The organism is Acinetobacter sp. F-1, from assembly GCF_022869025.1.
Lineage (GTDB): Bacteria > Pseudomonadota > Gammaproteobacteria > Pseudomonadales > Moraxellaceae > Acinetobacter > Acinetobacter pseudolwoffii.
The window spans coordinates 173,015-230,685 of the sequence record NZ_JAJKFX010000001.1; the positions used below are offsets into that span (position 1 = coordinate 173,015).

The window sequence follows — 57,671 nt, forward strand, 5'->3', positions numbered from 1 at the left end:
CAAGTCACAACAACTGTAGGCTCGGCAAAGAACGGGTCGATGAAACCGGTTTCTGCATCTGGGCGTAAAATCATGTCAGATGCTTCGATGCCCTTCCAACCAGCAATTGAAGAACCGTCGAACATTTTACCGTCTTCAAAAGTATCTTCGTCGATTGTATCTGCGGGGTAAGTCACATGTTGTTCTTTACCTTTAGTATCCGTAAAACGGAAATCGACCCATTTCGCGCCACTTTCTTGGATGAGTTGAAGGACTTTGTTCGCCATGCTCATTTTGCTCCGATGAATTTTTGTTGCACTCGTTACGTGCGTGTTAGTAGTTGGTAGTCATTAAGCAATTACCGTACCAACTATTCAAAGTATAGATAAAATCTTGAAATCTATATAAGAAATCATGAAGTGACAAAAATACTTTGCGACTATTATACTAGTTGAGAAACTAAATGCACTATATTCAGGCATTCTTCATTTATTTTATTTCGGCTTTATTTTTTAGCGCACCTAAATAGTGCAATCACCTATAGAAGTGTATTAAAAACATAGTTTTTTATATAAAATTTGCTACTTTTTCGTGTATTTGTTTAAAAAACACCCATATGTTGCTAAAAATTGACTCTTTTCTCATGGTCTGAGGCAAACAGAAATCTGCAACATGCAGTTGCTCAGTGAATATTTTGATGCATTTTCTTTAAATATACTTTCTATACCATAGTCTATATAAATTTCTATTATTCAAGTGATGCTTTTTTCAACAGATTTTAGATCAATATTGCTGATTATTTTTAACTTATCAATTTTTCCCTAAAAAATACACAGCCTAAAGTTTCTTTAAGTAAGTCTATTACTTTAAATCATGATTAAAATTTTATTTCAGTTGATACAGATGCTTTTAAAGCAAATAAATTGAGCAAAATTGTTGCGCCGAATACGGCTATTTTTTGCTATGATGAATAGTGCTTTATTTTCACACAATGAAATCAATGATTTAGTCGTGTCACACCCGTGCTTGCAATAAGCGCAAATAAAGTACGATCTGGACAACTTTAGCACAGTTAAGTGCATTAATTTCAATAGGTTACTCATGCTTTTAATGGTCGACAACTATGACTCCTTTACTTACAACATCGTTCAATATTTTGGCGAACTGAATCAAGAAGTAAAAGTAGTCCGTAATGATGCCGTGACATTGGAAGATATAGAGCGATGGCAACCCAAGTATTTAGTGATTGGCCCCGGCCCATGCTCGCCGAGTGAAGCAGGCATTTCGATTCCTGCGATTCAGCATTTTGCTGGAAAAATTCCGTTATTGGGCGTTTGTCTCGGCCATCAGAGTATTGGTCAGGCATTTGGCGGTGACATCATACGTGCCAAACGTGTCATGCACGGCCGTCTGTCGGATATGTACCACAGCGATACCGGGATTTTCAGCAATCTTCCGTCGCCATTTCCTGCAACGCGCTATCATTCCCTGGTGATTGATCAAGCCACCTTGCCTGAATGTCTGGAAGTGACCTGCTGGACCAATGAAGCCGATGGCTCTATGGAAGAAATTATGGGGGTAAAACATAAGACATTGCCGGTCGAAGGCGTGCAGTTCCATCCTGAATCGATCCTGAGCCAGCATGGCCATCAAATCTTTAAAAACTTTCTCGAAATTTATGCCTAAGAACATCTTATGAATATTCAACAAGCTTTAAGCAATATTACCAAAAACATTCACCTGACTCAGGATCAAATGCAAGACGTGATGCGTGCCATCATGTCAGGTGAAACCACTGATGCCCAGATTGGTGCCCTGCTGATGGGTTTACGCCTTAAAGGCGAAAGCATTGATGAAATTACCGCAGCCGCACGGGTCATGCGTGAACTGGCTACCAAAATTGATGTCAGCGATATTCCTTATTTAGTCGATATTGTCGGTACAGGCGGTGATGGTCAAAACCTGTTTAACGTCTCTACCGCGTCTGCATTTGTGATTGCAGCAGCAGGCGCAACCATTGCTAAACATGGCAACCGTGGCGTTTCAACCAAATCAGGTTCGTCAGATTTACTGGAACAGGCTGGGATTAATCTTGACCTGAATATGCAGCAAACCGAGCGTTGTATCCGTGATGTGGGGGTCGGATTTCTGTTCGCACCGAATCATCATACAGCGATGAAATATGCAATCGGCCCACGCAAAGAATTAGGGATTCGCAGCATTTTCAACTTACTTGGCCCGCTTACGAATCCGGCCGGAGTAAATCGTTTAGTGATTGGTGTATTTTCCAATGAACTCTGCCGTCCAATTGCTGAAGTCATGAAACAGCTCGGTGCTGAACATGTGATGGTGGTACATTCACGTGATGGTCTGGATGAAATCAGTATTGCCTCTTCAACTCATGTCGCTGAACTGAAAAATGGCGAAGTCACGGAATGGGAAATTATTCCTGAATCGGTCGATATTGAATCGCAAACCCTGACCGGACTGATTGTGGAAGATTCTGCGCAAAGTCTGGCTTTAATCAAAGATGCACTGGGCAAGAAAAAATCAGACATCGGTGATAAAGCCGCCAATATGATCGCGCTGAATGCCGGCGCGGGTATTTATGTCTCCGGTTTAACCAGCAGCTATAAGCAAGGTGTTGCGCTGGCACATGACATTATTTACGGCGGTCAGGCACTTGAAAAAATGAGTGTGCTGTCTGAATTTACCAAAACCATTAAACAATACGAAGCTTAATTCGGTCAGGAATTTTGATCATGGTGGATATCGCAAATACAATTTTAGGCAAGATTGTTGACCGTAAAACGGAAGAATTTGCTCTACGTTTAAAGCAGAAAAGCTATAAAGATCTGGAAGAGCTGGCTCAAGGTGCATCAGCTGTGCGTGGTTTTGCCCAGTCTTTAATGTCAAAACGTCCGGGTGTAATTGCTGAAATCAAGAAAGCCTCACCATCTAAGGGGATTATTCGTGAGAATTTTAATCCTGCAGAAATTGCAGCACAGTATCAGGATGCAGGCGCAGCCTGTTTATCGGTGCTGACCGATGTAGACTTTTTTCAGGGTGCAGATGAAAATATTCAGATTGCCCGTTCGCATTGTGACCTGCCGGCGCTGCGTAAAGATTTCCTGATCGATCCTTATGGAGTCATTGAAGCACGTGCCTTAGATGCAGATTGTATTTTACTGATTGTGGCATGTCTGTCAGATCAGCAACTGGAAGAAATGTCGAAGACTGCTTTTGAGCATAATTTAGATGTTTTAGTTGAAGTACATGATGAAGCTGAACTGGAACGTGCGCTGAAACTTTCAGATCGCTGCTTGCTGGGTGTGAATAACCGTAATTTAAAAACCTTCGATGTCGATTTAGATACCTCGATTCGTTTAAAGAACTTACTCGATCCCTCTCGCCTGTTAGTCACTGAAAGTGGTATTGCTACTCCTGCCGATGTGGCGATGATGCAACAGCATGATATTCACGCTTTCTTGGTCGGTGAAAGCTTTATGAAACAGTCTCGTCCGGATCATGCTTTCCGTGATTTGTTTGGTGAGCCTGAAGCGGTTTAACTATTGACTAGTTTAATACTTAGACCAAGCCCAATCTCAGGATTGGGCTTTTTTATTTTCAGGATTGATAAGAAAAGAAATAGCATCATGTGAATTCATAAATACCGAGACATGCCATGCAAGCAATTCATTTCTCCTTTATCTATTTTCAGACTATAATTCTGTTAAATTCCGCATCTTCCTTGTTTTTACATTATGAGTAAACACGATTCTTCATTATCTAAAGATCAGTACAACCTGCTGAAATCTTTTAAGAAGCAAATTACACAGCCGCATAGCCCTGCGGTTGTTGCTGCACCCGTTGAAAAGACTGTCGAGCAAGAAGCTTTAGAAGAACTGGAATTATTCCGCAAACAAATGCAGGGCGTGCAAAAAATTGAATCGGGAAATACCGTTCAATTGGACAAACCGCGCAAGAAAAAACCGGATGCACAAGTCCTGGCAAAGCGTGCAGCGGCGACTGGCCCGATGGAAACAGATGCCATGGCATTATCGGACACGCAGGCCATGCTCAATCCTGTCGGGAGTCAGGCCAACTTGAGCTATCGCATTGCCACCTTGCAGCATAAAGTGTTTGAAGACTTAAAAGCCGGCAATTTACGCTGGTTTGAAGCTGTGGATCTGCATGGCTGTACCGTGGAAGAAGCGCGTCAGGCGGTGCTACAAATTATCCAGATCGCCAAAGATGAAAACCAGAACGTGATTAAGATCGTACACGGTAAAGGCCCGGAAGCGATTTTAAAAACCTATGTGAATGGTTGGCTGCGTCAGCATCGCGATGTTTTGGCTTTTGTCAGTGCCCCTGAAAAACAAGGCGGTACTGGTGCAGTTCTGGTTCTGCTAAAACGTGCAGAAAAGAATCCAAAGTTTAAACAGTAACCGGTTTTCGCCTCAAAACAAGGCATTGTAAAAGTTTTCTGCTACAATGCCGTCCTTGTTCATTCTCAGTTTAAGTGAATACGTCATATGACTATGCAGCAATCCTACGCAAACATTCTTACTGCCGTTGGCGAAGATCTCAATCGCCCTGGTCTCAAAGATACGCCTGTGCGTGCTGCCAAAGCATTTTCATATTTAACCTCGGGTTATAGTCAGACACTTGAAGAAGTCACCAACAAAGCGGTCTTTCCTTCCGACAACCGTGAAATGGTACTGGTCAAAAACATCGAATTCTATTCCTTATGTGAACATCATTTATTGCCATTTTATGGCCGTGTCCATATCGCCTATTTACCAGAAGGTCATGTCTTGGGCCTGTCCAAATTTGCCCGTATTACTGAAATGTTTGCGCGTCGTTTGCAAATCCAGGAAAACTTGACCCAGCAAATTGCAGAAGCAGTGGCGGAAATCACCAAAGCACGTGGTGTCGCCGTGATGATTGATTCTGCACATATGTGCATGATGATGCGTGGTGTGGGCAAACAGGAATCGACCACACGTACAGTCTCTTTTATTGGTGATTTTAAAACTGATAAAGAAACCCGCCGTGAGTTTTTAAGTGCAGTGCCAGAAAGCTACTAAGCCTTAAAAGCCAATTATTTAAAGCCTCGATCATTCGGGGTTTTTTTAATTTCTTATAAACTGCTCTGGTCAGAGAATATCGATATCACAGCTGCTGTTGACCAAATTTGCATTCGTTATACTTGCAGCTAAACAATTGCTGCTTATCTTTGCAACAAGCCTACATTTAGATACATGATAAAGTTTTAATCCAGTTAGTCCTCGCTTAAAGTAAATTGACGTTGATATACAGCAAACAGCTTTATATCTTTCTGCTTGATTTTTAATGACAAGGAAAATGACCATGGCGAATAGCAAAAACAATCAGGACAAAGACAGCAAGAAATCTGCAAAAACTGCTAAAAAGACGCAAGATGAAAAACTGAAGAAGTCGAACAAAAGCAGTGACAAGGACAGCGATCGCAAAGTCAGCAAAAAAGCTGAAAGTGCTAAATCTAAAGCAGCATCTTCTAAAAAAGAGAATGCCAGTAAAGATGAAAAAGTAAAGGCGAAGAAAAGTGCGAGTTCTAAAGGCAGCGATAAAGCCAAAGACCTGAAAACATCTTCAGCGAAAAAACCGGCTAAAGCGAAAAGCAGCAATAAGAGCAAAGATGAAGACAGCAAGACGAAAAAATCTTCTTCAAAAAAATCAGCACCGGCCAAAAAGCAGTCAAGCACTTCGTCCAAGAGCAAGTCTGATAAAGCCAAAACCTCGAAGACCAGTTCGAAAAAGTCAAAGTAAAATCCAAGCCCCATGACTGGGGCTTTTCTTGATCCTGATCTCGGGTGAGTAGATCAGTAGAATTATTTTATATTTTTTAGTGTGTTCTTTATTGAGTGATACCGACCCTTCTAAATATAAGGCAAAGATATGAGTCCAGCAGCCAAAAATCCGCCGCCAAAACGTCAGTCACGGGTGGTGTCGAATAGTTTTGATTATTCTCTGGACTTCGAAAAGATTAATTTTCGCAAACGGCCCGAGTTGTACCGAATTGGCCGGGGAGAACAAGGCGTATTACTGGTTGAGCCTTATAAGTCGGAAATTTTGCCTCACTGGCGCTTTGCAGATGCAGAAAAAGCCCAAGCCAGCAGTGACCAGATTTATCAACTTTTCTTAGATTATCTAGAACAAGAGGACTTTATCGGCGCGGACATGGCACGCAAGTTTTTACAGATGGGTTATACCCGTGCCCGCCGTTATGCCAATCATAAAGGCGGTAAAAAATATGACGGGCCGGTTCCTGCAGATAAAAAAGGCTTAAGCGGTGCACATGGTCGTTCAGAACTGCCACGCAGTCAGGAAGATCCGGTTAAAGCCGCGGCTGCCAAAATTTTCAAACAAAAATGGGATGATGCTAAAAATCATCCCGAATACATTCGGCAAAAGGAAAAATTTCAGACCTTTATCCAGCAACAGATCACCGGTTAATTTCTATTTTTGAGTAAGTGAATGTCCTGCCGGCGTCATAGGCTGCTGTGCCATGTAGACCCGGTTACGGCCGGTATTTTTTGCCATATATAATGCCGTATCTGCAGCATCCAAAAAGCGCTGATAATCCGGATGTCCATCATATAGAGCACAGCCGATACTGATGGTGATTGTAAACTGTTGTCCTTGCGTCGTGTTAATCATGCCATTTTCAACATATTTGCGAATACTTTCGGCAATATTCAAGGCACGTTGCTGATCCGTATCAACTAACAACAATAAGAACTCTTCACCGCCAATCCGGAATGCATAATCACTGCCCTGACTGTATTTTTGCAATGCCTCGGCAATAAATTTAAGCGCCAAATCCCCTGCGGTATGGCCAAATTTATCGTTGATGCTTTTAAAGAAATCGGCATCTATGGCCAGTAAAGACAAAGGCGTATGATTTTTACGGGAAAAAGTGATTTCACGGGAAATCACCGTATTTAAATAACGGCGATTTAAGAGCTGGGTCAATGAATCATTGCCTGATTCAATATATTCTGCAACCTGAAATAACTGATCGACCAGCAGTTGAATCTCACGATTGAAGTCACGAATTTGCTGAATTAAGCCCAGCGCATTATTTTTATCCGTACAGTTCAGCATGGCCTGATTAAGTGCATCGACCTGATAAATCCGCTCAATAATCAGGTCGACCTGATCGGAACCGGTAAAGGCATAGGAGGCTTTGTGTATGAACCATAAACCAAATTCAGACTTGGACAGCATCGGATGCTTCAAGCCGATATGACCAGAAAAGACCTTGAACATCAGTTCATTTTCCCAGTCCAGCAGTGAGCTGCGCTGTTTATCTTTTTGTACCGCCACATCCTGCATTGCAGAAAAAACCCGGTAACTGTGTTTGATTTCCTGATTCATGGCAGTTTTGGCTTCATAAGAACGGCACATGATTTCAGTGGCAAAGCCCATGATTTGTATAATATAGCTACAGGTTGTCAGCATGTTTGGCTGGGGGTTCAGGCTCAGCAATTCAAACATTTTACGTTCAATTTCACGGATGCCGCGCATGATCAGCCAGGATGGAATGCCCACGCGCGCATGTACATGTCCCACGATATTCTGTTTTTGCACTGCTTCGACATAGCGCTTATTGATTGGCACACTAAAACTTTCTGATAACCATTGAATCAGGGTGTTGCGTAAACGTTTTTGCACCAGTTCATCGGTTAAAAAATGTGCCGACTCTTGTTCGAGCAGCATATTTTTATAGAATTCTTCAACCAGTACCTGAGAATGATCTTGAATGAACTGGAAGGCATGCAATAGATCATCTGCTGAATAATTCTGACAAATCTGCTTCCATTGTTCGGCCAGCATTGCCATGCATTCATTATTCATACAGCCTATTCCCCAAATATTGCAATTTGTATTAACATTATGTGACAAATATAACAAAATTAAAAAAATTTAACTGATATATCGCTAAGATTATTTTGATCAGGCTGATCGATTTTTCACACAAAAAGCGGGATGAGCAAATCATTAAAGTACTGATATGGAGCGCATCTTTAGTCTGAATGACATTAAAAATAACGGATCAGGCCCAGACTCCATTGGTCCCAGTCTTGATCCTGTTGCTGCTGATATTCCCATGACAGGCGAATTGCATTTTGTGCCGTAAATGCATACTGCAATTGGGTATTCAGCTTTAAATGCCAGCGGTGTGAATCTTCCCAGTAAGGCAGTTCTACTTGTACCATACTATTGATCTGATCATTCCAGATATTTTGACAACCCAAGGTCGGCCCTGCTCCCACGCGCCAGCCCTGATCAAGTGCCTTACCCGCCTGCACCTGACTTTGCATTTGTGCATAACATAAATGTTCGCGGCTCGTATTTGCCCAGCTATAGCCCACTTGGGTTTTTAAACTGGCGACGCCATGCTGCTGCTCTTCACTAAACTGACCATGGCTATCTAATGCTTCCTGTTTCCAGCCCAGATTAAAACCCCAGGATAAGGGCGTATTAAATGGATTAATCGGATTATAAGAATTGACTGCCAGCAGCTCCAGATGTTCCAGTTTGAGTTCACTATCACGATATTGTAATGCCCCATCCAGAAACAGCAGTTGTGTCCCCGTACGCAAACCACCCTGTGGATCGATCAAATCATGATAGGCTTGCCGCTGTCCAAGCTGAACAAAGGATTCGCCCTGAACCTGTCCGGCCTGAATACTGATATTGCGCGCATGATGGCTTTGTACTGGATCTGTGTGCGGGCGCTGAGGTGTTGCACGCTGTTTCTCGATATCCAGCTGGCTTCTTAAACCCAGCAACTTGCGAAAACGTGGCTGGGCAAAAGGCTCATCTATCTTTTGGCGCAGAAAATCCAGATACAAATGATCATAGGCCATTTCCAGAATTTTAGCCTGATCCTCTGCCGGATAAGCTTGCAAGATCGCAGGCATTGCGACTGTTTCCGCATAAGCGAGCTGATGCGCAGTTTTTGCCAAAGCTTTACCATGTTGTCTGGACTGCGCCAGCAACTGCGTTTCCAGGGCCGGACGATACACTTTCTGTTTAATCAGGCCCTGCTGTTCCACCACTTTTAAGGTTTCGATTGGAATTGCAGTCGAGTTAAACTGTTGCTGTAAATTCAGTTCCGGACGCACCAGATCGAATAGACCCAACAGGCGATAAGCACAATTATCATTAATAAAATAATAAGGGAAACTCACCTTTTGCATTTCCCAAAGATGCTGCACCAGAAACCGGGTCTCTTGCGGAGTTAAATTTAATTCATATTCCCACAAATCCCGGCTTTCAAAGTCGCCATATTCTTTAACCTTGCGATAATAGGGCATCAAGGAATATTCACCCGGATACTGCCCGGTCAGTCCTTTCCAGGCAAAGGACCAGTTGTCATTGCCATCGACAGTTGCTGCATAGTTGACTGCATAGGAAATCAGGTTGAGCTGTTGCTGATCTTTGGGATCCAGACGTAATAAGGTATGCCCGAACATCGAGCTGGGATTGCCCATAAAGTCCGTGGCATAAATCAGCGTGGCCTGATAAGGCTTGACCTCAGCAATCCATTGATCAAACTCGGGACAGCTCACTTCAGGCAATTGCTGTTCGGAAATATCCAGCTGCTGCATTAACCAGCTGCTGCGGGCCGGAAACTTACAGCGCACGGACTGATTCGGTGCTGCAGTCGAGAATAAAGCCTGAATATTATGCTGTATTTCTTTTTTTAAATTGCTCTGGCCCTGTTCTGCCAGAAAATAGCCTGAATAATCGACTTCGCTCTGGCCTTTCGAATTGGCATACATCAGACGCTGCCAGGTGATGCTCTGATCCAGACCTTTGCTTGCGGCCTGATCAAGATAATGCTGGATATCTGGATTAATTTCGCTTGCAAAACTTAAGGGGCTGAAGGCCAGTCCCAACATGAAGAACGCATATTTCATTCAGTTAACTTATTCTCGTCAATTTCTTTGAGTCATAAGAAAAACCCTGCCAGAGCAGCAGGGTTTTCAAAGTGCGGATCAGATGTAAGATTTCAATACTTCATCTTTGGCCATCACCGTTTGTAATGAGCTTAGAACTTGAAGTGTATTCTGGTTTTGCTCAGAATAAATTTCAGCAAAATTCTGTTTGGAAACACTAAAGAAACGGCCTTTGTCTTCAGATTTAATATTCAGCAGTTCAGCCAGTACATTCAGGCTTTCACCTTCGCCAACTGCCATGTCACGCGCCAGTGCTTCAGCATTTTCATTGGTAAAGGTCACCACTTGAGCAGTCACTGTCCCGCCCTGGCTACAACCTAAAGTACCAAATGTAATCCCAAGCCATTGATTCGTGAAAAGAACGTTGGTGGTACCAGCTAAAAGTTTAGGAATAATACCCGTCTGCCCTGCCCATACCTGGCTTCCGATACCACAGCCGACATCTCGGTCAGCCATCGCCATACTTGAACCAGTCGCTAATACTGCCGCCAGCATAATTTTTTTCAACATACTTATTCTCCAGTTATTCTCATGCAATCTTTGTTATTACTCTCATTATGTAATTTGACTTACACACTCAGCAGAGTAGCGATAAGTCAGGTTTGGCGCAATCGAAAAAATGCATGCTTTACATAAACATAACCTGAATAATTCCATTACTCTTTCAGCGTCCAGTCGCCATGTAAATTGCGCTGCCCTAAAATCTTCAGTACCAAGACCAGACTCAGCAATAACAACAAATACCAGGACCCGAGTTTGCCCCAGCCCACCATATGCCATTGTTCAATCTGACTTGGATAGAGCCAGATCTGATAAAAGGTACTGATGTTCTCGGCAATCCAGATGATAAAGGCCAGCAGCAGCAAGATCGGTAACATTGGCAACTGAAAAGCGTGCTGATTCAACTGAAAACGAATTTTAGTTTTCCAGAACATCAGCACGCTCCAGACAAATAAAAGCATGCGATAGTCAGGAATAAAAAACTTGCTCATAAAGTTGATATAAGACAACACCGCCAGCAGCAACATATGGCGAAAGCCTGGCAACTTTTCAAATGAGACCTGATATAAACGCAAGGAACGCGCAAAAAAACTGCCGACCGCAGAATACATAAAACCGGCAAATAAAGGCACGGTCATAATTTTAAAGATTGCCGGTTGTGGATAATACCAGGAGGCAATCGCAGGATGGGTCAGAAAGATTTCCATCACCATGGCCATGAGATGAAACAGCGCAATCACTTTGGCTTCGGCCCAGGATTCCAGTTTGGTATAAAGCAGCAGCACCTGAATGAGCAGGGCAAAAAATAACAGATAGTCATAACGGTAAAAACCGTAAAACAGATCACTGCCCATGGCAGCAGTGAGTGCAAACGCCAGCAGGAGTAGAATCCCAAATAAGGCAGCCGAAGCTGCCTTATAGGTAAATTCAAACCCTGATTTGAATAGATCGATCAAGGTTTAAATCCTAAAGATATTTAGCACTATACTCATGTACGGTATCAATAAAGGCTTTTGGATTGGCTGGATCGACCCACTGGGTAATGCCGTGGCCGAGGTTTGCTACATAACCGGTTTTTTCACCATTGGCATAAGCATCATCCAGCATGGCTTTGGTCGCCTTAATAATAGTTTCCGATGAACCATATAAGGTCGCAGGGTCGAGGTTACCCTGAAGCGCAGCACGACCCGCAACGGTTTGACGTGCTACATCCAGTGGTGTGGTCCAGTCCAGACCAAAGGCATCTGCGCCTGTAGCGATCATCGGTTCCAACCACTGACCGCCACCTTTGGTAAACAGAATTACTGGAATCTTGCGGCCATCTTTTTCACGGTGCAAGCCAGTAACAATCTTCTTCATATAGTTGAGCGAGAATTCAATATATTCACGATGTGCCAGTGCGCCGCCCCAACTATCAAAAATCTGTACCGCTTGTGCACCTGCATCAATCTGCGCATTCAGATAATCAATCACGGCATCGGCTAGACGTTCCAGCAAAGCATGCAGCACTTCAGGCTGTGCATACATCATATTTTTGGTGAAGCGGAAATCTTTGCTTGAACCGCCTTCTACCATATAAGTCGCCAAGGTCCACGGACTGCCAGAGAAACCGATCAGAGGAACCTGGCCACCCAAGGCTGAACGAATGGTCGACACTGCATTCATCACATAATCCAGATCCGATTTTGCATTAAAGGCTGGCAGATTTGCGACATCCTGCTCGGTACGGACTGTTTTATGAAATTTAGGCCCTTCACCCACTTCAAAATACAATCCTAAACCTAAAGCATCAGGCACTGTCAAAATGTCAGAGAACAAAATCGCGGCGTCCAGATCATAACGGCGTAAAGGCTGTAAGGTCACTTCACAGGCCAGTTCAGTATTTTTGCAAAGAGAAAGGAAATCTCCTGCCTGAGCACGCGTTGCGCGATATTCTGGTAAATAACGGCCCGCCTGACGCATCATCCATACCGGAGTGGCATCTACAGGTTCACGCAACAAGGCGCGCAGAAAACGATCATTTTTTAAGGTCGTCATTTACTTTCCTATCTATCTTTGATATTCGCCATATCATAACAAAAAGGTTGTATTTTTAATAACTTCTGCTGACTTTAAAAACCGATCAGCTTAAGCGGCCAAATGTGATGTTTTACACAAAACAACTACTGCATCTCCACATTTTTTCTGTAATACTTATAGTGTTTTTTCACATTTTTAAAGAAATAATTTTAAGGTTGATTTACATGTTCGTTCGCACAATGCTCGCTGTGAGTTTAGGTTGCATTTTCGCAGGTACTGTTTTTGCTGCGTCTACTGCTGAACAACCATTGAACCCGCAAGTTGTTACCGATGTTTCAGTCCAGGATCCTATTGATCCACTCGCGACTGAAGCTTCAGCCGCCCAAGCACCGGCTGAAGCCAAAATTACGGCGCAAGAACAACAAGACTTAAATCAGGCCTCTGAAGCACTGAATGAGCTACAAGATACCGAAGATCAATCTGCTGATATTGGTGCAGCGCCAAATACCAAGGCCCCGACGAACTCTGCTGCGACCAAAGCTTCGTGGACTTTAGACGGCTTAAACAATGCCCAGTGGTATGAAAACATTGGTGCAGGTCAATTTCCGGTCTACGCACGTGCACATGTCATGCTCAACAATGCTCACGCTTCACCGGGTGCGATTGATGGTACCAGCGGCAAGAACACACTGAAAGCAATTGCGTCTTTCCAGCAAATGAATGGCATCAAGCCAAATGGCGTACTGACGCAGGAAACCTGGGACAAACTGGTGGCACGTCAGGGTTCCAAGCCGACCTTTGTAGAATACACCATCACTGAAAAAGATCTGGCCGGGCCATTTGCCAAATCGATTCCTTCAGATTATGCGCTACAGGCGAAAATGAAAGGTTTGTACTACACCAGCGCATCTGAAATGCTCAGTGAAAAGTTCCATATGGATGAAAACTTCCTGAAGAAGTTGAATCCAGGTGCTAATTTTAACAAAGTCGGCCAAAAGATTCTGGTGACCAATGTTCGTAATGAGCTACCAGAAGGTATTCACTTGATTGTTGCACATAAAGGTGCCAAACAACTGTACTTATTTAACAGTAAAAATCAAATGATCGGCTCATTCCCTGCCAGTATCGGCAATACCAGTACGCCTTCACCAACGGGCACTTATAAAATCACCGGCGTTGCACCAAATCCTTGGTATAGCTACTCGCCAAGTAACTTTGTTCAAGGTAAAAACACCAAACCACTGTCTCTACCACCAGGTCCAAACGGCCCGGTCGGTAATGTTTGGATTGGCCTCAACAAAAAATCATTTGGTATTCACGGCACACCGAATCCGTCCATGATTTCTAAATCCTATTCACACGGTTGTATCCGTCTGACCAACTGGGATGCCAATGATCTTGGCCGTAAAGTCAAATCTGGCGTAACTGTTCGTTTCCTGGAATAATGATCCGTAAAATGCTTTGAATAAAATGGCCCGCTTTTCAGTGGGCTTTTTTATGACTTGATTTTAAGCTGATATATCGTTGCAAAAATGCAATGATATGTCGCCCATTTGAGATTTTTTTGAGCTTAAAACAACAGTATGATGATCTCAAGTTGAAAATAAGATCGAGATGAAATCATGAAGGCTTTTCTACATCCTAGCGAAAATCGTGGTCATGTAAAAATGGGCTGGCTGGAGTCTAAGCACAGCTTCTCATTTGGTAACTGGTATGATCCCAAGTATATGGGGATCAGTGCCTTACGTGTTATTAATGACGATTTAATCGCTGGGCATCAGGGTTTTGGAACCCATCCCCATGACAATATGGAAATCCTGACCTGCGTACTGAAAGGAACCATTACTCATCAGGACAGCATGGGCAATCATGGCGGCATTGCTGCCGGTGAATGGCAGCTCATGAGTGCCGGAACAGGTATTCGTCATAGTGAAATGAATCAGGGTGATGAACAGGTACATTTACTGCAAATCTGGATTATTCCCAATGAACAGGATGCCAAACCGAATTATCAGCAAATTCGCCTGGATCCGCATGAGCAGCCCAACCAGTGGCATTTGATTTGTGGACCGAATGGCAATGCGCCGATGCATATTCGTCAGAATGCTGAAGTCAAAACTGCGGTAATTCAGCAAGGTCAAAGTTTGCAAGTGCAGACCACCCAGCAGATCAATTATATTCATGTAGTTTCTGGCACTGTGCAGATTGCAGAACATAGAGTTGAGGCGGGTGGTGCAATTGCTTTTCTGGATGACTCAGCGATTCAAGCCATCGATGATGCGCAAGTGATCTGGTTTGATTTACCAGAAGTGCCTCACTAAGTTTTAAGGCTCTCACCCATCATGGCTATTAATCACTTTGATGAATAGCCATTTTTTATGAATCGAGAATAAAAGCAGACAGAAGCTTTATCAGAAGATAATTTTTTAAAAACAGCTATAAAAATCACACCAATTCACATCAGTTTTTTACTTAAAATTCTGGCATTTCAGGCGAAGATGAAGCTGATTCATTTCTATTGAATGAACGCATCGCGAATGGCTGATCTGGTCATGGTCTTATATGGGATTCAACGTCTATCCAGCTTTGTATTGATTTTAAATAAACCAAAGAGCAACGCTTATGAACCAGATTTTAGAAATTCAGAATCACCAGCAACATGCTCTGCATTTTTTACTAGCGTTTTTAAAACAACAAAACTATCAGTTCACAGCCATTACCCCGTTGTCGCATCAACGGATTTTAGATCGTAAAAGAAACGAGAAAAATCAGGAAATAACCCTGCAGGATATATTTGGCTGGAATCTGGAATTTAGCAAAACCGATCTTGATCCGGTTCTTTTTTCCTTGCTGGCAAAACAGCAACTTCTACAGGTTCAGGATGAGCAATACACCAGTCTGGTCAGAGTCGCTTCACTGGAAGGTGAACTCTTTATTCACTCTTCCTTTCCGACCACACAACAGGATGCTGTTTTTTTTGGTCCCGATACTTATCGCTTTGTCTATCATCTCAAGCAATATCTAGCCACCGAACCTCGCCCTTTCAAACGGGCTGCTGAAATATGCTGTGGCACCTCTGCTGCTGCCATCAGTATCGCCAAATACTTTCCGGATCATGAGGAAATCTTTGTAGCAGATCTAAACCCCAAAGCCTTGCTCTATAGTCAGCTCAACATTGATTTTTCGGGTTTTGCTTCAATCTCTCCTGTACAGAGCAATTTATTTTCCAATCTTGAAGGTCAGTTTGACCTGTTTTTTGCCAATCCACCTTATTTAATTGATCCTGAGCAACGGCAATATCGACACGGAGGTAATGAGCTCGATGGCAATGAATTATCTTTTAAAATTATAAAACAAGGCCTGCAAAGGCTAAATTCAGGCGGCCGTTTATTTTTATATACCGGCGCTACCATCACACGAAATGGCAATCGATTTTTACAGTATCTGCAAGACCTGATGCAGCAGCATCAAAATATTCACTGGTCTTATGAGGAAATTGATCCGGATATTTTTGGTGAAGAATTAGAGCAACCTGCTTATCAGCATGTGGAAAGAATTGCTCTGGCTCTGATTAAGATTGAAGTATGCAATTGAAGAATATCTGTTTATAAATTATCGACTTTTTAAATATCGAACCTCTTTAAGATCCGTTTATTTTAAATCATTCTGTAAAATTCATCAGCAATAAAAAAACCCCAATCTTTCGATTGGGGTTTTTAAAATTTGGCGGAAGCGGTGAGATTCGAACTCACGGAGGACTCACACCCTCGTCGGTTTTCAAGACCGGTGCATTAAACCGCTCTGCCACGCTTCCATGTGCGCAATAATACGGAGCTTTTACCCGACTGACAAGTGAAAATTACAGTGAAGGTAGCCAACTGCATATAGTTTCATCAAATTCTTACAATTTTGCTGCTAATTCCGCTCCTTCACGAATAGCACGCTTGGCATCTAGTTCAGCTGCCAGTTTTGCACCGCCAATAATATGATACTGCGCCAAGGTATTTTCCCCGGCAATCGGCATTAGGTCTTTCACCGACTCCTGACCTGCACATACCACAATGCTATCCACACGCAATAATTGAGCATGACCATCGACCTCAATCCATAAACCTTCATCGGTAACAGATTTATATTGCACACCGCGCAACATACGCACTGCATGTTTTTTTAACTGGGCACGATGTACCCAGCCTGAAGTCTTGCCCAGTCCTGCACCAAGTGGTGTTTTTTTACGCTGTAACAGATAAATCTCCCGTACCGGAGGTTCTACTTCAGCTCGCTGTAACCCACCTTCAGTCACATAATCTGGATGTGCATCAACACCCCACTCTCGCTTCCATTCATCTACAGGTTGCGGCTGTATTTGATGCGGTGGCTTTAATAAAAACTCGGACACATCAAAACCGATCCCGCCTGCGCCAATGACCGCAACACGATCACCGACAGGTGCGCCACGTAGCACTTCTGCATAAGACAAGACTTGTGGTGCCTGACTGCCTTCGATATTCAAGGCACGTGGCACGACACCTGTAGCCACAATCACTTCATCAAAACCTTCACGCTCCAACTGCTCGCGATTGACTCGGGTATTTAAACGTACATCTACTCCGGTTTTTTCCAGTTGCACCTTAAAATAGCGAATAGTTTCGTGAAATTCTTCTTTCCCCGGAATCACTTTAGCCAAGTTAAACTGCCCGCCTACTTCGTGACTGGCTTCAAATAGCGTCACATCATGGCCACGGCTAGCAGCGATTGTTGCTGCTGATAAACCGGCAACTCCTCCGCCAATCACTGCAATACTTTTTGGTTTTTTGGTTTTGACATAGACCAGTTCAGTTTCATAACCGGCACGCGGATTGACCAGACAGGTTGCCCGCTGGTTTTTAAAGGTATGATCCAGACAGGCCTGATTACAGGCAATACAGGTATTAATTTCATCAACACGATTGGTTGCTGTTTTATTGACCCAGAACGCATCTGCCAAAAGCGGACGTGCCATCTGTACCATATCTGCCTGACCGGAAGCCAGAATCGCTTCGGCAGTGTCTGGCATATTGATGCGGTTAGACGCAATCACTGGCACCGAAACATGTTTTTTGACTTCAGCGGTGTAATCGACAAAAGCTGCTCGCGGCACAGAAGTGACAATAGTCGGAATACGCGCTTCATGCCAGCCAATACCGGTATTAAGTAAAGTAATTCCGGCCTTTTCCAATGCTTTAGCTACGGTAATCACTTCCTGCATAGTATTGCCATCATGCACCAAATCGAGAAGCGACAAACGGAAACAGATAATAAATTTCTCACCAATTTCAGCGCGAATCGCTTTAACAATTTCTACGGCAAAACGCATCCGGTTTTCAATCGGGCCGCCCCAACGGTCAGTACGCTGATTGACATGACGACTTAAAAACTGATTCAGCAAATAGCCTTCAGAACCCATGATTTCCACGCCATCATAGCCGGCTTTTTTGGCAATGCTGGCAGTTTTCACATAATCCTGAATAGTATTCAGGATCTGTTTATCTGACATTTCACGCGGTTTAAAAGGAGAAATTGGCGATTTAATCGGACTGGCTGAAACCACAAAAGGCTGATAGCCATAACGTCCGGCATGCAGAATCTGTAAAAGAATTTTAGCACCATGCTTATGCACTGCATGTGTCACCAGACGATGTGGTGCAATATCGCCCAAGGTATTCATGGTACCGCCTGCCGGCAATAACCAGCCTTGACGGTTAGGTGATATTCCACCCGTAATCAGCAGACCCACGCCACCCTTTGCACGTTCGCCAAAATAAGCTGCCAGTTTAGGATAATTATAAAAACGATCTTCCAGACCAGTATGCATCGATCCCATTACCACCCGGTTTTTAATGGTGGTGAAACCCAGATGAAGTGGTGTTAAAATATTGGCATAGCGCGTCGTAGTCATAACATATCCCTGATTTTTATTTGGCTAATAGCTTAAATCTTATAAAGGTACTTTAACTGATTTTTAGGGGCTTTTTATGACTATCAGGTCTGCATTCTCAGGCACAAATACCAATTGGCATATTCATGTCGAACATTCGCGATTAAATTATTGCTGCCATTGCCTTGCACTGGATTTCCATAATGCAATCGCACCCAATACTGTCCCAATCGGAAAACTGAACAGCATGAGGATTGCCATCACTCTGGATAATGTCCGCCCTGAACCATTCCCCTGCTTCACCTTGAGACAGGCTTGTATATTTAAAACAATCAGTATCAACAAAAGTAGTAGGATCATTCCAAGACTCAGCATGGAAATCGTGGATTGCTGATATTCCAGATATAAAAAAGCAATCGTACTAAAAACCAGCAAACCGGCATAAATCCCATGCAACAGGGCCAGCGTTTCATTCTTGGTTTTGGGATTTAAATTAGGTAATGGTGGAATAGGAGACGCCATGATTTTATTCCTCATTTATCTGATTTTTTAACTTTATGTGCTGAATATAGCGAATTTTTAATTTTTTAGCAGAATTCTGGTCAAAATTGTGCGATTTATGATTATTTAAGTCTATTGAATAGAGATTTTAAAACGAGTTTTTCTTTTCTAAAGCAAACCTAAATAAATTAATGATACAATTGATGCAATATGTATTTTTTCAGGCCACCAATTCTGGCGTGCCTATTTCATATCATTAGGATGAACAATGTCTGATAATGCAACTATCTTGCAGAATGTCCCAGTAGGTAAAAAAGTTGGTATTGCCTTCTCTGGTGGTCTAGATACTTCTGCTGCTCTTTTGTGGATGAAACAAAAAGGCGCTGAACCTTATGCTTACACAGCTAACTTGGGTCAGCCAGACGAAGACGATTACGATGCGATTCCAAAAAAAGCTGAAGCTTATGGCGCAGTAAAAGCACGTTTAATCGACTGCCGTTTACAGCTTGCATTAGAAGGTATTGCAGCAATTCAATGTGGCGCGTTCCACATTTCTACCGGTGGTGTTCCTTACTTCAATACGACCCCGCTTGGTCGTGCAGTTACAGGCACCATGCTGGTTACTGCCATGAAAGAAGATGACGTCAACATCTGGGGTGACGGCTCTACTTATAAAGGTAACGATATTGAGCGTTTCTATCGTTATGGTTTGTTGACCAACCCTGCGCTTAAAATCTATAAGCCTTGGTTAGACCAAACCTTTATAGATGAGCTTGGCGGCCGTGCAGAAATGTCGCAGTTCCTGATCGACAACGGTTTTGACTATAAAATGTCAAAAGAAAAAGCCTACTCAACAGATTCAAACATGTTGGGTGCGACCCATGAAGCCAAAGATCTTGAATACCTGAATGCGGGCATCAAAATCGTGGATCCAATCATGGGCGTTGCCTTCTGGAAAGATGACGTAGAAGTTAAAGCTGAAGAAGTATCGATTACTTTTGAAGAAGGTTTCCCTGTTGCGATCAACGGTCAACGTATCGAAGATCCAGTTGAATTCATTCTTGAAGCAAACCGTATCGGTGGCCGTCATGGTCTAGGTATGTCGGATCAAATCGAAAACCGTATTATCGAAGCAAAATCTCGCGGTATTTATGAAGCTCCGGGTATGGCGCTGCTTCATATTGCTTACGAGCGTCTTGTGACCGGTATTCATAACGAAGATACCATCGAACAATACCGCATCAACGGTTTACGTTTAGGCCGTTTGTTGTACCAAGGCCGTTGGTTCGATTCTCAAGCGCTGATGTTGCGTGAAACTTCACAGCGTTGGGTGGCTAAAGCCGTGACCGGTACTGTGACTTTAGAACTGCGTCGTGGTAATGATTACACCATCATGAACACTGAGTCGCCTAACCTGACCTATGAAGCTGAGCGCTTGACCATGGAGAAAGGTGATTCTATGTTCTCTCCAATGGATCGTATTGGTCAGTTGACCATGCGTAATCTGGACATTACCGATACCCGCGCAAAACTTGGCATCTATACAGAAACTGGTTTGCTTGCAGTGGGTACAGCATCTGCAGTGCCACAACTGAAAGACAAAAACTAAGTTTTGTTTTTGTTAAAAAACCGCTCTTGATGAGCGGTTTTTTTATGGATAGTTGTTCTTGATGTTTAAAGCATCGAGCCATTGGCGGTATCTGAGTTGACGGAACGAAGTGATTGATAATAAATCTGATTGCGCCCAAGCTGCTTGGCACGATACAACGCCTGATCTGCAATTCCCAATAATATATCTTTATCAGTATATGTTTCACCACGATAGACGGTAATGCCTAAACTGATGGTAATATGTTTCGCAACCAAAGATTTTTCATGGGGAATTTCCAGACGGTCAATCGCCTTGAAAATATTTGAAGCTACGGCATAAGCACCATGTGCATCTGTTTCTGGCAATAACACAACAAACTCTTCCCCGCCATAACGCGCCACAAAGTCCATATGACGGATCGCATTCTTGATGGTTCTGGCAATGGTTGAAATAACATCATCGCCTTTCTGATGCCCATAAAAATCATTATAGTTTTTAAAAAAGTCCACATCGATAAACAGAATCGCCAAGGCAGTGTCTTCACGACGGGCCCGTTCAAAATACACTTCAAGCGTTTCATCGAAGGTTCTCCGATTGGAAATCTTGGTCAGTTCATCATACTGGCTTAAATGTAATAATTCAGTGGTATGAATACGCTGGATCTGCTCACTGATTCTGGCCCGGATACTGTATAAAAAAATCACACGCTCACGCGCGAAAATCATATGACTAATTACATAACCCAGTAAGCAACTCCCAATCAGAATTCGCCCAAAAACCAGCGGATTAAAGTCTATGGCCATGATTGATAATACAATAATGGTCGTTGCTGCAGCGACCAGTCCGGTGACCAGCATCTGTACAGGCTTAATACCGGTCAGGATATAACCCAGAATATAAATAATGGTGACGATTGCCATCGACTGATGTTGTAACGCTGGGGTTTTAACCAACATCGTGATACAGGAAATCGACACCAGCATCCAGAATACCAGCAGCATTGAAGCTTGCGGGAAAAAGCGCTTGATCTTGGGTAAACAGGAAAACATATAAAAGATAATTAGTGACACGCCGCCATTGAGCAAGCCCAACATACACAGGACAAAATCATGTACGAAATATTCTTTGCTGATGCTCCAGTAATCTGTGGGAATCATCACCACCAAAAAAAGGAAATAGGCTAGTACTCCAGCCCACACATATTTTTCGACATGTTTGCGGGCGCGTTCCAGATTTTTGGTCCAGAATTCTTGTTCCAGATGTTGAGGGAAGACCGGGCCTACACGCTGACTTTGCCGTGTAATCAGTTGTTCTATGTCTTCTTTATCATCTTGCAATTTCGCTAGATTGTACTTGTATTCCATTGCAAGTATTTATGTAATTTTTTTATTAATTTTAAAATAACATACTTTTTAAAATTAATTTATACATATCCCTTATTTTGTAGCGCTTTCTCGTTACCATTTTTACTATAGATGGATTATCATTTGTTTTATTTGTTCGACTGAATTTGCCTTGAATACGATTACGATTCTCCAGCCAGATGATTGGCACGTTCACCTGCGTGATGGTTTAGCACTTCAACGTACCGTTCCAGATTTAGCCAAGCAGTTTTCTCGCGCCATTTGCATGCCGAATCTGGTGCCACCCGTTAAAACCGTCGAAGAGGCCAATGCCTACCGTGAACGCATCATGGCACATGTGCCTGAAGGGGTAAATTTCGACCCACGTATGGTACTGTATTTCACTGACAACACCCCGGCAAGTGAAGTTAAAAAGATCAAAGAATCTGCGCATGTCAATGCCATCAAGCTCTATCCTGCAGGTGCGACCACCAACTCCGACAGTGGCGTGAGCGACATGAGCAAGGTCTACGGCGTAATTGAACAGCTTGAAGAACATCAGGTGCCTTTATTGCTGCATGGTGAAGTGACGCATAATCACGTCGATATTTTTGACCGTGAAAAGCGTTTTCTGGATGAAGTGCTGGCACCATTACTTAGACAATTTCCCAAGCTGAAACTGGTACTCGAACACATCACTACCAGCGAAGCTGCAAACTTTGTACTTGAGCAAGACCGTAATGTGGCTGCAACCATTACACCACAACATTTATTGTTTAACCGCAATGACATGCTGGTCGGTGGAATCAAGCCGCATTTCTACTGCTTGCCGATTTTAAAACGTCAAACGCATCAGCAAACCTTGTTAGAAGTCGCAACCAGCGGTAATCCTAAATTCTTCTTGGGAACAGATAGCGCGCCGCATTCAAAAAATGCAAAAGAAAATGCGTGTGGCTGTGCAGGATGTTATAGTGCGCCGACTGCTATTGAGCTGTATGCTCAGGCATTTGATCAAGTTAGTAAAATTGAACGCCTGGAAGGTTTTGCCAGCCATTTTGGTGCAGACTTCTATGGCCTGCCACGTAATACCAGCACAATTACCCTGGTTAAAGAAGATCAAGTAATCCCTGAAAGTTTAGACTATCTGGATGGTGAACAGATTATTCCGCTCTATGCGGGTAAAACCATTCAATGGAGAAAAGTGTGACAAATGAAACGCTCCCAATCATTGGTCAACGTTTTCGTGGATTCTTACCTGTAGTTGTCGATGTCGAGACTGCAGGTTTTAATGCACAGACTGATGCATTGCTGGAAATTGCGGCCATTCCGATTGTTTATAATGAAGATGGTCAATTTGTGCCAGGTCAAGCTTACCATGCACATATCAATCCTTTCGAGGGAGCCAACCTCGACCGTCGTTCGCTAGAGTTTATTGGGATCGATCCTTCTAATCCAATGCGAATCGCCATGGCTGAAGATGAGAAAACTGCGCTTAAGCGTATTTTTAAATCTGTGAATGAAGTGCGTCGCCAGCAAAACTGTACCCATGCGGTTTTAGTCGGACACAATGCACATTTCGATTTGGGTTTTCTTCAGGCCGCGATTGCGCGTACCGGCACCAAAAACCAGAACCCGTTCCATAGTTTTTCTGTGTTTGACACGGTGACCTTGAGTGCGGTGATGTTTGGTCAAACCGTACTGGCGAAATCCTGTATTCAGGCCGGGATCGATTTTGATGGCAAAGAAGCTCACTCTGCGTTATATGACACACAGAAGACGGCTGAACTGTTTTGCTATATTTTAAACAAACTCGCGCCTCACCTGCTTGACACTCTGGTGGCGGATCAATAAGATACCGCCATCTTCTAAACGTCCCTATCGTCTAGAGGCCTAGGACATCGCCCTTTCACGGCGGTAACCGGGGTTCGAATCCCCGTAGGGACGCCATCTATTTTCCTCTCTTTTCATATTTTTATTTTTCAGCGACTTAAGCTGCTTAAATCTTAAACATTTAAAACCCAATTAATGCAAATAATTCTCATTACTATTGATTATAGCAATCAAGTTAATGATAATCGCTTTCATTATCTTTCAAAGATTTAACCTTCCCATGCGTTTTGCCTACTCTTCACTTTCACTCGCTATATTGGCAGCTTTATCAACCTCTAGTTTCGCAGAAGAATCCAGTTATCAAGAATCTGTCCCCAATAAGGCAACGCTTAAGTTCAACACGATTATTGTCGAAGCTCAGCAAGGAAATGAAGTTGGGAAAACGGTTTATAGCAAAGAAGATTTAGCAAAAACGCCGAATAGCTCAAAGAATATAACTGATTTTTTAAAGGTGAATCCGAATGTGCAGTTTAGCCAATCACAGTTAGCAGCAGGCTCACAAGGTGAACTTAAACCCTCTGAAATTTCTATCAATGGTGCTCAAACCTTCCAAAATAATTTTATTGTGAATGGCGTATCCAATAACCTATTAATTAACCCTGCTGATGGTCCAAGTAACTACAATACATTTAGCACTGGCTCTCAAGCGATGGCTGTCAATACAGACTTACTGTGTGATTTGGAAGTACTCGACAGCAATGTTTCTGCTGAATATGGTCAGTTTACCGGTGGCGTGGTCAATGCAAAGACCTGTGCACCACAAACTGAAATCGGAAAGATTCATGGTACTGTCACATATGATTACACAGAAAGTGACTGGGCTCGCTTTAATGCTGTTAGCCCATTAGAAGAAGAGCTCTTTGAAGAGCCGACTGAAGCCTATCAAAAGGAATATACCAAACAAGGTTTAAGTGCCAATATTTATGGCAAGCTTTCAGAGCAATGGGGGTTTAATAGTTATGCATCAAAACGTAAATCTATTATTCCTGTAATGAGTGGTTTTGATGACCCGAAAAAAATTGATCAAGAACGCAGTAATACCAACATTGGTTCAACCTTCTTCTATAACCCAAGCGAGACAGTGAAAGCTAAATTTGGATTTGATTATGCTTTACTTGACAGCTTGAATTATGCTGAAAGCCGTCGCAACTCAGCCAGTACGCTTGACACAGAAACGACAACAATGTTTTCAGAGTTAGAACACCACATAGGATCTGTAACATTAACGCATAAACTCAACTTCCAAAGTGCTGATAATGTCCGAAACTCAGAAAACAACTATGGTTTTATTTGGCATTATGCTGAAGGCAGTAAAGATTGGACCGACTCAAAAACCGTATCTGAAGGTACGCTTTTTGGTCAGCTAGAACAAAATCAAACTGCGCTCAACTACGACTTAAAAGCAGCCTTTGATCCATTCAAAATTGGTACGACTCAGCATAAGATTACAGCGGGTACAGGATACACTCATGCAGAAGTGGATTGGAAACGTGCCTCTGATGTATATATGTCAAATGTTTCAGCTGTCAATATGAAAAATTTAGCTAACAATACCTGTTTAGCTGATGATGCTTTATGCGATGCGACACCCACGATTCAAGGTTGGACAGGACAATATGTCGCTGCAGGTTCATTGTATAAAGCTGGACAATTCTCTGCTCAACAAGACCGCTTCAATGCTTTCCTTGAAGACAACATTCAATGGAACGATCAATTATCGACCCGAGTAGGTGCCCGTGCCGACTACGACTCTTTAAGCGGTAATTTCAATATTTCTCCACGTAGTTCCGTGTCTTATAAGCCCTTTGCGAATGACAAACTGCAATTTTTAGCAGGCTGGAATCGTTACTATGGTCAGCAAACATTAGGCACCGAACTCAACGATGGTATTGGTGAGTTGATGTATAAATTCTCACGTGAGAATCCGCAGGCGGACTGGGTCACATCTGCAACGAACTCAGCAAATGCCACACGTCGCTCTGACCTAGACACACCATTTAGTGATGAAACTGTTTTGGGTATCAACACCCAATTACATTCTTGGGATTTAGGTCTTAAGTGGGTGAATCGCAAATACCAAGATGAAATTTCACGTACCCACACCGATATCCCAAAAGATGGTTTCAACTTCTCTTATGAATATAGCAATGATGGTCATGGTGAAGCCGACATCTACACACTCACATTAAAAAATCGTGAAGCTTTGAAATTCGCTAGTACACAGCATTTCATTGCTTTTGGTTTTGACTATAGCGATGTATTCCGCAGTTATACCGATTATACCGACAAATTCATAACCGCAGATCAAGATGAACTCGTGTCCTATAACGGTAAAATTATGCATTGGTCAGAGCGTCCTGCACAAAACTTCAACCAACCATGGACTGCCCGTGTAAATTGGGATATTGCTTTCGATCACGCACCAGTAAAACTTTCAAACTTCTTTAGCTATAAAGACAGTTACGACGATATGATCACAGTGACCAGTAAAGATGACAAAGTAGAATATGAAGGTAATCTTCTTGATACTTATATTGCTTCTGAAATTAAACCTAAATTTATCTGGGATATGCGTACAACTTATGATTGGAAACTTTCAAAAGATTTACATGCAATCTTTGGTTTAACTATTAACAATGTAACTAACCGCACCAACACGTATACCACCAAATCAACAATCGCAAGCAAACCAAGAGTTATGACTGAAATCGGCCGCCAGTTTATCGCCGATGTCACTTTCAAATTCTAAGTTTTATAGAGAGCACTCCGGTGCTCTTTTTAATTTGCTTAGGCTATAATTAATGCAATTTCGTACTTTGTCTATGTGCCATGTTAAAAAAGATCTTACTGGTTTTACTGATTTTAGCTCCTTCACTGCTTTATCTTTATATCGTGAACCGTGAAGAGAAAGTAGAAACACCTGTCGAGCAGACTGCTCCTGCGCATAACTCGACAGAATACCAAACACCCGATCATTAAAATCTGGCTGTTTTAAACTCCTGCCAGCCGCGGGAGTTTCATTTTCCGCCTAAATGACGAGCAAATAAGCCCAATCATTCGATCTATTTAAGCCCTCAATAAAATTAATGCATTACTCCTGTTTAATGTTTGAACTTTTAGCGCTTTTTTATATAAAAGCCTTTTGACAAAAACCAATTGAGTCCTTAATATACGCATCACCTCGCAACGTCCCTATCGTCTAGAGGCCTAGGACATCGCCCTTTCACGGCGGTAACCGGGGTTCGAATCCCCGTAGGGACGCCATCTATCGATCGCATACGATCAAGCCTTATTCAAAATTATTATTAATACATTGCAGATTTGTAGTTTTTCACTACAATAACTCGCTTCATTCTTCTGATTTTTTTCAACTCCTATGCACTCATCTCCGAATGATGCTACGCATCAGGGCAATTCTGCGCCTTTAAAACGCGCTATGAGTACTCGACATCTGGTCATGATTTCGCTTGGTGGCGCAATCGGAACAGGCCTATTTTTAGGGTCGGGTGAAGTCATTGCACAAACGGGGCCTGTAGGTGCCATTATTGCTTATCTCCTGGGCGGCATTATCGCTTACATGGTTATGCTCTGTCTGGGCGAACTTGCTGTTCATATGCCAGAATCTGGTTCATTTGGTGCTTATGCCAAACGTTATATTGGACCGGGTACAGGCTATACCATCACTTGGTTATACTGGCTGACCTGGTCTGTCACTCTGGGAACCGAATTTACTGCAGCCGCCTTGCTGATGCAGGAATGGTTCCCGGATATTTCCATGTGGTTATGGACCATTATTTTTGGTGTCTTTGTATTTAGCTTAAATATGATTTCGACCAAATGGTTTGCCGAATCCGAATTCTGGTTGGCACTGGTGAAAGTAGTCACTGTTGTTGCCTTTATTGTTTTGGGCTTACTGGCCATCTTTGGTGTTTTGGGCTATCAGGGCTACGAAGCTGCGCCTCTATTTACCAACCTGACGGCCCAGGGCTGGTTCCCTGAAGGTCTATTCCCGATTTTTGCGACCATGCTGATCGTGAACTTTGCCTTTTCGGGTACAGAGCTGATTGGTGTTGCGGCGGGTGAAACTGAAGATCCTGCGAAAAATGTCCCTAAAGCCATTAATACTGCAATTTTCCGCTTATTAATTTTCTTTGTGGGTACGATTATCGTGGTGACGGCATTACTTCCGCATCAGGAAGCAGGCTTAGCCGCTGAAGGCGTGAGTAGCAGCCCATTCGTAACCGTATTCCAGCACATTGGTATCCCATATGCTGAAGACATCATCCGCTTTGTCATTATCACTGCGTTGTTATCTGCTGCCAACTCGGGCTTATTTGCTGCTTCTCGTATGATGTGGTCATTGTCATACAGCAAACAGTTACCTGCCGTATTCTCAAGACTGAATGCTCGCGGTGTACCGTATATTGCAGTCATGGTGACTATGCTGGGTGCATTGCCAGGTTTATTATCTGAACAGTTTGCGCCAGAAACGATCTTTACCAACTTGCTGGGCGTTGCAGCGTTTACCATGGTGGTGGTCTGGATGAGTATTTGCTTAAGCCAGTTCAACTTCCGTCGTCAGTGGTATAAACAGGGTCACACGGCCAAAGAACTGGGCTTTGCTGCACCATTGTTCCCGATTGTGCCGATTTTAGGCTTCGTGTTCTGTTTTATTACCTGTGTCAGTATGGTCTTTGATCCATCAATGCGCATCAGCTTCTTTGGCTGTCTGCTGTTTATTGCAGCCTGCTATGCCAGTTATTATGCGTTCTACCATAACAAGTCTTAAGCATCAGCTTTAAAAGAGCGACTTCGGTCGCTCTTTTTTGTCTATACTGATTGTATATTGGGCAGCTTCAATGGTGCGTCGATGAAAATTGTGTTTATTCACGGCATGAACAAGCAACAGTATACGGCGCCTTCATTACGCCAACATTGGCTGCATCTTCTCAAAAGAGGCCTCAGAAATAACCCGCAACAGCAAGCCCGTTTTAGCTATTTAAAACGGCATATCCGTATCCCTTTTTATGGTGATTTACTCTCTCGACATCATTTGCATAATCTACTCAATGCCAGCACCTTAATGCCGCAGCAATGGCCGCATTTCCCTTTTCTACATCCGGCACAGCTGCAACCGGCATCGCCACCAGACCAGTGTACCTATCAAATTTGTGACGTCCCGCAGTCGAATATTGATGATGTCCTGAATTTCAATCAAAAACTAAAGTTCATCACAGCATTAAGCAAAGATATTGCCTTGCGGGATTTTGCGGTACTCATTAATTATTTCCCCAGTTTACACGCCAGTTTTTTGCATAAGTTCCTGCTGGAAACCTATCTTTATTTGGCCAATCCGACTTTTATGCAGGAAGTTCATCGGCGCATTCATCATCAACTGCATAGCAGCAAACCACAGATTCTGGTGGCACATTCGCTGGGTAGCGTGATCGCCTATAATTATTTGCTTCAACATCCAGAACTGAATATCCAGCGTTTTATTACCCTCGGATCACCGCTGGCATTTCGTGTCATTCAGGCGCATCTTCCGCAACCAATGATAAGACCTGCTGCAATTTCAGGCGATTGGATAAATTTCTATTCACATGATGATTTTCTCACCGCATTTCCACTCTCAGCAGCTTCATTTAATTTTCAGCCTGCCATTATCAATCAGGAAATTCGTACCTTTGTACAACGTCCACATGATATTGCGGGCTATTTACAGCATCCCCAAGTGTTAGCTGCCATGCTGGAATTGCTTAAAAATTCAGCTTAATTTAAGTCATTTTCCATTATTTCAACAATATTGTTTTAAATTTATGCACTCAATCCAGAAAATAAAAATTTTTATAGAAATGCGTTTGACACCCCCCTATTTTCACCCTATTATACGCCCACCTCTGAAACGTCCCTATCGTCTAGAGGCCTAGGACATCGCCCTTTCACGGCGGTAACCGGGGTTCGAATCCCCGTAGGGACGCCAATTTTCAGAAGTACATTTTATTAAGTCCCTATCGTCTAGAGGCCTAGGACATCGCCCTTTCACGGCGGTAACCGGGGTTCGAATCCCCGTAGGGACGCCATTACTTCAAGCTAAAAGTAAAGGTTTTAAAATTTATCTTCTGTACTGTCCCTATCGTCTAGAGGCCTAGGACATCGCCCTTTCACGGCGGTAACCGGGGTTCGAATCCCCGTAGGGACGCCATATTCGAGATGGCAACATCTCAACAAAGAAGCCCGAGCATTGCGATTCGGGCTTTTTTGCATTCTGAATATTTAAATATAATTTTTTACCACTCATTAAAATATGCTATTAGTTGCATAGGCTGCCATGTAATTCATATTTTACAATTTGCATTCTTTTAACATTTCTATTCATATAAGTATCCGTTCATTTTCATTTAAAGCAATACACCAATAAATTAGAACAAAAATTCAACATCTAGACGTCAAGTCGCACGTTAAGGTAACTGAAGAGATATCTGCAAGGATCAGATTATGTTCGTCAGCACAGAGTTAAGTTTGCCTTTATCGCCAAATAATAATCATAATTATCAATTTAAAAGCTTTAAGGATTGGGTCGACTTTTTTCAAGATACTGAAATCTCGACGAATACCAAAACCGAACAGGCTGAATCTTATTTGAGTGATCTGATTAAAAACCTCAATATAGATCCACTCGGATGGCTGGATCAGCCGGGACAAGTTGAACAGCATCTTTTAGAACAACATCATCAAATTTGTGCCAAGTTTCAGGCTTATCTGGGACGGCGTAAACAGCATCAGGCCCGGGAGTATTTCCCAACGGTTTCACATGCTTTCGAATTTCTGTCCAAGGTTGCACCGGTTAAACTGGTCGATGGTTCCTGGTTATATTCCACCGTACATAACTGCAATCAATCCGAGCTGAAAGATTTGATCTATATCTATCTGGAAGAACTGGGTCTGGGACATCCACGTGCCAATCATGTCACCATGTATCAGCACCTGTTAAGTCACTATGAGCTGAACAGTTATGCCGAACAACTGGATGCCAGTTATTATGAGCAGGCCGCGGTACAGTTAGCACTGGCTTATGCGCCGGCCAAATACTTGCCTCTGGTGATTGGTTTTAATCTCGGCTATGAACAGTTGCCGCTGCATCTGCTCATTACCAATTACGAATTGGCTGAACTCGGGATTGATCCCCATTATTTCAATGTGCATATTACGATTGATAATGCCCACAATGGCCATGCACAAAAATCCCTGCAAGCCTTTATCCAGCATTATGACAATGCGGAAGATCCAGAGACCTATCTTGATTTGATCAAGCAAGGCTATCTGCTCAATGACATCGGTAAAAGTTCTTCCCAGATTGTGAAAGAGCTAGATATTGAGCGCATGGCCTTAAAAGTATTCCAGAACAAGGCACTGATTGGCCAATATATTCATAATCAGAAATGTCAGTTTAGTGGCAAGACTATCAATGACTGGTTATCTGATTCGGCACAAATTTTCAAGTTCCTGAACGTGCTGATTGAGAAAGGCTGGATTATTAAAGATGCTTCTGTTGAACAGAGCCGTTTCTGGAAAATGATTGATCATCCTGAAGGTAAAATGTTTGGTGTGTTTAATGCGACTGAAAAACAGATCATTAAAGACTGGATTCAGGGGGCAACTTTAGCGACTCGGCTGTCTTCACGCAGCGCAGCGCCGTCTCAGGCGAAAGTTGAACCTGCCTTAAGCCGTATGGATCAACAACGTTTAAATCAGTTAAAAAATCGCTTTATGCGCTGTGAAGGTGCGGAACAGAAAATTGACTTGCTGATTCCCTATACTTCACCGCATATGCATCATACTGAAGTGGGTTTATGGGCCACTCGTCAACTGGGACAGTTATTATTTCCTTTCCAGACCCAGGCGATGCATTATTCTTAACTATATGATGAATAAAAAACCGGGCATTCTAATTGCCCGGTTTTTTTATGCTTAGATGATAAATTTAAGCCGATTTACGCGAATTCAACTGCCCTTTAATTACGGCTTTAACATTGCCTTTGAGGTAGTTCAAAAAGACTTTTAACGGTGACAGTTTTGGATTCGGCTGTTTGCCTTTGGCAATTTCCTTAAACTGCGCGGCATACCAGATAATTTCCATAATCGCCATTTTGTCAACCAGCGGAATACCGGTTTTAATTTTCTCAACCGCATAACGTACATCTTGCCCTGCAATCAAACGATCACCCAGATCCGGCTCTACCGCAAAAGGTCGGGCGATGCCAACAAAATCACACGCACCACTGTCGAGTGCAGCATTCATGCCGTCGACGGTTCTAAAGCCACCGGTCACCATGATATGGCAATTGACTTCCTGACGGATCTTTTCGGCAAAATCGAGGAAATAGGCTTCACGGGCAATGGTTGAAGCTTTGCGTTTGTCTTCTTTTACACCAGCCATGGCAGGCGCTTCATAACTACCGCCGGATACTTCAATGATATCAATCCCGGCTGCATCCATCGCCTTAAAGACATAGATCACATCTTCTTCACTCATACCACCGCGCTGAAAGTCAGCGGAATTCAGTTTGACTGAAATAATGAAATTTTCTGAGCTTGCAGCACGGACAGCCTGATAGGTTTCCAGCAGAAAACGGGTACGGTTTTCAATACTGCCACCCCATTGATCCTGACGCTTATTGGTCAGCGGTGACAGAAACTGGCTAATCAGATAACCATGTGCCCCATGCAATTGGACGCCTTCAAAACCGGCCTTTTCACAAATTTGCGCTGAAGTGGCAAAGCGCTGGATAATCTCCAGAATTTCAGTTTCAGTCAGCGCACGCGGTGTGCCGAAGCTGACGGCCAATGCCGGACTAAAAGGCACGGCCGACGGCGCAACTGTTTCTTTATTTAAGCCTTTGGGACACTGACGACCCGGATGTGACAACTGCACCAGTTGTACCATACCCTGCTGCTTGCCCACTTCCGCCCAGACTTTAAGCTGCTCCAGATCACGCTCGGTTTCTACCACCACCACGCCCGGCTCATTCTTGGCACGAAAGTCCACCATGACATTGCCGGTAATGGCACAGCCCAGTCCACCTTTGGCCCAGGCTTCATACAACTTGAAATGTGCCTGATTGGGCTGGCCGGCATCATTGGCCAGCGCCTCACTCATAGCGCCTTTAATAATACGGTTTTTGAAATTGGTATGACGAATTTGAATGGAATCGGCCAATTGGGTCATGATCTGTCCTGATATTACTTTTATTTTGTACTCGTTTATAACGCAAGTCAGGATAATTGACAATTCAACTTGTCAAATTTACACAATTTTCATCTGCTTATTTTTACGATGATTAAAAAGTTTCGTAATTTATTGTCTTGGATCAAAAGCATCACGCACTGCTTCGCCAATATACATCAGCAAACTCAGCACAATGGCCAGACTAAAGAAAGCTGATAAAGCCAGCCACGGCGCATTTAAATTATTTTTGGCTTGCAGCAACAGCTCTCCTAAAGAGGCTGTTTCCGGTGGTAGCCCATAGCCTAAAAAATCCAGAGCCGTCAGTGCGGTAATATTGGCAGTCAGCATAAAGGGAAGTTGTGACAGACTTGAACCGATGACATTCGGCAATATATGCCTGAACATGATTCGCCCATCTCCTGCACCCATACTTCGTGCCGCCCAGACGTATTCCAGATTGCGTGCACGCAGAAATTCAGCCCGTACCATGCCCACCAGAGTGGTCCAGCCAAACAACAGCATGATCAGAAATAGCCAGTAAATATTGGGACTAAACAGACTGACCAGCACCATGACCATAAATAGCATCGGCAAACTGCTCCAGACTTCGAGCAGTCGTTGCCCGATCAGGTCGATCCAGCCGCCATAATAGCCCTGCACAGCCCCCAGCAAAACTCCAATCGCCGCCGACAATAAAGTCAGCGCAAAACCAAATAAGAGTGAAACCCTCAAGCCATACAGAATCCGCGCCAACACATCACGACCCTGATCATCTGTTCCGAGCCAGTTTTGTGTACTTGGTGGCGAAGGCACCGGAACAGCCAGTTCCAGATTCGGGCTTTGATATGAAAATGGAATAATTGGCCAGATCGCCCAGCCTTTTTCTGCAATCAACTGTTGAACGGCAGGATCTTTATACTCGGCTTCGGTTTCAAATACCCCACCAAAAACGGTTTCCGGATAAGATTTTAAGATAGGTAAATACACTGCATGATCATATTTCACCAGCAAGGGCTTATCATTGGCAATCAGTTCTGCGCCCAAGGACATGATAAAAATAAGGCCAAACATAATAAAACAGCCAAATCCCAGCTTGTGCTGCTTAAAGCGTTGCCAGCCTAATTGCATCAAGGACGACATTAGGAGGATCCCCGACGTGAACTGAAATGAATCCGTGGGTCGATCAGTTGATACAGCAAATCGCTTAATAATCGCAATATCAGACCAAGCAAAGTAAAGATAAACAGAGTACCGAAAATCACCGGATAGTCGCGTTGGATGATCGCCTCAAAACCCAGAACACCCAAGCCATCGAGATTAAAGATAATCTCAATAAACAGGTTGCCGACGAAAAACACCCCAATTAATACTTCTGGCAAACCTGCGATCAACACTAATATCGCATTTCGAAACACATGCCGATATAGCACTGCATTTTCATTTAAACCTTTGGCCCGCGCAGCCAGAACATATTGCTTACTCAACTCTTCCACAAAGGAAAATTTCACCAGATAGGTCAAACTGGCAAATCCACCCAGCACCATGGCCAACAATGGCAATGCCATATGCCAAAAATAATCCTGAATTTTCCCGAAAAATGAGAGTTCGGCAAAATTTTCAGAGCTGAGTCCCTGTAACGGAAACCATTGCAGAAAAGATCCACCGGCAAAAAATACAATCAGTAAAATCGCAAAAATAAAGGCTGGAATGGCATAGCTCACCGCCAGCATTAAAGAGGTGATCTGATCAAAAACACTGCCATGTTTTCTGGCTTTGCCGATGCCTAAAGGGATAGACACCAGATAGATGATTAAGGTACTCCACAGGCCTAAAGACAGCGATACCGGTAGTTTTTCCCAGATCAGCTCAGTCACAGCCTTGTCTTTAAAAAAACTAGTGCCCAGATCAAACTGGGCATAGCGCCTTAGCATGTCCCAAAAGCGGATATGGGCAGGCTGATCAAAACCGTATTGAATATTGATCTGCTCGATCATCTCAGGGGTGAGGCCTTGCTGCCCCTGATACTGTAATCCGGTATGTGTCAAGCCATTGACCTGTTGTGCCTGATAAATCGCTTGTTCCAACGGCCCACCCGGTGCCAGCTGGATCACCATGAAATTGATCAGCAAAATGATCAGCAAGGTTGGAATCATCAGCAACAGACGCTTGAGTATATAAGTGCTCATGGCACTCCCTGATAGGCTTGGAGCTTAATGCTGTTTGAAATAATTGGCCACATGTTGAGCCTTTGCTGCATCGACCCACCAGTAGTCAATGCCCGCGGAGAGCTTAGGTTTAAGCTTGGGCTGCTGATACATGTTCCAGTAAGCATACCAGTATTCACCCGTACCATAAGTCGGAATATGATAATAACCTGCCCGCAGCAACCGGTCTAAAGCTCGGGTACTCTCAATCACCTGCTCCCGGTTCTGCGCCTGAATTACTTGCTTAATCACCGCATCAATAGCAGGATTCTGAATACCGGCATAATTATAGTTACCGACCTGCTTGGCAGCCTGACTGCTCCAGAACTGTTTTTGTTCCTGCCCCGGTGTCAGGGACTGTGGCATGCTGTCGACAATCATATCAAACTGGTAATTTCTTAGCCGTTCATAATACTGTGCGGTTTCGACCATACGAATATTCGCCTGAATCCCCAAACGTTTTAAATGACGCAAATAAGGCATCAGATGACGCTGCTGTTCCATCTGATGCAGTAAAAATTCAATCTTGACCGCTTGACCGGAAGCATTGACCAACTGCCCCTGTTGATAACGATAACCAGCCTTTAACAGCAATTGACGGGCTTTTAATAAATTCTGCCGGTTAAACCCTGATGCATCGGATTGAGGATATTGCCAGTCCTGAAGTACAGCCTGACGCTGAACCGGATGAAGCTTCTGCAAATGAGGCTTTAAAATTTGCAGCTCTTGGGCACTCGGCCGTCCACGAGAAGCCAGCTCGCTATTGGAAAAAAAGCTGTTCAGACGTTGATATTCACCATAGAACATGGCTTTATTCAGCCATTCAAAATCGTAAGCGAAACTTAAGGCCTGACGGAAGCGAATATCGGCAAAGGGCTGACGCCGGGTATTAAAGACCAGACTCTGGGTCGGGACCGGATTTTGATGCCGAAAACGATAACGTTTGACTTGTCCTTGCCGAACCGCAGGAAATTGATAATCCCTGATCCAGCGATTGACCTGTTTTTCCTCATGCAAAGTAAATTGGCCCGATTTAAAGGCTTCGAACTTGATTTCCGGACTACGATAATAACGATACTGGATCCGGTCAAAATTATAACGACCGCGATTCACCAATAGATCTTTTCCCCAGTATTGAGGATTGCGCTGATACGAAATACTGCGGCCGGGATCTATGCGTTCAATCACATAGGGCCCTGAACCCAGAATCGGTTTCAGCGTCAGGTCTTTAAAATCACGCCCTTGCCATTGCCGTTTAGAATAAATGGGCATCTGCGCGACAATCATGGCCATTTCCGGATTATGCCCAGATTTAAAATGCATTTTGATTTTTAAAGGTGACAGCACTTCCAGCTTATTTAAATCTGCCAGATACATTTGCAAGCCAAAATTGGACTGGGTCTGATAAAGCTCAAAGCTATATTTGACATCTTCCGCAGTTAAGGGTTGACCATTGCTAAAGCGCGCTTTCGGATTTAAATGGAAAATGATAAAGGCGGTTTTCTTGGGGTCAAAACTGACTTTTTCCGCCAGCAAGGGATAATACACCCCGGGCTCATCCAGTGATTTAGACAGCAAACTGTCAAAAATATAGTTGATCCCTTCAGTGACATTGCCTTTGCCATTCATGCTATTTAAATTATCAAAGCTGCCATCAGCCGCCAAAATCAGTGCACCACCTTTGGGGGCTTGCGAATTGGCATAAGGTAAGGATTGCAGATGGCTATATTTCGGTTGGCTATGTAGCGCAATATAAGGTGTGGTGATCAGGGCTGCCCAACTGGTATTCATTACCAGCGGGACAACCATGCTTAAAACAAATAAACTAAAAAATCTCACGATGAATGAATTAGTTTGGCACTTTAATCACATCACCAATACGTAGTTGTGTATTCGGTTTGAGATCATTCATTTCCGCCAGTTGATTGCTATTCATGCCGTAACGTGAGGCCAGACCGATCAAGGTATCGCCGCGTTTGACTTTATAATCAGTCACCAGTTTTGGAATCTGGATGGTTTGACTGACACGCAATCCGGCACGTGGACTGAGATTATTTAACTCGGCCAGTTCAGTGACCGTAATTCCTAAACGGCTGGCAATCGCATTCAGGGATTCGCCTGACTTGACGCTATAAGATTCAGTTGCTCTAGAAGACACAGGCCTAGCTGCCACTTTCACGTCTTCTGCTTTTTTATCCGTCGGAATATCACCCACAATTTTTAAACGCTGACCAATACGGACGTTGCCATTGGCATTCAGGCCATTTAAATCGGCCAGATACTTGACCTGAAGATGATACTGACGCGCAATAGAACTTAAAGTTTCACCCGATTTCACCACATGCGAATCGGATTTCACATGTTTCGACACCGTTTCCGCCACAGACTCACGCACGGGTTCAGCTGCCTCACCCGTCAGCTTTAAACGCTGACCGACGCGCAGGCCGGCATTACGAGAAATACCATTCAGGCTCGCCACCTGATCCATCGACAGATTGTATTTTGCTGCAATGCCGATCAAGGTATCACCCGATTGAACTGTATAAGTTTCAGGCACCTGACTGCCGGCTGGAATCTTGATGGTCTGGCCTATACGTAAACCGCTATTGGCAGCAAAACCATTTAAAGCTGCCAGCTCAGACACACTGAGCTTGCTTTGACTGGCAATGCTATACAGGGTTTCACCGCGTTTGACCTGATAATTTTCAGTGGCTGTCTGATCGACTTTAACATTTTCAAATGTCTGTTCAGTCTTTTGGGTCGATGCGGTCAGTGCTTCAACTTCCTGAAGTGGCACATTGATTTTCTGTCCCACCATCAAACTGCTACCCGCAGTTAAACCTGAGGTGAATGACGCCAGTTCAGCATTTGACAGTCCATAACGATCGGCAATCAGTTTCAGATATTCACCGCGCTTGACGGTATAGGATTTGGTTTGAACTTTGGCAGCTTCAGCTTTTTTAGCATCTTCTACTTTGGCTTTAGCTGCAGCCGTTTCTTTCAGCGACAGCTTCTGACCGACAAATAAACCACTGTTGGTACTTAAACCATTAAAATCAGCCAGCTGTTTGAGACTTAAACCAAACTGGCTTGCCACACTGGTTAGAGAATCATTGGCCTGAACCACATAAGATTCCGGCTTTTCTTTGGCTTTGGTTTGTTCCTGCACCGGCTTGGCATCATACAAATAAATCGTGGTGCCTACATATAGCGTAGAGTTTGGATCGATCTGGTTCCATTTCGCTACATCACGCCAGTTCACCCCATTTTTTGCTGCAATCAGTGCCAGATTATCCCCCGGTAAAACCTTATAGGTACTACGCTTGCCCTTAGGCGCGACCACCACCACTTCAGAATCAGTCTTGACGTAATTTTTACCCTGGTTCAACTGGGCTTCGACCGAAGTCGCTGTGGTATTGTCAGCAACTTCTTTCGGATAAGAGAAGCCTTTGGTAAGTTCCTTGCCTTGCTGCTCAGCCACAGACAGGCTGGTTTGAATAGCCGTCAGCTTGATTTTACCATCATAAGGATCGACAATTTCTGTGCCTGCCGGCGCCAATGCTTTCAGCTCTTCAACTACCTGAGCCTGCTCTGCCGGTGTTGCAACAGGCTGCAGAACGTCATCCACAGTTTTGTCAGTTTCCTGCGCGGTGACGACCTGCTGAACTTGCTGACGCTCGGCTGCAGAAATCGGTGGTTCGACCTGAATCTGTTTCGCTGGCGCTGCCGGTGTCACGGCGACCGGAATACGTGGCGCACTTGGAATCGGCAAATCACTTTGGGCAGCAAAACTGGCCAAGGCAGATGAGCCTCTAGGCGTTGAAATCTTTTTCGTGGTCTGTGCCACTGTATTTGCCGTTGTCACCACAGGTGCAGTCGTTGCAGGCCGAGTACTGGCAAGAACGGGTGGAGTCTGTTTTGCCGGTGTAATCGTTTTCGCATTTAATACGGGAGGCGCAGCTTTGGTCGGCACCACTGGGGTGGTGTTTTTCGGCAGATTGCTGGCACTACTCGCAGATAATCCGCCGGAACCAGATAGTTTTTTCAGCTTTTCATCAACTGAAGGACTGAGGTCAGCAGGAATCAAAATACGACGCGGACTGGTAGGGTCAATATGATCACCACGATGCCCCGGGTTCAATTGATACAGCTCCGCACGGCTCAAACCGGTGATGGCTGCAATTTCATTTAAATTGGCCACGCCTACAGGCACTTCACGGAAATGCGGACGGTTGGCAATTGGTGGCAGGCTCACCCCATACTGACCTGGAGTTTTAATAATTTGTGCAACTGCCAGGAAACGTGGCACATAGCTCATGGTTTCTTGTGGCAGTTTGAGTGACCAGTAGTCGGTCGGCAGACCTGCTGCCTTATTGCGGTTAATCGCCTGCTGAATACGTCCCGGGCCGGCATTATAAGACGCCAGCGCCAGCTCCCAAGAACCAAACTGGTTATATAAACTGCCTAAAAACTCATAGGCTGCACGAGTCGATTCCACCACATCACGACGACCGTCGTATAAAGGGGTCTGTTTTAAACCATAAATACGGCCTGTGCTTGGAATAAACTGCCATAAACCTGCCGCTGCTGCACTACTGGTCGCTGCCGGGTCATAGGAACTTTCAATAATCGGTAATAGCGCCAGCTCGGTCGGCATACCACGGCGTTCTGCTTCTTTTACCGTGTAATATAAATAACGTGAGGCACGCGCACTTAAACGGTCCAGATAAGGCTGACGTGAAATAAACCAGCCGCGCTGCGCATCAATCCGCGGATTCCAGACACTTAAATCCATCTTGAAACCCACAGTCATGCGTTTCCAGACATCACCATGTTTCAGAACCAGTAAACGGTCGCCTTCAACTGCACGCATATCGGTTGCAGAAAGCAGATCTTCCAGTCCATCCAGACTGCTGGCATCCAGATATTGTGATCCAACTTGCTTGCTTTTCGCTGTTTGGGTCGCACTTTGTGTAGATGAACAGCCCGTCAGTCCCAAGGAAGCAAGTGCAGTTCCCAGTACAGAAAATTTTAGAAATGTAGGTAATGTCGGCTGCCACAAGATTGCGGTTGGTTTATACATAAAAAAATCCAAACAACTCGTATATAAATTTATTTTTTAGATATGCCATTGTAGTGAAGCAGGTCGAAGACACAAGGCAATAATTTACCGTGATTTCACGTTAAATGTTACAAGAAATTAAAAAATCCGGGACATATAGATTGATCGACTGCATTTGCGCTATACAATAAGCCTTCCAGCTTGTTCTCTTTTGATCGGATTTTAATTTATGTCACACACTATCACACTTTATGTTGATGGCGCTTGTCGCGGCAACCCGGGTTTAGGCGGTTGGGGTGCGTACATTATTAATGGCCAGCAAGAACACAAAATCTGTGGCGGTGAAGACCATACCACCAATAACCGCATGGAACTGACAGCTGCCATCGAAGGCATTCTGTTCTGTGACAAACAGGATAAGCTGGTGATCTATACCGATTCCAATTATGTCAAACAAGGCATTACCGAATGGATTCACGGCTGGAAAAAGAAAAACTGGAAAGACGTCAAAAACCCTGACCTGTGGCAAAAACTGGATGCAGTCTGTCAGGGACGAGAGATTGAATGGCACTGGATCAAGGGTCACGCCGGGCATGCCGGCAATGAAATGGCCGATCAGCTGGCCAATCAGGGCGCCGATGAAACCCTGAAAAAATCCAAGCAAAGCCCTTCAATGTCTGAAGATAAAAAAAAATCTGAACCCGACTGGCTGCTAGATGATCCTTTCGGTCTGGATCTGGCCGAGAGCGAAGAAGAGCTGGACGATATGCAGGAAGAAGAAATCATTGAATTGAATGAAGTTGCCGACCCCGAGCAAAGTGATCCAGCGCTTCAAGAGGTGGATGCAACCGTTGCCAATAGCTCGCAACTACATCCCCAGATTGTGATTACCCCCGCAACCTTACAATTGCATGGCCCGCGACAATTGATTCTGGATACCGAAACCACCGGTTTTTATTATCAGGATGGTGACCGGATTATTGAAGTTGGCGCGCTGGAAATGATCAACCGCAAACTGACCGGCAGCTCGATTCATATCTATATCAATCCGAAAACACCGGTCGGCGACTCGGTCAATGTCCACGGCATTACCGATGAGTTCCTGCAAGACAAACCGTTATTTGAGGAAATCTCTCAAGTATTGTTTGACTATTTGCACGGTGCCGAAATTATCGCGCATAACGCCAGCTTCGATATGAACTTCCTGGATATGGAATTCAAACGGGCAGGTTTTAAAGCCCTGTCCGAAGTTTGTGAAGTAACCGATACCCTGGCAATGGCCAAGTCCAAGCATCCGGGGCAGAAAAACTCGCTGGATGCCTTAGTGCGCCGCTACGAGATTCCAAAGCGTGACCGTACGTTCCACGGTGCCTTGCTCGATGCGGAAATCCTGTCTGATGTTTATCTGGCGATGACCGGTGGACAGGTATCTTTTGATATCGATGCTTTGTCTCATTCTGACGATCAGAACAACCGTTCAGGCATGGCCAGAGTTGAAATTGAACTGCCGGTGATTCTCCCCTCAGAACAAGAATTGCAGGAACATGAGAAATGGATCAAACAATTCGAAGAAAAACATGGAACTGCTTGCCTTTTCTCGAAATAAAATCTACATTTCCGAGCATGCTTTAGGTTAAAAACTACAGTTCTTCAGTTATAGTAAATACAAAGAGGTTCCGCAGCTTTAAGCGGGGCTCATATATAGATAATACTTCAGGAAAGGTGCAGATCCATGTCTTACCAAACCTCTATACATTTTGATCCAACAGCCTTACTGATAATAAAAAATGAGGTTGATAACTCGATCAAGTTAGTCGAATCAGCAGTAAGCACCTTGGTAGAAGATCAGACTTTACCTTTTGGCATTGATGATGCATTAAATCAGTTCGAACAATGTGCCCAAGTTCTGGCACTCATCGACATGTCCAGCCTGGCAAAAGTCGCTCATTATTCAGCAGAACTGATGCGCAAGATTATGGGGAACCCGGCACAGGTCAATACGCAGGACGTCATTGCCCTGAGTGAAGGCACCACCATGCTGAAACGCTATATCGAATTTATCTGCCTGCGTGAAGTAAAAATTCCACAGTTCCTGCTCGACACCCTGAACCGTCTGGAAATTGCGCTGGGTAAACCGCTCACCAGTGAAGGTCAGCATATTGAATCCCTGCTCGATCTGATCACGCCTGACTTTCAGTTACCACAAGCACCCGGTCTGGAAAAATCCAAATATGTTCAGCGTCTGTACAAGCTGTCCCTGAACAAGCTGCTTAAGCAGGAAGAAAGTGAACTGGATCTGCAGGCGATTAAACTGGTGGGGGCTTATCTGGCTGGGCTCGCTCAATCGCACACCAGCAAACAGTACTGGAATCTGGTTTTCGTTGCATTCAGCAATATTGATCACTTGCTGATTAATGAGCCACGTCTGCGCACTCTGGTGAGTATCGAGCGCAACATGGCACAATATTTTGGCTCGCCGGACAGCTTCAAGGCTTCACTTGCAGACCTAGCCAATGTCCTGAGTCTGTGTATTAGCCAGGAAGATGATACTGCACAACATATCCGCAGTCAGCTCAATATTGGTGAAGACCTGCTGACCGATATGCAGTTACAGGTCTTTAGTCGCCACCTGTATGGTCCAGACTTTGAAACCATGCATACCATTAGCGAACTGGTGACCACAGAAATGGCGCAGATTCGTAATGACATCGAGTTTAACTATCAGAACATGAGTCCTGAAAAAACTCAGGAATTGCAGGCACAGCTCAATAATCTGGCCAACATCTTCAAAGTATTGAACCTGAATGAAGCCTATCATGACCTGAACCGTCAAGCTACTTCACTGAGCCAGACTGAAATCCTGAAAGATCCGGGTTTTGCCCAGCAGTTGATGAATGTGATCCTGTCTGCCATGAACTCGATTGGGGTACTGGAACGTCATCACACCTCGAGCCGTTTGCAGCTGCGCGTCAACAACATGAATATTTCTCTGGACCGCCTGGATGAAGCACATGCGGCTTTACTCACTGAAACCAAGGCCCTGATCGAGCTTTCCAGCCAGATTCTGAGCAACTATCTGCAAGATCAGGACTTGGCTGCACTCGAACCTGTGCCAGTACAATTCTGTGAAATTGGCGGGGCGATGCTGTTCCTGAATGCAGAACATGTTCGTACTGCATTCACCACCACTGCAGCATTCATCAAGAACCGTATTGATCTATCAATGGCATTAACGCCGGAAGAGATTCATCGTGCTCTGGATACTCTGGCGAGTGCCGACATGATGATTGATAACTTAAAGAACAAACAGCCTGTTTTACAGGCTATGTTTAAGGTAGCATTGGACAGTAGTGAAAAACTCAAAATAGTTGCCTAATGTCCAAATTATCACTTGCTTATATTTTTCAGCAGCAGCAACTGCTGGTCGATCAACATTTTCAGCTTCCACAGGTTGAAGCCCTCGCAAGTGATTTGTTACTCCACACGGGTGATCAAGTGATTGCCCGTGACCTGCTTCCCGATGAGCCGATTCCTGCAGGCTTGCAACTGGTACCCATCCGCCAGTTATTACAGTTCTGGAATACCCAGCAATTCGAACAGGCCAGCCGTGCGGTACAACTTTTAGAATGGCGCCGGAATCACAAATTTTGTAGTCATTGCGGTACGGCCACCGAAGCACATCCGCTTGAACATGCGATGCTCTGTCCATCCTGCAATTATCGTCAGTATCCACGGGTCCAGCCTTGTGTCATTACTGTCATTACCCGGGGTGAAGACGAAATTTTGCTGGCCAAAAACGCGCGTAATACCAAAAGCCAGATGTATGGCCTGATTGCCGGTTTTGTTGAAGTTGGCGAAACGCTGGAAGAGGCAGTACGTCGTGAAACGCTGGAAGAAGTCGGTTTAGAACTCAAGAATATTCAGTATTTGGCTAGCCAGCCCTGGCCGTTTCCAAGCAATCTGATGATTGCCTTCAAGGCTGAATATGCCGCGGGTGAAATCGAATTACAGCAAGAAGAAATTAGCGATGCACAATTCTTCAAATTCGATCAGCTGCCTGAAATTCCGTTCAAGGGCAGTATTGCCCATGCCATGATTATGCATGTAACTCAAGGTACGGCAGTCGCAGACGATACCAAGACCTGGCTCTAGCTCTTATTGATCTCAAGTTTGGCTGAACCAATAAAAAAGAATCCAAGGGAGATAATCTCTTGGATTCTTTTTTTATGTATTGCTACTGGGTTAAATCCCGTTATTAGTCTCGAGATCTAAATGCATCCTCGAGTGCCCAAAGCACCTGCGCTTTGGTCTGGAAATAGCGACTGAACAAACTAGATAATGAACCTACGATTGTAATATGGCCAAGTTTCGGAATATGAATCAAATGGCTATGATTGCCCTTTTCTCGCAATACCCGATCTAGATCCTGACTATTGAAATGGCCAACGATGTTGTCCTTCTCGGCAATAAACAGATAATGCCGGGTTGGGCTATTTTTAACAAAATAATAAGGCATGACCTGCTGATATGGCACCGCCTGATCAAAAGCATCGGCACAAATCGGATCATTCTTATAATCAAAATGATAAGGCCCCGCCAGACCAATAATCGCACGGATTAGACTGTGGTCAATGCTGGCAGATTGCGGATGATACAGTGCAGACATGACATTGAATGCCCCAGCCGAATGTCCCATCAAAACCAGGTTTTCAGCACAGATATCTAACCGGCCGGCAGACTGCTGCAAGTGGTTCAATAATAAATGCAGATCATGAATATAGGCTGGGAAAATATGTTGTGGTGCCAGATGATAATTCATCACCACCACATCATAGCCTTCTTTGGCAAAGGCCTCACCAATGAACTGATAATCCTTTTTATCCCCATGCAACCACGCGCCGCCATGTACAAAAACAATCAGGGGGCGATGGGGCAAAGGCTGCTGGCTACGGAACAGATCAAAGCGTTGCCGTGATTTTAGACCATAAGCCAGCTGAGTTTCGATCGTGTAACCCTGTTTAGGCGTTAAACGATTCAACGCATAACTGCCAAAATCATAGAGTCTAAATGCTTTATAGCGTTGCTGGACTTCCAGAATCTGATTCGACAATTGGTTTTTAAAATGACCGACCTTATGGAGCATCGGTTGGTTCAACCGTATCAGGATCTATCGCAACCGGCGTCTGTTCGATACCGGGCTGTGCATAAGCAGGTGCTGCAAAGTTCTGACTGCTCAGATTTGAAGACTGTTCAACATTATCAATCAGGGTCACAATTTTGGTGACATTGCCCACTTGCTGCAATACCTGATTCAGGTCAGCAATTTCTGCGCTGTTCAAACGTCCCATCACATACAGCACGCCATCTTCAGTATGCACATGTACTTTACTGTCCGCAACCACAGTGGCTTTCATGATCAGGCCACGGGTATTAGCTGTGACCGCAGTATCCTGCATGATGGTGCTATAGCTGATCTGGTTGCCTACAGTAATAAAATTATGTACCGCTTTGACATCGCTCATGGATTTGACATTGTCTTCTGCCAGCTGCTTGAGATGTGCATCGGGCACCTGACCGGTCAGCAAGACATTGCCATGAAAACTTTCAATATTGACCCGGGCCTGTTTGAAGCGCGAATCTAGTTTATAAAGATTAATTTTTGCAGTACGGACAATCGAGGAATCAATAAACACCTGCCCCAAGGTACGCGCCCCACTCTCAGTTCCTACAGGAGCCGTACCTGTGCCGCTAGAAATAAAACTGGCACAACCTGATAAACTTGCGACACACAGCATTGTTATTGCAATACGCTTAACCACTCAGCAAGACTCCTTCATTTTATTACGTCTTTTTCAATCTAATAATCTGTCTTTAAGCTCAGATCATGGCAACTCTGCTTGAACTTTACAATGATCTTGAGGCAAATATAAGCATCTTTAGACCTTATTTTATTCACAGATTAATAAACTCTTGATCAAAAGTAAAAGCATTTTCAATCCATTCCAGATCATAAGGGTATTGCGAAAAGTCATGCTGTAGGGTTTTTGCAAATTGCTGTTTAAAATCAAAACAAATCACGTCAAAACGATAGTAATAGTGTGCAAATTGTGGATTTTTCTGAATAAAGCACATTGCCGTCTTGAGCATCTTGCCCTGTTTTGCTTTCGACACCGACTCGATCGCTTGCGCATATCCGGTGTGTGCACGAGCTTTGACTTCAACAAAGATCAGCTCCTGTTCACGTACCAGAATCAGATCCAGTTCACCATAACGGCTGTGATAATTGGCTGTAAGCAATTGAAATCCCTGCTGCTGCATCAGTTGGGCGGCTTGCTGTTCTGCCCATGTACCTAATTGCTGTCGCATTATTCTCTTTCCCTGTTAGAGCAGCTTTACACCTGTGCCACTGTACTGAAAACATTGCGGAGTACGCTGGACACCGTGTTCAGTGATCTGAATCCGGCCGGTTCTGCCCTGAAATTCAATCGTTTGCAGCCGCGGCTGAGATAAATACTGCTGGGTGATGTGCCAGGCATCGCCGCCAAAAGCAATCAGGCGCTGATAAGACAGATTAACCGGTTCCTTGGCATAAGCTTGCAGCACATCCGGCCAATCCGCTAAGTAAAGCACTGGAACATCACAAAACTTGATCCCTTGTGGCAGCTTGTGCTGTTCGCTCATGGCATTGGCTACGGTATACATCCGTGAACGATTTAATTCAGGCATGACAGCCATCCATTCTGCATTGCCCAGAAACAATAATCCCTGCTTGGGCATTAAAAATCGTGGTGGTTTATCTACGATTTTAAATTTCAGATCACTCTGGCTCAGCAAGGACATCAACAACAGTTCATGCTCCGCTTCACTGCCCGGCTGGCGTAAAATCAGCAGTTGCCGAATCCCGTCTTTGAATAAAAGTGCTTTTAAGGCAGCGGCATCATCTTTCTTGGATAGACTGAACTGCCAGACATTGGGAGAGACATCAGCCACTTCATTCAGGCTGAGGGTACGTACTTTGGGTCTGCTGTTCAGCAGTTGTTCCACGTCGCTACGTGCCAATGGCCCCACCACCATTCTGGTCTTTTTATTGACATGCTGTTTAAGTAGCTGGGAGATATTTTTCTGATTGGCATTGACCCATTTCAGCGGAATCTTGTGTCCTGAAGCGGTATAGGCACTGAGAAAACCCTGTTTGATACTCGATGCAGCTCGCGCCAAAGGCCCGGATTCGGGTAGAATGATCAACACTTCTGCTTGAACGCTGCTGATGCAGCTGACTAAACACAAGCCCAATATTTTATTTTTCATCTTCCATTTTTTATTATTCAATTTATTCCACATGGAGAAACCTATGAGTGCTCAGTTATTTGTTGTTGCGACTCCAATCGGGCACTTAGATGATATTAGTTATCGTGCAGTTCAGGTCTTGAAATCGGTGAGTCTTATTGCTGCCGAGGATACACGAACTTCCGCACAGTTGCTCAAACACTTTAATATTCCAACACCTTTGACTGCCTGTCATGAACATAATGAAAGCAACAAGATTGATCAGCTGATCCAGCGTCTGCTCAATGGCGAAGACATGGCCCTGATCAGTGATGCAGGCACGCCGCTGATTAGCGATCCCGGCTTTAAATTTGTCCGCGCTGCACAAGCACATAATATCCGTGTGATTCCTGTGCCGGGTGCATGTGCTGCGATTGCGGCCTTAAGTGCCGTCGGCTTGCCGAGTGACCGTTTCAGTTTTGAAGGTTTTCTGCCATCCAGACAAAGCCAGCGTCTGCTAAATCTGGAAAAACTCAAAGATGAAACCCAGACTTTAATTTTTTATGAAGCACCGCACCGGATTCTGGAATGTGTCAAAGATATGGCAACGGTATTTGGTGCAGACCGTCCTGTTGGCTTTGCGCGTGAAATTACCAAAACCTTTGAAACCATCAAGAAAATGACTTTGGGTGAATTGGTCGAATTCATTGCCAATGATCACAATCAGCAAAAAGGCGAAATTGTTCTGGTGATTGGCGGAGCAACCCAGGAAAAAGATCTGGATCAGGAAAAGCTGGATAAATTATTGAACCGCTTATTGCAGGATCTGTCAGTTAAAGCAGCTTCACAACTGGCAGCAGACTTGACCGGTATCAAAAAGAAAGTGGCTTATCAGCGTGCATTAGAACTGACGTCAGCCAACGACTAGTCTGATTGCAGATATTTTTTCAGCTGTACTTTTCGCAAAAAAAACACCACATTCATTGTGGTGTTTTTTTTATCTGGCCAAATCAATGAGCAACTTATTCTTTGGCCACTGATTCATCTGCCGGGACTTCAACAATACGGCCACCACTGGCAAGGAAAGCCGCAATTTCATCTTCAAGTGCCTGACGCTTCTTTAATTTGGCAGTTACAGTCAGGGTTTCAGCTTCTGCAAGATCGGTATCATTTACGACCTCGGCAGTATTTGCTGCGCCTTTCTCGGCTGCTTTTGCTTCATCGTCATCGACGATTGAATCTTCAACGTCGTCATCATAATCATTCATGTCTGTCATGTGCTTCTCCCCAAAAAATGAGCGCTGGCTTTGCATTTAAAGTCAGGTGTCGAATTAAGTGAAATTTAGCAATCTATCTGGCATTCGCCTAGTACCAAACATTAAAAAATCGTATCTTTTTTAAACAAAATCGTTACTCTTTATAGATGTTTGTTTAAAAAATTTACACTTCAACACGAAGTAGCATAACGCGTGTCTTTTAGTAAGCTCAGACCATTGGCCTGCGCCATAAAGGCATCTTTTAATCTAGGCTGATTTTCGACCTGTTTCAGACCGAAATTACGTGCCCAAACCATCGGGAAAAATGAAGTCGTTTCCATCCAGCCAATCGCAGACATGCTGTGCATCATGGCATCGTTTTGTCCTTTACGGCGGTGCTCATAACGCTTCAGGCTTTGCTCATGTGCCCAAACGCCACGCGCTCGGTCATGCAACAACACATCACAAAGCACAGCAGCATCCAGACAGCCAATATTCACCCCTTGACCTGCCAGCGGATGAATCACATGGGCAGCATCACCAATCAAAGCCAGACCATCTTGAACATAGTGTTGGGCGGCACGTGCTTTTAATGGAAAAGTCGCACGTGGTGTCGCTTGTACGACCTCACCGAGCATATGATGACTTTCACGGGTCAATAGCTGTGTAAAGTCAGCATCTGACAACCCTGCATATTCTTCAGCATAATCATCCGGCAAAGTCCAGACGATGGATTGCCAATGTCCCTGCTCTTCTTTTTTTAAGCTGGCCATCGGTAAAAAAGCCAGAGGGCCAGTTTCCAGAAAAATCTGGCGCGCCATATGCTGATGTGGCTGTACAGTTTGAATCGCACAGCTGATCCCGGCCTGTTGGTAATCCAGCACATCAATATCAATGAAAGCTTGCTCACGGACAAAGGAGTTGGCACCATCTGCACCAATCACCAGTTTGGTTTTAAGCTGTGTGCCATCGGCCAGATGAATGATCCAGACACCGACTCCACGTTCTACCCGGCTGACTTTAACCTGAGTACGGTAATCCTGTACATCGTCAAGCATCTTTTGCTGAATAGCCAGATTCAGGATACTCGGCTCTACCATCGAGCCTAAGGCCTGTTCTACTGAGGGTGTTTTTTCTGAAGGCTGGCCGAAATTAATGTCACCATAGCCATTTTTATTCCAGACCTGCATACCGGTATAAGGCTGCTGACGTGCCAGTTTGTTCCATACGCCGACTATTTTTAATAGATGAATGGTTGCCTGACTCAGTGCCAAAACACGTGGATTTGCCACATCTAATGTCTTATCTGCGTCTAAAATTGGGGCAGCGTCTAAAACTGTAGGCTGCACACCACCTTGCGCCAGCAGAAGTGCAGTCAGTCCACCAACCAGTCCACCGCCAATAATGACCACATCCAAGATTTCGTTATTTTGATTTAAGCTCATGCTTTTAATCCCATGGCATAATTCGCAACCAAAGGTTTAATGCCTGGAATATTTTCAAAGCAGATTAAGCCTGTGTTACGCATCAGTTTGAGGAATGGATTCTGGTTACTAAAACCGCGTACCACTGAATCACAGAATTTAATGACCCGCTGCTGATCTTTCAGGCGTGATTTTTCGTAGTCCTGTAGCATGGCTGCATTGCCTAAATCAGCACCCTGCTCAAGCTGCTCTGCCAAATAGCGATTAAGCACATAAGCATCGCGCATACACAGGTTAAAGCCCTGTCCGGCGACAGGATGGATGGTATGGGCAGCATTGCCCATCAATACCACACGGCCAACGGCCTGTTTTTCTGCCAGGACTTGAGAGAGTGGGAAGCTAAAACGGCGACCGGTTTTCTGGAATTTTCCGGCACGATCACCATAAGTGTCCTGCAAGGCATCAAGAAAATGCTGATCATTTTCATCGCCCAACCATTCACCTTCTGTGCCTTTTTTTACCGGCCAGACAACGGAACGGCGATATTCACCCGGCAATGGCAATAACGCCAAAGGGCCTAAATGACTGAAACGCTCAAAACCAACATGACCATGGGGCTTCGAGGTTTGTACTGTGGTCACGATCGCGACCTGATTATAATCGTGTTCTGAAGTACCAATGCCCAATGCTTTACGGCAGAAAGAATCACGACCGTCTGCGGCAATGACCAGTTTAGATTGTAAAGTCAGCTCAGATTCACCACGCTGCGCCTGAATATAAGCACAATCGGCATCTTGGGTCAGCGATGTGACTTGTACACCATCAATCAGTTCAATCAGTGGCTGTTGTTTCACTTGGGTCAGCAGCACACGGCCGAGCCAGGCATTTTCAATCACCTGACCGAAACTTTCGACTTTTTCCTGTTCTGCTTTTAGGCATGCCTTACCAAAGCTGCCTTGTTCGGTAATATTGACTTCCAGAATTGGTGTGGCATGTTGCTGTAGTGCATCCCAAAGGCCGAGTTCCTGATAGATCTGTACACTACGGCGCGACAAGGCACTGTTACGCGCATCAAAACTGGAATGATACGGGGCAAGATGTTCATCATCATAATCTGGATATTTGATGGCTTCCAAAAGTTTGACTGCAATATTGGTTTTCGCCAACATCAGTGCGAGGCTTAAGCCCACCATACCACCACCGACAATGATGACTTCTTGTTGCATGCTGTAATCCTTTCAATGTCGTATCTAAGTCAATAGATACTTATAATCATGATGGATTTTATATTAGCTCAAAAAAATTCTTTTTTATAATGAAATAGCGTGTCTCGCCTCTGATGTTTATTGTTTCCGGGTGGCCAACCAGCACAGAATTGCTCCAGCCGTAACCATTGCCACACCCTGCCAAAAACCAAAAGACAAAGACGTACTCAGCAATAATGCTGCAAATAAAGCAGATAACACCGGAGTAAAATAGGAAGCACCCGCCATTAATGTCATGTTTCCAGAAATAATTCCAATATTCCAGGCACCATATCCCAAACCTAAAGCTCCGGCTGCCATAATCAAAGTGACGGTATTATCATAAGTAAAATTAAGCGCCGCGCCATTCATCAGGAAATATTTGATCCAGAGCACAACCGCAGCAAGGGCAAAGAATATCGTGACCAAGTTTTTACCTTGAGAGGTTTTTACGGTCACGGAACAATATGCAGCCCATAAAACCGCTGCAGCAAAAGCTAAACCATAACTAAGAGGATTAGCTTTCAAATTGCTCCATATTTGTAAGAGATCAAAGCCGGTATCTCCGCCTAAAACCCAACAAATTCCAACCAAGGCCAATAGGCAACCAGGAAGAATTAAGAGATTGGCTTTAACGTTGTTAACAATGATTGCAAATAATAAGGTAAAAGTCGGCCATAGATAATTAATCATCCCTACTTCAATGGCTTGCCTACTATTTTGAGCATAACCAATAGAAAGGGCAAAACATAATTCATAAGCAACAAATAAAAGACTTCCCCACCATAAATAAGGCTTTGGAATAGTAGAAAGCTTGGGTAGACCGATGGTAAAAAATAAAATAATGGATGCCACACTGTAAATCAGGGCAGCACCTGCGACCGCTCCAAAACTCTCACTGACACTACGAATTAAGCCAACATTCGTACTCCAGAAGATGACCGCAGAAAGACCAATTAAAGTCGCGACATTTCGATTAAATACCGGTAGAGCGTTTAAGAGCATGTGCTATTTACTCAGAATCAAAGATATTCAGATATATGCTTTTTTAGTTTTAAAGATTAATTTTTCGACTCATTCAAATCATGCAGTGAATCAGAATGATAGTAAATAATGCAGACTTAAATTTTAGATAAGAACTGTAACTTTCAGCTAAATTTATAGTTTTGTATGACTAAAATTGGCACAACATTTATTTTTTTAAATCGTCACTTAGCTTTTAAGGAGAACTAAGATCTACAGCTTGGAGGTAAAAAAACTTCATTTGTTTATGGACGTTTTTTCCTCATAACTCCGCTATTTTATGGCTATCCAAACACCCAAAATGCTGTCTTTGTCAGCCAGTCATCTAGCTCAAATCATCATAATAAAACGGAGCCTCAGCTCCGTTTTATTGATAACTATTCCATCCACTCAAGCCGAATTTTAATTATTTAAAATCAACCTTGTAGGGATGTAAGTCATATAGATTAATCGTTGGCGTATTAACGCACCACTCGGCTATTCGGCTCAGTGTGATGCACTGTTTTTCCTAATTTCGTACCAGTATAGATCAGGTACAATGCCGACAAACCAACCAGTACATAAACAATTCGAGAAAGCGCAGTCATATCACCAAAGATTGCAGCAACCAAATTAAAGTCGAATGCACCAATTAAACCCCAATTGATGCCACCAATAATTGTTAAAGCATAAGCAATCCAGTCAATCGTATTTAGTCTCATAAGTCTTCTCCTGCTGTTCTTTAAGTTTATTTAAGGATCAGAGAAAGTATGAGAAGCAAAGCGCATTTAATATGTAGCTTTGATGCTAAAAACCAATTTTCTGTGTTGAATTCCTGTCAATTTTTAAGCTGCAAATTTTAACTGGGTGAGTTTTATTTGACTTGTTCGTGATAAATGTAATTGAAATCTTTTTTACTATCGTTGCGCAATCTCTCAAAAGATCTGGCTTCAAATCTATTAGAGCAGTCATAAAAAAAGCCGATCTAAGGATCGGCTTTTCATGTCTCTAAAATTAAGCAGCCTGTGCTTTCGCCATTAATGCTTCAATGTCTTCTACCGTTTTCACGACTTTCGCGGTTAACACCAACGGGCCATTTGCAGTGGCCACGACATCATCTTCAATCCGGATGCCAATGCCACGCCATTTTGCATCCACAGTTTCATCATCAGGTGCAATATATACACCCGGCTCAACGGTGACCACCATGCCTTCTTCATACGGACGCCATTCACCATCGACCTTATACGCGCCAACATCATGCACATCCATACCAAGCCAGTGACCCGTGCCATGCATGTAGAACTGGCGGAAAGCTTCTTTTTCTATAATGTCGTCGATCTCACCTTGCATCAAGCCAAGATCAAGCAGACCTTGCACCAGGATGCGCACAGCAACATTGTGCGGTTCTTTATAGGAGTTGCCAATTTGCACGGCATTGATCGCAGCGATTTGGGCATCCAGTACCACGTTATACAAGGCTTTCTGTTCCGGACTGAATTTACCATTCACTGGAAAGGTACGGGTAATATCTGAAGCATAAAGCTGATATTCAGCCGCGGCATCAATCAACACCAAATCACCATCTTTCAGCGCTTTATCATTTTCTACGTAGTGCAGGATGCAGGCATTTTCACCGCCACCGACAATACTGTTATAGGCCGGAACACCGCCATTCTTGCCGAAAATATAATTCAGCTCGGCTTCGAGTGCATATTCCATCATGCCCGGACGTACTGCTCGCATCGCTTGAGTATGTGCATCTGCCGAAATATCTGAAGCAATTTGCATCAGTTCAATTTCATTGTCATCTTTATGCAGACGCATTTCGTCAATAATACGATCCAGCTGAATCACTTGAGCAGGTGCAGACGTACCACGCCGGCTTTCACCACTTGCAGTCGCAATCCATTTCGCTACACGTGCATCAAAATCCGCGTTGTGGCCAATGCGATAAAATAATTGGTCTTTATTTTGTAATTTTTCCAGAATTCCTTCATCTAGCAGATCAATCGGATAGGCTTCATCTGCATCATAATCCTGCATCGCCCCATCAATCCCTGCACGATAGCCATTCCAGATTTCCATTTCCCGGTTACGTTCCCGGCAGAATAAACTATAGCTATAACCTTCTTCTTCAGTGTCAAAGGTTTCAATCACAGCCACAGCTTCAGGTTCTGAAAATCCGGTTAAATAGAAGAAACTACTGTCTGCACGGTATTTATAATCTGCATCACGGTTACGCATCGCCACCGGACTGGTCGCGATAATCGCAATACTGCGTAAACCAATTTCCCCTGCGAGAATACTGCGACGTTCCTGAAAATCAGCTTGTGTTAATTTCTTCATTACACCTTACTTCTTGTCAATTCATGCTTTTATTGAAATATTCTCTTGAAAACAGAACATATATTCTAATGAAACAGCAAAATATATGCCTGATTTCAAGCAGTGTGATGACATAGCTAACTATTTAGTTAGCTTGGACGTTTAGGCGAGAAAATTTCGACCACGCTTTGCGCCTCTGTAGCAGAAACCTGAGGCTGCACTTTTTGTGTCAATTGCTGCAAGAGTGGCGTTTCCTCAACCTCCACTTTCTTACGTCCCAAAGACAGGCTCACTGGAATCAGGCGCACAAATTCATACAATTCCTGATAGCTTTCTTCACCTTCGGCATCATCGTCTGAGTCTTCAAACTCAACCGCGGCTACATCTTGTAAATGTTCAATCAGTTCTACTTCGTCCTGACGAATATGACCAGAAGCCAGACCAAAACCTAACACCACGCCTGCGCACCAGTCCGCCAATGCCTGCACACGTTCTGAGAGCACATGCTCATCATCTGGAAGCAAAGGTAAATAATCCAGTTCATCTTCAGACAATGCATGGAAAACATCTTCAGCTTCGCCAGTCAACAGTTCTAATGCTTCGGCATCCAGTTCAGGCACATCCAGTGTTTCTAAAATCTGTAACCATTCTTCACTGCTCGGTGCCTGGGTGACACAAACAATCCCGGTCAGCAAACCATGCAGTTCACTCGGGCTAGAAATTTCCTCAATTGAAGAAAAATTGCGGTGCCATTCGGTCCAACCTGAAATATCGTCTTGCATTCGTTTATCCAATCTCTATACTGCTTATATATTACCTCTGTTTGCAACACTGTGCGACCTCGATATGTTAGAAGAATTACAGCGTCTACAAGTGCAGATTGGCGTGTTAAAAACGCGACTCGCACGGCTTGAAAGTGAGAATTCCAGTTTGCGCGAAGAGCAAGACTCTTCCATGGTGCAACATCAACAGCAAATTGAACAAAAGAACAGCGTGATTGCGCAAAAACAACAAGAAAATGAACACCTGACCGAACAGCTGACAGATTCTCGTGCCCAGTTTCAACTGCTCAATAATGATGCAACTGCACTGGCAGACCGTTATGGCCGTCTGGAAAAAAGCTGTACCGATCTGAAAAACCGTTTTCAGGAAATTCTGGCTGAACGAAATGAACTGCGGGTTTTGAAGGAAAAGATGCTGATCGAGCAGCGTCATGCCCAACAGGAAATTCAGCGCCTCAATCAGGAATCTGAGCGTTTAACCCAGAAAAATGAAAATGCCAAAGCCAAAGTTGAGGCGATTATTCAACGTCTGGCAATTCTCGGTACTGCGCAGGATCATCATGCACAAGAAATCCAACAACTGGCCCATCCGACTGAAGTGACTGAGGAAGCCTCATCATGAGTGAACAAATTGCAATTGATCTCAGAGTATTGGGGCATAGTTTCCGTCTGGCCTCTACTCCTGACAAGCAGGAAGAATTAGAGCGCGCGGCACAGTTATTGAATGATAAATACGATGAATTTCGTCGTAAAGCACCACGTATGGAACCCAGCAAGCTGATTATCATGGTGGCACTTGAGCTGATGCAGGAAGTCTTGAACATGAACAGATCACTGCAACAATATGCGCATTGCGAGCGTTTGTTACAAACCATTTTAGAAGAAGTTGAGGAACTAACAGAATAATCTCATATTCTGTTTAAACTTCGGCCATTTGGCTGAACTGTTTACAGTTCATGAACAGCATAGAGTTGCCATACCGACATTATCGTTTATAATTAACTTATCTCTGAGGTGTTCGCCAGCGGGTCTATATCCCTGCCGATACTTATATCTCCGGATGCGTTCTGCATATTTAGAGTGTATGCCTGCCTTCGTGCAGGAAACCCAGCAAGTATGCGTCGCGTCCACCTTGAACTCATCGGGTTCAGGGTAACGACATGCAGCGGCATCTTCGGAGTACTTTAATTTTTTGCTTAAAATATACTTATAATTCTCTTAAAATCCTTTCTAAACTTTCTCTCAGTTTTATATTTCAGTATTTATCTCGGTCATTTCTCAAAGTTCATTTTATTCATACCATTATCTGGTAGGCCTATAAAATGCTTAACAAGAAAATCGCTTTAACTTTCTTTTAAATACACATTGAATTTTCAAGTTATTTGATCTCGATCTAAAATAAACATGGCCCAGATTGCGGCAGGAATCCAGCCTAAAATTGAAATCTGCAGCATGAGACATATTGTTGCTTCAACCGGTTTGTGAATGGTCATAAATAAGGACCAGGGGAAAATAAAGGCAATCATCAACTTCATTTTAAATACCCTCTTGTGTTCGTGTTTGCAATTTTAATATCCAGTTTTTACTGGACTCTGTGTTCGCTCTTTTTAGTGTTATCAAAAAAAATATGCATGCTGTATCATTCTAAAAAACATCTCAAAAGCCTAATTCAGTTAGCTTAAATGCAGCTTAAAAATTATTTTAAATCAGCTTGGCGAACTTATATTTTCAGTTATCGTCTTGACGTTTTTATGAAAAAGACCTTGCTTTCACTCGCGCTGCCCAGCAGCTTTTCACTCGACTGAAACCCCTCATCTTTGGGCTGTTTAGGTGAAAACTGATTGCTACTTGGCAGCCGTATTCAAGGGTGATACCCGCCAAATCACGTCACCGACATCATCAGCCACTAAAATAGCGCCTGCAGAATCTACGGTTACACCAACAGGGCGCCCAAATGCTTTGCCCTGCTCGCTTAAAAATCCGGTTAAGACATCTTGAGGCTGACCGAAAGGCTGGCCATTTTGAAAGGGAACAAAAATCACTTTATAGCCACTATGCGGTTTGCGGTTCCATGAGCCATGCTGGCCAATCAGTGCACCATTTCGATAATGAGGCATTAG

Annotated in this window: 51 protein-coding genes, 6 tRNA genes and 1 other RNA gene (2 of these 58 running past the window's edge); 30 read left to right on the top strand and 28 right to left on the bottom strand. The window is 43.9% G+C overall.

Annotation, left to right across the window (positions count from 1 at the left end; all coding sequences use genetic code 11):
• A protein-coding gene (glnA, locus tag LOZ91_RS00935) for a type I glutamate--ammonia ligase (protein WP_171063330.1) crosses the window boundary here: on the bottom strand, positions 1-272 show its start. 1,144 nt of this gene lie to the left of the window's left edge; 272 of the gene's 1,416 nt are visible here — the first part of the coding sequence; its start codon is at positions 270-272; its stop codon lies beyond the left edge, outside the window.
• 808 nt (positions 273-1,080) lie between these two features.
• Here glnA and LOZ91_RS00940 point away from each other — a divergent pair.
• The 7 genes from LOZ91_RS00940 to LOZ91_RS00970 all read left to right on the top strand — a co-directional run bounded on the left by LOZ91_RS00940 (position 1,081) and on the right by LOZ91_RS00970 (position 6,477).
• The gene (locus LOZ91_RS00940; RefSeq protein ID WP_005096412.1) at positions 1,081-1,665 is read left to right on the top strand and encodes an aminodeoxychorismate/anthranilate synthase component II; all 585 of its coding nucleotides are present in this window, start codon (positions 1,081-1,083) and stop codon (positions 1,663-1,665) included.
• 9 nt (positions 1,666-1,674) lie between these two features.
• Complete coding sequence (gene trpD / locus LOZ91_RS00945; protein ID WP_244782510.1) at positions 1,675-2,721, top strand: anthranilate phosphoribosyltransferase; 1,047 nt, start codon at positions 1,675-1,677, stop codon at positions 2,719-2,721.
• A gap of 20 nt (positions 2,722-2,741) precedes the next feature.
• Positions 2,742-3,548, top strand: coding sequence for an indole-3-glycerol phosphate synthase TrpC (trpC, locus tag LOZ91_RS00950; RefSeq protein ID WP_180039442.1), 807 nt, complete (start codon positions 2,742-2,744; stop codon positions 3,546-3,548).
• A gap of 195 nt (positions 3,549-3,743) precedes the next feature.
• Complete coding sequence (locus LOZ91_RS00955; protein WP_005096408.1) at positions 3,744-4,427, top strand: Smr/MutS family protein; 684 nt, start codon at positions 3,744-3,746, stop codon at positions 4,425-4,427.
• A gap of 93 nt (positions 4,428-4,520) precedes the next feature.
• Positions 4,521-5,069, top strand: a complete 549-nt coding sequence (folE, locus tag LOZ91_RS00960) for a GTP cyclohydrolase I FolE (protein WP_005096407.1) — start codon at positions 4,521-4,523, stop codon at positions 5,067-5,069.
• 283 nt (positions 5,070-5,352) lie between these two features.
• On the top strand, positions 5,353-5,790 hold the full coding sequence (locus LOZ91_RS00965; protein ID WP_005096405.1) for a hypothetical protein: 438 nt from the start codon (positions 5,353-5,355) through the stop codon (positions 5,788-5,790).
• Between the two features lie 129 nt (positions 5,791-5,919).
• Positions 5,920-6,477 (top strand): DUF4385 domain-containing protein, encoded by a 558-nt coding sequence (locus LOZ91_RS00970; protein WP_244782511.1) that lies wholly within the window; start codon positions 5,920-5,922, stop codon positions 6,475-6,477.
• 3 nt (positions 6,478-6,480) lie between these two features.
• Here the strand turns inward: LOZ91_RS00970 and LOZ91_RS00975 are convergent, their stop codons facing one another.
• The 5 genes from LOZ91_RS00975 to hemE form a co-directional block, all read right to left on the bottom strand.
• Positions 6,481-7,881, bottom strand: a complete 1,401-nt coding sequence (locus tag LOZ91_RS00975; RefSeq protein WP_244782512.1) for a diguanylate cyclase — start codon at positions 7,879-7,881, stop codon at positions 6,481-6,483.
• Between the two features lie 185 nt (positions 7,882-8,066).
• Positions 8,067-9,953, bottom strand: coding sequence for a DUF4105 domain-containing protein (locus LOZ91_RS00980; protein ID WP_244782513.1), 1,887 nt, complete (start codon positions 9,951-9,953; stop codon positions 8,067-8,069).
• A gap of 78 nt (positions 9,954-10,031) precedes the next feature.
• Positions 10,032-10,502, bottom strand: coding sequence for a DUF3015 family protein (locus LOZ91_RS00985; protein ID WP_159138021.1), 471 nt, complete (start codon positions 10,500-10,502; stop codon positions 10,032-10,034).
• A gap of 146 nt (positions 10,503-10,648) precedes the next feature.
• Positions 10,649-11,449 (bottom strand): DUF817 family protein, encoded by an 801-nt coding sequence (locus LOZ91_RS00990; RefSeq protein ID WP_005096399.1) that lies wholly within the window; start codon positions 11,447-11,449, stop codon positions 10,649-10,651.
• Positions 11,450-11,459: 10 nt separating this feature from the next.
• Complete coding sequence (hemE, locus tag LOZ91_RS00995; protein ID WP_005096398.1) at positions 11,460-12,530, bottom strand: uroporphyrinogen decarboxylase; 1,071 nt, start codon at positions 12,528-12,530, stop codon at positions 11,460-11,462.
• A 206-nt stretch (positions 12,531-12,736) separates the two neighbouring features.
• Between hemE and LOZ91_RS01000 the strand changes: the two genes are divergently transcribed.
• The 3 genes from LOZ91_RS01000 to LOZ91_RS01010 all read left to right on the top strand — a co-directional run bounded on the left by LOZ91_RS01000 (position 12,737) and on the right by LOZ91_RS01010 (position 16,106).
• Positions 12,737-13,957 carry a L,D-transpeptidase family protein gene (locus LOZ91_RS01000; RefSeq protein WP_005171817.1) on the top strand — a complete coding sequence of 407 codons (1,221 nt, stop codon included), beginning with the start codon at positions 12,737-12,739 and terminating at the stop codon, positions 13,955-13,957.
• Positions 13,958-14,134: 177 nt separating this feature from the next.
• The gene (locus LOZ91_RS01005; protein WP_244782514.1) at positions 14,135-14,833 is read left to right on the top strand and encodes a pirin-like bicupin family protein; all 699 of its coding nucleotides are present in this window, start codon (positions 14,135-14,137) and stop codon (positions 14,831-14,833) included.
• 301 nt (positions 14,834-15,134) lie between these two features.
• Positions 15,135-16,106 carry a class I SAM-dependent methyltransferase gene (locus LOZ91_RS01010; protein ID WP_244782515.1) on the top strand — a complete coding sequence of 324 codons (972 nt, stop codon included), beginning with the start codon at positions 15,135-15,137 and terminating at the stop codon, positions 16,104-16,106.
• Positions 16,107-16,236: 130 nt separating this feature from the next.
• On the opposite strand, the gene LOZ91_RS01015 is transcribed toward LOZ91_RS01010, so the two are convergent.
• The 3 genes from LOZ91_RS01015 to LOZ91_RS01025 form a co-directional block, all read right to left on the bottom strand.
• A tRNA-Ser gene (locus LOZ91_RS01015) sits at positions 16,237-16,326 on the bottom strand.
• Between the two features lie 87 nt (positions 16,327-16,413).
• Positions 16,414-18,450 (bottom strand): NADPH-dependent 2,4-dienoyl-CoA reductase, encoded by a 2,037-nt coding sequence (locus LOZ91_RS01020; RefSeq protein ID WP_244782516.1) that lies wholly within the window; start codon positions 18,448-18,450, stop codon positions 16,414-16,416.
• Positions 18,451-18,597: 147 nt separating this feature from the next.
• Complete coding sequence (locus LOZ91_RS01025) at positions 18,598-18,951, bottom strand: hypothetical protein (protein ID WP_244782517.1); 354 nt, start codon at positions 18,949-18,951, stop codon at positions 18,598-18,600.
• A gap of 247 nt (positions 18,952-19,198) precedes the next feature.
• On the opposite strand from LOZ91_RS01025, the gene argG reads away from it, so the two are divergent.
• The gene (argG, locus tag LOZ91_RS01030) at positions 19,199-20,539 is read left to right on the top strand and encodes an argininosuccinate synthase (protein WP_100328771.1); all 1,341 of its coding nucleotides are present in this window, start codon (positions 19,199-19,201) and stop codon (positions 20,537-20,539) included.
• A 65-nt stretch (positions 20,540-20,604) separates the two neighbouring features.
• Here the strand turns inward: argG and LOZ91_RS01035 are convergent, their stop codons facing one another.
• A complete protein-coding gene (locus tag LOZ91_RS01035) occupies positions 20,605-21,885 on the bottom strand; it encodes a diguanylate cyclase (RefSeq protein ID WP_244782518.1) in 1,281 nt (426 codons plus the stop codon).
• A 151-nt stretch (positions 21,886-22,036) separates the two neighbouring features.
• Between LOZ91_RS01035 and pyrC the strand changes: the two genes are divergently transcribed.
• The 12 genes from pyrC to LOZ91_RS01095 all read left to right on the top strand — a co-directional run bounded on the left by pyrC (position 22,037) and on the right by LOZ91_RS01095 (position 31,674).
• Positions 22,037-23,071, top strand: coding sequence for a dihydroorotase (gene pyrC / locus LOZ91_RS01040; protein WP_244782519.1), 1,035 nt, complete (start codon positions 22,037-22,039; stop codon positions 23,069-23,071).
• Complete coding sequence (rnt, locus tag LOZ91_RS01045; RefSeq protein ID WP_244782520.1) at positions 23,056-23,715, top strand: ribonuclease T; 660 nt, start codon at positions 23,056-23,058, stop codon at positions 23,713-23,715. The genes pyrC and rnt overlap by 16 nt, the downstream gene beginning before the upstream one ends.
• Before the next feature lie 20 nt (positions 23,716-23,735).
• Positions 23,736-23,811: transfer RNA gene (locus tag LOZ91_RS01050), tRNA-Glu, on the top strand.
• Between the two features lie 163 nt (positions 23,812-23,974).
• Positions 23,975-26,503: a TonB-dependent receptor gene (locus LOZ91_RS01055; protein WP_244782521.1), complete on the top strand. Its 2,529-nt coding sequence runs from the start codon at positions 23,975-23,977 to the stop codon at positions 26,501-26,503.
• An 80-nt stretch (positions 26,504-26,583) separates the two neighbouring features.
• Complete coding sequence (locus LOZ91_RS01060) at positions 26,584-26,733, top strand: hypothetical protein (protein ID WP_167381251.1); 150 nt, start codon at positions 26,584-26,586, stop codon at positions 26,731-26,733.
• Positions 26,734-26,942: 209 nt separating this feature from the next.
• Positions 26,943-27,018, top strand: a tRNA-Glu gene (locus LOZ91_RS01065).
• Positions 27,019-27,130: 112 nt separating this feature from the next.
• Positions 27,131-28,543, top strand: a complete 1,413-nt coding sequence (locus LOZ91_RS01070) for an amino acid permease (protein WP_100355245.1) — start codon at positions 27,131-27,133, stop codon at positions 28,541-28,543.
• A gap of 81 nt (positions 28,544-28,624) precedes the next feature.
• Complete coding sequence (locus LOZ91_RS01075) at positions 28,625-29,530, top strand: alpha/beta hydrolase (RefSeq protein ID WP_244782522.1); 906 nt, start codon at positions 28,625-28,627, stop codon at positions 29,528-29,530.
• Between the two features lie 131 nt (positions 29,531-29,661).
• Positions 29,662-29,737, top strand: a tRNA-Glu gene (locus tag LOZ91_RS01080).
• Positions 29,738-29,761: 24 nt separating this feature from the next.
• Positions 29,762-29,837, top strand: a tRNA-Glu gene (locus LOZ91_RS01085).
• A 46-nt stretch (positions 29,838-29,883) separates the two neighbouring features.
• Positions 29,884-29,959, top strand: a tRNA-Glu gene (locus LOZ91_RS01090).
• A gap of 293 nt (positions 29,960-30,252) precedes the next feature.
• Positions 30,253-31,674 carry an iron-containing redox enzyme family protein gene (locus LOZ91_RS01095; RefSeq protein WP_244782523.1) on the top strand — a complete coding sequence of 474 codons (1,422 nt, stop codon included), beginning with the start codon at positions 30,253-30,255 and terminating at the stop codon, positions 31,672-31,674.
• 64 nt (positions 31,675-31,738) lie between these two features.
• Here the strand turns inward: LOZ91_RS01095 and LOZ91_RS01100 are convergent, their stop codons facing one another.
• The 5 genes from LOZ91_RS01100 to LOZ91_RS01120 form a co-directional block, all read right to left on the bottom strand.
• Positions 31,739-32,983, bottom strand: coding sequence for an NADH:flavin oxidoreductase/NADH oxidase family protein (locus LOZ91_RS01100; protein ID WP_074383045.1), 1,245 nt, complete (start codon positions 32,981-32,983; stop codon positions 31,739-31,741).
• A gap of 129 nt (positions 32,984-33,112) precedes the next feature.
• Positions 33,113-34,123, bottom strand: coding sequence for an ABC transporter permease (locus LOZ91_RS01105; RefSeq protein WP_244782524.1), 1,011 nt, complete (start codon positions 34,121-34,123; stop codon positions 33,113-33,115).
• Entirely contained in the window at positions 34,123-35,169 is a 1,047-nt protein-coding gene (locus tag LOZ91_RS01110; protein WP_244782525.1) for an ABC transporter permease subunit, read from the bottom strand. Before LOZ91_RS01110 ends, LOZ91_RS01105 begins: the two co-directional genes overlap by 1 nt.
• Before the next feature lie 24 nt (positions 35,170-35,193).
• Complete coding sequence (locus tag LOZ91_RS01115) at positions 35,194-36,996, bottom strand: extracellular solute-binding protein (protein WP_244782526.1); 1,803 nt, start codon at positions 36,994-36,996, stop codon at positions 35,194-35,196.
• A 40-nt stretch (positions 36,997-37,036) separates the two neighbouring features.
• Positions 37,037-40,270, bottom strand: coding sequence for a LysM peptidoglycan-binding domain-containing protein (locus tag LOZ91_RS01120; protein ID WP_244782527.1), 3,234 nt, complete (start codon positions 40,268-40,270; stop codon positions 37,037-37,039).
• A gap of 208 nt (positions 40,271-40,478) precedes the next feature.
• Between LOZ91_RS01120 and dnaQ the strand changes: the two genes are divergently transcribed.
• From dnaQ to nudC, 3 genes are all read left to right on the top strand, one after another.
• Entirely contained in the window at positions 40,479-41,855 is a 1,377-nt protein-coding gene (dnaQ, locus tag LOZ91_RS01125; protein ID WP_218209231.1) for a DNA polymerase III subunit epsilon, read from the top strand.
• Between the two features lie 126 nt (positions 41,856-41,981).
• Complete coding sequence (locus LOZ91_RS01130) at positions 41,982-43,625, top strand: hypothetical protein (RefSeq protein ID WP_005096371.1); 1,644 nt, start codon at positions 41,982-41,984, stop codon at positions 43,623-43,625.
• Complete coding sequence (nudC, locus tag LOZ91_RS01135) at positions 43,625-44,401, top strand: NAD(+) diphosphatase (protein ID WP_005171856.1); 777 nt, start codon at positions 43,625-43,627, stop codon at positions 44,399-44,401. The genes LOZ91_RS01130 and nudC overlap by 1 nt, the downstream gene beginning before the upstream one ends.
• A gap of 103 nt (positions 44,402-44,504) precedes the next feature.
• On the opposite strand, the gene LOZ91_RS01140 is transcribed toward nudC, so the two are convergent.
• The 4 genes from LOZ91_RS01140 to LOZ91_RS01155 form a co-directional block, all read right to left on the bottom strand.
• Entirely contained in the window at positions 44,505-45,392 is an 888-nt protein-coding gene (locus tag LOZ91_RS01140) for an alpha/beta hydrolase (RefSeq protein WP_005171858.1), read from the bottom strand.
• Positions 45,382-46,068: a BON domain-containing protein gene (locus tag LOZ91_RS01145; RefSeq protein ID WP_005096366.1), complete on the bottom strand. Its 687-nt coding sequence runs from the start codon at positions 46,066-46,068 to the stop codon at positions 45,382-45,384. Before LOZ91_RS01145 ends, LOZ91_RS01140 begins: the two co-directional genes overlap by 11 nt.
• 133 nt (positions 46,069-46,201) lie before the next feature.
• Positions 46,202-46,615 carry a YraN family protein gene (locus tag LOZ91_RS01150; protein WP_005096365.1) on the bottom strand — a complete coding sequence of 138 codons (414 nt, stop codon included), beginning with the start codon at positions 46,613-46,615 and terminating at the stop codon, positions 46,202-46,204.
• A gap of 15 nt (positions 46,616-46,630) precedes the next feature.
• The gene (locus LOZ91_RS01155; protein ID WP_100357233.1) at positions 46,631-47,590 is read right to left on the bottom strand and encodes a penicillin-binding protein activator; all 960 of its coding nucleotides are present in this window, start codon (positions 47,588-47,590) and stop codon (positions 46,631-46,633) included.
• Positions 47,591-47,600: 10 nt separating this feature from the next.
• On the opposite strand from LOZ91_RS01155, the gene rsmI reads away from it, so the two are divergent.
• On the top strand, positions 47,601-48,443 hold the full coding sequence (gene rsmI / locus LOZ91_RS01160; protein ID WP_244782528.1) for a 16S rRNA (cytidine(1402)-2'-O)-methyltransferase: 843 nt from the start codon (positions 47,601-47,603) through the stop codon (positions 48,441-48,443).
• 94 nt (positions 48,444-48,537) lie between these two features.
• On the opposite strand, the gene LOZ91_RS01165 is transcribed toward rsmI, so the two are convergent.
• The 7 genes from LOZ91_RS01165 to LOZ91_RS01195 form a co-directional block, all read right to left on the bottom strand.
• On the bottom strand, positions 48,538-48,792 hold the full coding sequence (locus LOZ91_RS01165; RefSeq protein WP_244782529.1) for a hypothetical protein: 255 nt from the start codon (positions 48,790-48,792) through the stop codon (positions 48,538-48,540).
• Positions 48,793-48,962: 170 nt separating this feature from the next.
• Positions 48,963-50,216 carry an FAD-dependent monooxygenase gene (locus tag LOZ91_RS01170; RefSeq protein ID WP_244782530.1) on the bottom strand — a complete coding sequence of 418 codons (1,254 nt, stop codon included), beginning with the start codon at positions 50,214-50,216 and terminating at the stop codon, positions 48,963-48,965.
• Positions 50,213-51,421: a 2-octaprenyl-6-methoxyphenyl hydroxylase gene (gene ubiH / locus LOZ91_RS01175; RefSeq protein WP_005096358.1), complete on the bottom strand. Its 1,209-nt coding sequence runs from the start codon at positions 51,419-51,421 to the stop codon at positions 50,213-50,215. Before ubiH ends, LOZ91_RS01170 begins: the two co-directional genes overlap by 4 nt.
• Positions 51,422-51,538: 117 nt before the next feature.
• Positions 51,539-52,444, bottom strand: a complete 906-nt coding sequence (yddG, locus tag LOZ91_RS01180; protein ID WP_180039475.1) for an aromatic amino acid DMT transporter YddG — start codon at positions 52,442-52,444, stop codon at positions 51,539-51,541.
• A 479-nt stretch (positions 52,445-52,923) separates the two neighbouring features.
• Positions 52,924-53,163, bottom strand: a complete 240-nt coding sequence (locus tag LOZ91_RS01185; RefSeq protein WP_005171875.1) for a DUF378 domain-containing protein — start codon at positions 53,161-53,163, stop codon at positions 52,924-52,926.
• A 292-nt stretch (positions 53,164-53,455) separates the two neighbouring features.
• Positions 53,456-54,790 (bottom strand): Xaa-Pro aminopeptidase, encoded by a 1,335-nt coding sequence (gene pepP / locus LOZ91_RS01190; RefSeq protein WP_244782531.1) that lies wholly within the window; start codon positions 54,788-54,790, stop codon positions 53,456-53,458.
• Between the two features lie 128 nt (positions 54,791-54,918).
• Positions 54,919-55,551 carry a UPF0149 family protein gene (locus tag LOZ91_RS01195; RefSeq protein WP_005096352.1) on the bottom strand — a complete coding sequence of 211 codons (633 nt, stop codon included), beginning with the start codon at positions 55,549-55,551 and terminating at the stop codon, positions 54,919-54,921.
• A gap of 64 nt (positions 55,552-55,615) precedes the next feature.
• On the opposite strand from LOZ91_RS01195, the gene LOZ91_RS01200 reads away from it, so the two are divergent.
• The 3 genes from LOZ91_RS01200 to ssrS all read left to right on the top strand — a co-directional run bounded on the left by LOZ91_RS01200 (position 55,616) and on the right by ssrS (position 56,735).
• Complete coding sequence (locus LOZ91_RS01200) at positions 55,616-56,173, top strand: hypothetical protein (protein ID WP_100328787.1); 558 nt, start codon at positions 55,616-55,618, stop codon at positions 56,171-56,173.
• The gene (locus LOZ91_RS01205; protein ID WP_004279505.1) at positions 56,170-56,457 is read left to right on the top strand and encodes a cell division protein ZapA; all 288 of its coding nucleotides are present in this window, start codon (positions 56,170-56,172) and stop codon (positions 56,455-56,457) included. Before LOZ91_RS01200 ends, LOZ91_RS01205 begins: the two co-directional genes overlap by 4 nt.
• A 97-nt stretch (positions 56,458-56,554) precedes the next feature.
• A non-coding RNA gene (gene ssrS / locus LOZ91_RS01210) (6S RNA) lies at positions 56,555-56,735 on the top strand.
• A gap of 189 nt (positions 56,736-56,924) precedes the next feature.
• Here the strand turns inward: ssrS and LOZ91_RS01215 are convergent.
• Positions 56,925-57,086, bottom strand: a complete 162-nt coding sequence (locus tag LOZ91_RS01215) for a YqaE/Pmp3 family membrane protein (protein WP_005096350.1) — start codon at positions 57,084-57,086, stop codon at positions 56,925-56,927.
• A gap of 309 nt (positions 57,087-57,395) precedes the next feature.
• Positions 57,396-57,671 carry the final stretch of a sorbosone dehydrogenase family protein gene (locus tag LOZ91_RS01220; protein WP_244782581.1) on the bottom strand. 1,002 nt of this gene lie beyond the right edge of the window, so 276 of the gene's 1,278 nt are visible here — the last part of the coding sequence; its start codon lies off the right edge, out of view — the gene reads right to left on this strand; it ends in the stop codon at positions 57,396-57,398.

Excerpts from the sequence above, each read along its gene's own strand:
- LOZ91_RS00940 (WP_005096412.1), top strand. The coding sequence starts at position 1,081 with ATGCTTTTAATGGTCGACAACTATGACTCCTTTACTTACAACATCGTT.
- trpD (WP_244782510.1), top strand. The coding sequence starts at position 1,675 with ATGAATATTCAACAAGCTTTAAGCAATATTACCAAAAACATTCACCTG.
- trpC (WP_180039442.1), top strand. The coding sequence starts at position 2,742 with ATGGTGGATATCGCAAATACAATTTTAGGCAAGATTGTTGACCGTAAA.
- LOZ91_RS00955 (WP_005096408.1), top strand. The coding sequence starts at position 3,744 with ATGAGTAAACACGATTCTTCATTATCTAAAGATCAGTACAACCTGCTG.
- folE (WP_005096407.1), top strand. The coding sequence starts at position 4,521 with ATGCAGCAATCCTACGCAAACATTCTTACTGCCGTTGGCGAAGATCTC.
- LOZ91_RS00965 (WP_005096405.1), top strand. The coding sequence starts at position 5,353 with ATGGCGAATAGCAAAAACAATCAGGACAAAGACAGCAAGAAATCTGCA.
- LOZ91_RS00970 (WP_244782511.1), top strand. The coding sequence starts at position 5,920 with ATGAGTCCAGCAGCCAAAAATCCGCCGCCAAAACGTCAGTCACGGGTG.
- LOZ91_RS00975 (WP_244782512.1), bottom strand. The coding sequence starts at position 7,881 with ATGAATAATGAATGCATGGCAATGCTGGCCGAACAATGGAAGCAGATT.
- LOZ91_RS00980 (WP_244782513.1), bottom strand. The coding sequence starts at position 9,953 with ATGAAATATGCGTTCTTCATGTTGGGACTGGCCTTCAGCCCCTTAAGT.
- LOZ91_RS00985 (WP_159138021.1), bottom strand. The coding sequence starts at position 10,502 with ATGTTGAAAAAAATTATGCTGGCGGCAGTATTAGCGACTGGTTCAAGT.
- hemE (WP_005096398.1), bottom strand. The coding sequence starts at position 12,530 with ATGACGACCTTAAAAAATGATCGTTTTCTGCGCGCCTTGTTGCGTGAA.
- LOZ91_RS01000 (WP_005171817.1), top strand. The coding sequence starts at position 12,737 with ATGTTCGTTCGCACAATGCTCGCTGTGAGTTTAGGTTGCATTTTCGCA.
- LOZ91_RS01005 (WP_244782514.1), top strand. The coding sequence starts at position 14,135 with ATGAAGGCTTTTCTACATCCTAGCGAAAATCGTGGTCATGTAAAAATG.
- LOZ91_RS01010 (WP_244782515.1), top strand. The coding sequence starts at position 15,135 with ATGAACCAGATTTTAGAAATTCAGAATCACCAGCAACATGCTCTGCAT.
- LOZ91_RS01020 (WP_244782516.1), bottom strand. The coding sequence starts at position 18,450 with ATGACTACGACGCGCTATGCCAATATTTTAACACCACTTCATCTGGGT.
- LOZ91_RS01025 (WP_244782517.1), bottom strand. The coding sequence starts at position 18,951 with ATGGCGTCTCCTATTCCACCATTACCTAATTTAAATCCCAAAACCAAG.
- argG (WP_100328771.1), top strand. The coding sequence starts at position 19,199 with ATGTCTGATAATGCAACTATCTTGCAGAATGTCCCAGTAGGTAAAAAA.
- LOZ91_RS01035 (WP_244782518.1), bottom strand. The coding sequence starts at position 21,885 with ATGGAATACAAGTACAATCTAGCGAAATTGCAAGATGATAAAGAAGAC.
- rnt (WP_244782520.1), top strand. The coding sequence starts at position 23,056 with ATGGAGAAAAGTGTGACAAATGAAACGCTCCCAATCATTGGTCAACGT.
- LOZ91_RS01055 (WP_244782521.1), top strand. The coding sequence starts at position 23,975 with ATGCGTTTTGCCTACTCTTCACTTTCACTCGCTATATTGGCAGCTTTA.
- LOZ91_RS01060 (WP_167381251.1), top strand. The coding sequence starts at position 26,584 with ATGTTAAAAAAGATCTTACTGGTTTTACTGATTTTAGCTCCTTCACTG.
- LOZ91_RS01070 (WP_100355245.1), top strand. The coding sequence starts at position 27,131 with ATGCACTCATCTCCGAATGATGCTACGCATCAGGGCAATTCTGCGCCT.
- LOZ91_RS01075 (WP_244782522.1), top strand. The coding sequence starts at position 28,625 with ATGAAAATTGTGTTTATTCACGGCATGAACAAGCAACAGTATACGGCG.
- LOZ91_RS01095 (WP_244782523.1), top strand. The coding sequence starts at position 30,253 with ATGTTCGTCAGCACAGAGTTAAGTTTGCCTTTATCGCCAAATAATAAT.
- LOZ91_RS01100 (WP_074383045.1), bottom strand. The coding sequence starts at position 32,983 with ATGACCCAATTGGCCGATTCCATTCAAATTCGTCATACCAATTTCAAA.
- LOZ91_RS01105 (WP_244782524.1), bottom strand. The coding sequence starts at position 34,123 with ATGTCGTCCTTGATGCAATTAGGCTGGCAACGCTTTAAGCAGCACAAG.
- LOZ91_RS01110 (WP_244782525.1), bottom strand. The coding sequence starts at position 35,169 with ATGAGCACTTATATACTCAAGCGTCTGTTGCTGATGATTCCAACCTTG.
- LOZ91_RS01115 (WP_244782526.1), bottom strand. The coding sequence starts at position 36,996 with ATGGTTGTCCCGCTGGTAATGAATACCAGTTGGGCAGCCCTGATCACC.
- LOZ91_RS01120 (WP_244782527.1), bottom strand. The coding sequence starts at position 40,270 with ATGTATAAACCAACCGCAATCTTGTGGCAGCCGACATTACCTACATTT.
- dnaQ (WP_218209231.1), top strand. The coding sequence starts at position 40,479 with ATGTCACACACTATCACACTTTATGTTGATGGCGCTTGTCGCGGCAAC.
- LOZ91_RS01130 (WP_005096371.1), top strand. The coding sequence starts at position 41,982 with ATGTCTTACCAAACCTCTATACATTTTGATCCAACAGCCTTACTGATA.
- nudC (WP_005171856.1), top strand. The coding sequence starts at position 43,625 with ATGTCCAAATTATCACTTGCTTATATTTTTCAGCAGCAGCAACTGCTG.
- LOZ91_RS01140 (WP_005171858.1), bottom strand. The coding sequence starts at position 45,392 with ATGCTCCATAAGGTCGGTCATTTTAAAAACCAATTGTCGAATCAGATT.
- LOZ91_RS01150 (WP_005096365.1), bottom strand. The coding sequence starts at position 46,615 with ATGCGACAGCAATTAGGTACATGGGCAGAACAGCAAGCCGCCCAACTG.
- LOZ91_RS01155 (WP_100357233.1), bottom strand. The coding sequence starts at position 47,590 with ATGTGGAATAAATTGAATAATAAAAAATGGAAGATGAAAAATAAAATA.
- rsmI (WP_244782528.1), top strand. The coding sequence starts at position 47,601 with ATGAGTGCTCAGTTATTTGTTGTTGCGACTCCAATCGGGCACTTAGAT.
- LOZ91_RS01165 (WP_244782529.1), bottom strand. The coding sequence starts at position 48,792 with ATGACAGACATGAATGATTATGATGACGACGTTGAAGATTCAATCGTC.
- LOZ91_RS01170 (WP_244782530.1), bottom strand. The coding sequence starts at position 50,216 with ATGAGCTTAAATCAAAATAACGAAATCTTGGATGTGGTCATTATTGGC.
- ubiH (WP_005096358.1), bottom strand. The coding sequence starts at position 51,421 with ATGCAACAAGAAGTCATCATTGTCGGTGGTGGTATGGTGGGCTTAAGC.
- yddG (WP_180039475.1), bottom strand. The coding sequence starts at position 52,444 with ATGCTCTTAAACGCTCTACCGGTATTTAATCGAAATGTCGCGACTTTA.
- LOZ91_RS01185 (WP_005171875.1), bottom strand. The coding sequence starts at position 53,163 with ATGAGACTAAATACGATTGACTGGATTGCTTATGCTTTAACAATTATT.
- pepP (WP_244782531.1), bottom strand. The coding sequence starts at position 54,790 with ATGAAGAAATTAACACAAGCTGATTTTCAGGAACGTCGCAGTATTCTC.
- LOZ91_RS01195 (WP_005096352.1), bottom strand. The coding sequence starts at position 55,551 with ATGCAAGACGATATTTCAGGTTGGACCGAATGGCACCGCAATTTTTCT.
- LOZ91_RS01200 (WP_100328787.1), top strand. The coding sequence starts at position 55,616 with ATGTTAGAAGAATTACAGCGTCTACAAGTGCAGATTGGCGTGTTAAAA.
- LOZ91_RS01205 (WP_004279505.1), top strand. The coding sequence starts at position 56,170 with ATGAGTGAACAAATTGCAATTGATCTCAGAGTATTGGGGCATAGTTTC.
- LOZ91_RS01215 (WP_005096350.1), bottom strand. The coding sequence starts at position 57,086 with ATGAAGTTGATGATTGCCTTTATTTTCCCCTGGTCCTTATTTATGACC.